48 protein-coding genes and 1 pseudogene (1 of these 49 cut by a window edge) are annotated in these 56,506 nt (G+C 73.7%); 25 read left to right on the top strand and 24 right to left on the bottom strand.

Features of this window, described 5'->3' with window-relative positions; all coding sequences use genetic code 11:
- Window positions 1-2,658 carry the 3' portion of a DNA polymerase III subunit alpha gene (locus JS756_RS24585; RefSeq protein WP_205385368.1) on the top strand. It extends 909 nt beyond the left edge of the window, so 2,658 of the gene's 3,567 nt are visible here — the last part of the coding sequence; its start codon lies off the left edge, out of view; the stop codon is at window positions 2,656-2,658.
- Window positions 2,655-3,650 carry a DNA polymerase Y family protein gene (locus tag JS756_RS24580; RefSeq protein WP_205385367.1) on the top strand — a complete coding sequence of 332 codons (996 nt, stop codon included), beginning with the start codon at window positions 2,655-2,657 and terminating at the stop codon, window positions 3,648-3,650. The genes JS756_RS24585 and JS756_RS24580 overlap by 4 nt, the downstream gene beginning before the upstream one ends.
- A gap of 14 nt (window positions 3,651-3,664) precedes the next feature.
- Here the strand turns inward: JS756_RS24580 and JS756_RS24575 are convergent, their stop codons facing one another.
- On the bottom strand, window positions 3,665-4,039 hold the full coding sequence (locus JS756_RS24575) for a cupin domain-containing protein (protein WP_205385366.1): 375 nt from the start codon (window positions 4,037-4,039) through the stop codon (window positions 3,665-3,667).
- An 85-nt stretch (window positions 4,040-4,124) separates the two neighbouring features.
- Between JS756_RS24575 and JS756_RS24570 the strand changes: the two genes are divergently transcribed.
- Both JS756_RS24570 and JS756_RS24565 read left to right on the top strand, forming a co-directional pair.
- Window positions 4,125-4,568 (top strand): MarR family winged helix-turn-helix transcriptional regulator, encoded by a 444-nt coding sequence (locus JS756_RS24570; protein WP_205385365.1) that lies wholly within the window; start codon window positions 4,125-4,127, stop codon window positions 4,566-4,568.
- Window positions 4,569-4,738: 170 nt separating this feature from the next.
- Window positions 4,739-5,599 (top strand): esterase/lipase family protein, encoded by an 861-nt coding sequence (locus tag JS756_RS24565; RefSeq protein ID WP_205385364.1) that lies wholly within the window; start codon window positions 4,739-4,741, stop codon window positions 5,597-5,599.
- A gap of 49 nt (window positions 5,600-5,648) precedes the next feature.
- Here the strand turns inward: JS756_RS24565 and JS756_RS24560 are convergent, their stop codons facing one another.
- Entirely contained in the window at window positions 5,649-6,710 is a 1,062-nt protein-coding gene (locus tag JS756_RS24560) for a lytic polysaccharide monooxygenase (protein WP_205385363.1), read from the bottom strand.
- A 352-nt stretch (window positions 6,711-7,062) separates the two neighbouring features.
- Here JS756_RS24560 and JS756_RS24555 point away from each other — a divergent pair, with 352 nt between their 5' ends.
- From JS756_RS24555 to JS756_RS24540, 4 genes are all read left to right on the top strand, one after another.
- The gene (locus JS756_RS24555; RefSeq protein WP_205385362.1) at window positions 7,063-8,139 is read left to right on the top strand and encodes a medium chain dehydrogenase/reductase family protein; all 1,077 of its coding nucleotides are present in this window, start codon (window positions 7,063-7,065) and stop codon (window positions 8,137-8,139) included.
- A gap of 45 nt (window positions 8,140-8,184) precedes the next feature.
- Window positions 8,185-10,059, top strand: coding sequence for a glycoside hydrolase family 15 protein (locus tag JS756_RS24550; protein WP_205385361.1), 1,875 nt, complete (start codon window positions 8,185-8,187; stop codon window positions 10,057-10,059).
- Window positions 10,060-10,369: 310 nt separating this feature from the next.
- Window positions 10,370-11,710, top strand: coding sequence for a ferredoxin reductase family protein (locus tag JS756_RS24545; RefSeq protein WP_205385360.1), 1,341 nt, complete (start codon window positions 10,370-10,372; stop codon window positions 11,708-11,710).
- A 206-nt stretch (window positions 11,711-11,916) separates the two neighbouring features.
- Window positions 11,917-12,366: a GNAT family N-acetyltransferase gene (locus JS756_RS24540; RefSeq protein WP_205385359.1), complete on the top strand. Its 450-nt coding sequence runs from the start codon at window positions 11,917-11,919 to the stop codon at window positions 12,364-12,366.
- A 68-nt stretch (window positions 12,367-12,434) separates the two neighbouring features.
- On the opposite strand, the gene JS756_RS37595 is transcribed toward JS756_RS24540, so the two are convergent.
- Entirely contained in the window at window positions 12,435-12,569 is a 135-nt protein-coding gene (locus JS756_RS37595; RefSeq protein ID WP_275892728.1) for a hypothetical protein, read from the bottom strand.
- Between the two features lie 141 nt (window positions 12,570-12,710).
- Between JS756_RS37595 and JS756_RS24535 the strand changes: the two genes are divergently transcribed.
- The gene (locus JS756_RS24535; RefSeq protein WP_205385358.1) at window positions 12,711-13,325 is read left to right on the top strand and encodes a class I SAM-dependent methyltransferase; all 615 of its coding nucleotides are present in this window, start codon (window positions 12,711-12,713) and stop codon (window positions 13,323-13,325) included.
- Window positions 13,326-13,340: 15 nt separating this feature from the next.
- Here the strand turns inward: JS756_RS24535 and JS756_RS24530 are convergent, their stop codons facing one another.
- Both JS756_RS24530 and JS756_RS24525 read right to left on the bottom strand, forming a co-directional pair.
- On the bottom strand, window positions 13,341-13,841 hold the full coding sequence (locus tag JS756_RS24530; protein ID WP_205385357.1) for a ribonuclease FAU-1 family protein: 501 nt from the start codon (window positions 13,839-13,841) through the stop codon (window positions 13,341-13,343).
- The gene (locus tag JS756_RS24525; RefSeq protein ID WP_205385356.1) at window positions 13,822-14,751 is read right to left on the bottom strand and encodes a GNAT family N-acetyltransferase; all 930 of its coding nucleotides are present in this window, start codon (window positions 14,749-14,751) and stop codon (window positions 13,822-13,824) included. The genes JS756_RS24530 and JS756_RS24525 overlap by 20 nt, the downstream gene beginning before the upstream one ends.
- A 71-nt stretch (window positions 14,752-14,822) precedes the next feature.
- Between JS756_RS24525 and JS756_RS24520 the strand changes: the two genes are divergently transcribed.
- Entirely contained in the window at window positions 14,823-15,200 is a 378-nt protein-coding gene (locus tag JS756_RS24520) for a GntR family transcriptional regulator (RefSeq protein WP_205385355.1), read from the top strand.
- Between the two features lie 207 nt (window positions 15,201-15,407).
- Here the strand turns inward: JS756_RS24520 and JS756_RS24515 are convergent, their stop codons facing one another.
- Both JS756_RS24515 and JS756_RS24510 read right to left on the bottom strand, forming a co-directional pair.
- Window positions 15,408-16,208 (bottom strand): DUF72 domain-containing protein, encoded by an 801-nt coding sequence (locus tag JS756_RS24515; RefSeq protein WP_205385354.1) that lies wholly within the window; start codon window positions 16,206-16,208, stop codon window positions 15,408-15,410.
- Window positions 16,209-16,542: 334 nt separating this feature from the next.
- Window positions 16,543-17,637: a DUF5925 domain-containing protein gene (locus tag JS756_RS24510; protein ID WP_205385353.1), complete on the bottom strand. Its 1,095-nt coding sequence runs from the start codon at window positions 17,635-17,637 to the stop codon at window positions 16,543-16,545.
- A gap of 155 nt (window positions 17,638-17,792) precedes the next feature.
- Between JS756_RS24510 and JS756_RS24505 the strand changes: the two genes are divergently transcribed.
- A complete protein-coding gene (locus tag JS756_RS24505; protein WP_205385352.1) occupies window positions 17,793-19,220 on the top strand; it encodes a GH39 family glycosyl hydrolase in 1,428 nt (475 codons plus the stop codon).
- A 25-nt stretch (window positions 19,221-19,245) separates the two neighbouring features.
- Here JS756_RS24505 and JS756_RS24500 read toward each other — a convergent pair whose 3' ends face one another.
- From JS756_RS24500 to JS756_RS24480, 5 genes are all read right to left on the bottom strand, one after another.
- Window positions 19,246-23,046, bottom strand: coding sequence for a lipopolysaccharide biosynthesis protein (locus JS756_RS24500; RefSeq protein ID WP_205385351.1), 3,801 nt, complete (start codon window positions 23,044-23,046; stop codon window positions 19,246-19,248).
- On the bottom strand, window positions 23,039-23,839 hold the full coding sequence (locus tag JS756_RS24495; protein ID WP_205385350.1) for a polysaccharide deacetylase family protein: 801 nt from the start codon (window positions 23,837-23,839) through the stop codon (window positions 23,039-23,041). The genes JS756_RS24500 and JS756_RS24495 overlap by 8 nt, the downstream gene beginning before the upstream one ends.
- Window positions 23,832-24,842 carry a glycosyltransferase family 2 protein gene (locus JS756_RS24490; protein WP_205385349.1) on the bottom strand — a complete coding sequence of 337 codons (1,011 nt, stop codon included), beginning with the start codon at window positions 24,840-24,842 and terminating at the stop codon, window positions 23,832-23,834. Before JS756_RS24490 ends, JS756_RS24495 begins: the two co-directional genes overlap by 8 nt.
- Window positions 24,839-25,657 (bottom strand): glycosyltransferase family 2 protein, encoded by an 819-nt coding sequence (locus JS756_RS24485; RefSeq protein WP_205385348.1) that lies wholly within the window; start codon window positions 25,655-25,657, stop codon window positions 24,839-24,841. The genes JS756_RS24490 and JS756_RS24485 overlap by 4 nt, the downstream gene beginning before the upstream one ends.
- 409 nt (window positions 25,658-26,066) lie before the next feature.
- Window positions 26,067-26,510 carry a hypothetical protein gene (locus tag JS756_RS24480; protein ID WP_240204297.1) on the bottom strand — a complete coding sequence of 148 codons (444 nt, stop codon included), beginning with the start codon at window positions 26,508-26,510 and terminating at the stop codon, window positions 26,067-26,069.
- 260 nt (window positions 26,511-26,770) lie between these two features.
- Between JS756_RS24480 and JS756_RS24475 the strand changes: the two genes are divergently transcribed.
- A complete protein-coding gene (locus JS756_RS24475; protein WP_205385347.1) occupies window positions 26,771-27,577 on the top strand; it encodes an SGNH/GDSL hydrolase family protein in 807 nt (268 codons plus the stop codon).
- 85 nt (window positions 27,578-27,662) lie between these two features.
- Here the strand turns inward: JS756_RS24475 and JS756_RS24470 are convergent, their stop codons facing one another.
- From JS756_RS24470 to JS756_RS24455, 4 genes are all read right to left on the bottom strand, one after another.
- A complete protein-coding gene (locus JS756_RS24470) occupies window positions 27,663-29,285 on the bottom strand; it encodes a serine/threonine-protein kinase (RefSeq protein WP_438817343.1) in 1,623 nt (540 codons plus the stop codon).
- A 53-nt stretch (window positions 29,286-29,338) separates the two neighbouring features.
- On the bottom strand, window positions 29,339-31,036 hold the full coding sequence (locus JS756_RS24465; RefSeq protein ID WP_205385345.1) for a nickel/cobalt transporter: 1,698 nt from the start codon (window positions 31,034-31,036) through the stop codon (window positions 29,339-29,341).
- Window positions 31,033-32,400 (bottom strand): tetratricopeptide repeat protein, encoded by a 1,368-nt coding sequence (locus tag JS756_RS24460; RefSeq protein WP_438817342.1) that lies wholly within the window; start codon window positions 32,398-32,400, stop codon window positions 31,033-31,035. Before JS756_RS24460 ends, JS756_RS24465 begins: the two co-directional genes overlap by 4 nt.
- A 629-nt stretch (window positions 32,401-33,029) precedes the next feature.
- Window positions 33,030-34,565: a DUF4331 domain-containing protein gene (locus JS756_RS24455; protein WP_205385343.1), complete on the bottom strand. Its 1,536-nt coding sequence runs from the start codon at window positions 34,563-34,565 to the stop codon at window positions 33,030-33,032.
- Window positions 34,566-34,784: 219 nt separating this feature from the next.
- Here JS756_RS24455 and JS756_RS24450 point away from each other — a divergent pair, with 219 nt between their 5' ends.
- The 3 genes from JS756_RS24450 (at window position 34,785) to JS756_RS24440 (ending at window position 36,535) form a co-directional block, all read left to right on the top strand.
- The gene (locus tag JS756_RS24450) at window positions 34,785-35,327 is read left to right on the top strand and encodes a sigma-70 family RNA polymerase sigma factor (protein WP_205385342.1); all 543 of its coding nucleotides are present in this window, start codon (window positions 34,785-34,787) and stop codon (window positions 35,325-35,327) included.
- A complete protein-coding gene (locus JS756_RS24445; RefSeq protein ID WP_205385341.1) occupies window positions 35,324-36,133 on the top strand; it encodes an anti-sigma factor in 810 nt (269 codons plus the stop codon). The genes JS756_RS24450 and JS756_RS24445 overlap by 4 nt, the downstream gene beginning before the upstream one ends.
- Before the next feature lie 126 nt (window positions 36,134-36,259).
- The gene (locus tag JS756_RS24440) at window positions 36,260-36,535 is read left to right on the top strand and encodes a hypothetical protein (protein ID WP_205385340.1); all 276 of its coding nucleotides are present in this window, start codon (window positions 36,260-36,262) and stop codon (window positions 36,533-36,535) included.
- A 240-nt stretch (window positions 36,536-36,775) separates the two neighbouring features.
- On the opposite strand, the gene JS756_RS24435 is transcribed toward JS756_RS24440, so the two are convergent.
- The 4 genes from JS756_RS24435 to hmgA form a co-directional block, all read right to left on the bottom strand.
- The gene (locus tag JS756_RS24435; RefSeq protein WP_205385339.1) at window positions 36,776-37,972 is read right to left on the bottom strand and encodes a CaiB/BaiF CoA transferase family protein; all 1,197 of its coding nucleotides are present in this window, start codon (window positions 37,970-37,972) and stop codon (window positions 36,776-36,778) included.
- A 198-nt stretch (window positions 37,973-38,170) separates the two neighbouring features.
- Window positions 38,171-39,316 carry a type ISP restriction/modification enzyme gene (locus JS756_RS24430; protein ID WP_205385338.1) on the bottom strand — a complete coding sequence of 382 codons (1,146 nt, stop codon included), beginning with the start codon at window positions 39,314-39,316 and terminating at the stop codon, window positions 38,171-38,173.
- Between the two features lie 25 nt (window positions 39,317-39,341).
- Window positions 39,342-40,091: a GntR family transcriptional regulator gene (locus JS756_RS24425; RefSeq protein ID WP_205385337.1), complete on the bottom strand. Its 750-nt coding sequence runs from the start codon at window positions 40,089-40,091 to the stop codon at window positions 39,342-39,344.
- A gap of 61 nt (window positions 40,092-40,152) precedes the next feature.
- On the bottom strand, window positions 40,153-41,466 hold the full coding sequence (hmgA, locus tag JS756_RS24420) for a homogentisate 1,2-dioxygenase (RefSeq protein ID WP_205385336.1): 1,314 nt from the start codon (window positions 41,464-41,466) through the stop codon (window positions 40,153-40,155).
- Between the two features lie 594 nt (window positions 41,467-42,060).
- On the opposite strand from hmgA, the gene JS756_RS24415 reads away from it, so the two are divergent.
- From JS756_RS24415 to JS756_RS24390, 6 genes and pseudogenes are all read left to right on the top strand, one after another.
- Window positions 42,061-42,678 carry a TetR/AcrR family transcriptional regulator gene (locus tag JS756_RS24415; RefSeq protein ID WP_205385335.1) on the top strand — a complete coding sequence of 206 codons (618 nt, stop codon included), beginning with the start codon at window positions 42,061-42,063 and terminating at the stop codon, window positions 42,676-42,678.
- 340 nt (window positions 42,679-43,018) lie between these two features.
- A complete protein-coding gene (locus JS756_RS24410) occupies window positions 43,019-45,250 on the top strand; it encodes a molybdopterin-dependent oxidoreductase (RefSeq protein ID WP_205385334.1) in 2,232 nt (743 codons plus the stop codon).
- A 102-nt stretch (window positions 45,251-45,352) separates the two neighbouring features.
- A pseudogene (locus JS756_RS24405) lies at window positions 45,353-45,577 on the top strand (class F sortase); the annotation flags it as partial.
- Window positions 45,578-45,748: 171 nt separating this feature from the next.
- Entirely contained in the window at window positions 45,749-47,080 is a 1,332-nt protein-coding gene (locus tag JS756_RS24400) for an ABC transporter ATP-binding protein (RefSeq protein WP_205385333.1), read from the top strand.
- A 214-nt stretch (window positions 47,081-47,294) separates the two neighbouring features.
- A complete protein-coding gene (locus JS756_RS24395) occupies window positions 47,295-48,683 on the top strand; it encodes an aldehyde dehydrogenase family protein (RefSeq protein ID WP_205385332.1) in 1,389 nt (462 codons plus the stop codon).
- Window positions 48,684-48,700: 17 nt separating this feature from the next.
- Window positions 48,701-49,783, top strand: a complete 1,083-nt coding sequence (locus tag JS756_RS24390) for a Zn-dependent alcohol dehydrogenase (protein WP_205385331.1) — start codon at window positions 48,701-48,703, stop codon at window positions 49,781-49,783.
- 296 nt (window positions 49,784-50,079) lie between these two features.
- On the opposite strand, the gene JS756_RS24385 is transcribed toward JS756_RS24390, so the two are convergent.
- The 3 genes from JS756_RS24385 to JS756_RS24375 form a co-directional block, all read right to left on the bottom strand.
- Window positions 50,080-51,015 (bottom strand): DMT family transporter, encoded by a 936-nt coding sequence (locus JS756_RS24385; RefSeq protein ID WP_205385330.1) that lies wholly within the window; start codon window positions 51,013-51,015, stop codon window positions 50,080-50,082.
- A gap of 216 nt (window positions 51,016-51,231) precedes the next feature.
- Window positions 51,232-51,942 (bottom strand): ArsR/SmtB family transcription factor, encoded by a 711-nt coding sequence (locus tag JS756_RS24380; protein WP_205385329.1) that lies wholly within the window; start codon window positions 51,940-51,942, stop codon window positions 51,232-51,234.
- Between the two features lie 47 nt (window positions 51,943-51,989).
- Window positions 51,990-52,622, bottom strand: a complete 633-nt coding sequence (locus JS756_RS24375; RefSeq protein ID WP_205385328.1) for a TetR/AcrR family transcriptional regulator — start codon at window positions 52,620-52,622, stop codon at window positions 51,990-51,992.
- Window positions 52,623-52,711: 89 nt separating this feature from the next.
- Here JS756_RS24375 and JS756_RS24370 point away from each other — a divergent pair, with 89 nt between their 5' ends.
- The 3 genes from JS756_RS24370 to JS756_RS24360 all read left to right on the top strand — a co-directional run bounded on the left by JS756_RS24370 (window position 52,712) and on the right by JS756_RS24360 (window position 54,954).
- Window positions 52,712-53,863 (top strand): acyl-CoA dehydrogenase family protein, encoded by a 1,152-nt coding sequence (locus tag JS756_RS24370; protein WP_205385327.1) that lies wholly within the window; start codon window positions 52,712-52,714, stop codon window positions 53,861-53,863.
- A gap of 59 nt (window positions 53,864-53,922) precedes the next feature.
- Entirely contained in the window at window positions 53,923-54,210 is a 288-nt protein-coding gene (locus JS756_RS24365) for a YiaA/YiaB family inner membrane protein (RefSeq protein ID WP_205385326.1), read from the top strand.
- A 117-nt stretch (window positions 54,211-54,327) separates the two neighbouring features.
- Window positions 54,328-54,954 (top strand): TetR/AcrR family transcriptional regulator, encoded by a 627-nt coding sequence (locus JS756_RS24360; protein ID WP_205385325.1) that lies wholly within the window; start codon window positions 54,328-54,330, stop codon window positions 54,952-54,954.
- A gap of 174 nt (window positions 54,955-55,128) precedes the next feature.
- Here the strand turns inward: JS756_RS24360 and JS756_RS24355 are convergent, their stop codons facing one another.
- Window positions 55,129-55,590 carry a MaoC family dehydratase gene (locus JS756_RS24355; RefSeq protein WP_205385324.1) on the bottom strand — a complete coding sequence of 154 codons (462 nt, stop codon included), beginning with the start codon at window positions 55,588-55,590 and terminating at the stop codon, window positions 55,129-55,131.
- A 105-nt stretch (window positions 55,591-55,695) separates the two neighbouring features.
- Here JS756_RS24355 and soxR point away from each other — a divergent pair, with 105 nt between their 5' ends.
- Window positions 55,696-56,169 carry a redox-sensitive transcriptional activator SoxR gene (gene soxR, locus JS756_RS24350; RefSeq protein ID WP_205385323.1) on the top strand — a complete coding sequence of 158 codons (474 nt, stop codon included), beginning with the start codon at window positions 55,696-55,698 and terminating at the stop codon, window positions 56,167-56,169.
- Window positions 56,170-56,506: the final 337 nt, after the last annotated feature.

Here is a 56,506-nt window from a genome sequence, read left to right as displayed (position 1 = left end):
CTCGGCATGGGCTCCGTCCACTTCCCCGAACCGCACCTGGTCGGCGCGGGCCGCCGCACCGCCCAGCGGACGCTGGCCTCGCGGGCGGCGGCGGGAATGGTGCGCAAGGGGTACGCCGGCCGGCGCGCGTACTGGGAGCGGATGCACCACGAGCTGGACATCATCGCCCACCACGGCTTCGCCTCCTACTTCCTGACGGTGGCCCAGGTCGTGGACGACGTACGGGACATGGGCATCAGGGTCGCCGCGCGCGGCTCCGGCGCCGGCTCCCTCGTCAACCACCTCCTGGGCATCGCGCACGCCGACCCGGTCGAGCACCGGCTGCTGATGGAGCGCTTCCTGTCCAAGGAGCGCGTCGTCCTGCCCGACATCGACATCGACGTGGAGTCCGCCCGCCGCCTGGAGGTCTACCGCGCGATCATCGGCCGCTTCGGTGCCGAGCGGGTCGCCACGGTCGCGATGCCGGAGACCTACCGCGTCCGGCACGCCGTCCGCGACGTCGGCGCCGCCCTGTCCCTGGACCCGGCCGACATCGACCGCATCGCCAAGTCCTTCCCGCACATTCGCGCCCGCGACGCCCGTGCGGCCCTCGACGAGCTGCCCGAGCTGAGGCGGCTGGCGGGGGAGCGGGAGAAGTACGGCAGGCTGTGGGAACTGGTCGAGGCCCTCGACGCACTCCCGCGCGGTGTGGCCATGCACCCGTGCGGGGTGCTCCTGTCCGACGCCTCCCTGCTGTCCCGTACACCGGTCATGCCGACCAGCGGCGAGGGTTTCCCCATGTCCCAGTTCGACAAGGACGACGTGGAGGACCTCGGGTTGCTCAAGCTGGACGTGCTCGGGGTGCGGATGCAGTCGGCGATGGCGCACGCCGTCGCGGAGGTGGCGCGGGCCACGGGCGAGCGGATCGACCTGGACGCGCTGCCACCGGGTGACCCGGCGGCGTACCGACTCGTCCGCTCCGCCGAGACGCTGGGCTGCTTCCAGATCGAGTCGCCGGGCCAGCGCGATCTGGTCGGCCGACTCCAGCCGGCCACGTTCCACGACCTGGTCGTGGACATCTCGCTGTTCCGGCCCGGTCCGGTCGCCGCCGACATGGTGCGGCCGTTCATCGAGGCGCGGCACGGGCGGGCGCCGATCCGCTGTCCGCACCCCGACCTGGAGGGGCCGCTGCGCGAGACGTACGGCGTCGTCGTCTTCCACGAGCAGATCATCGACATCGTCGCCATCATGACCGGCTGCGGACGCGGTGAGGCCGACCAGGTGCGGCGCGGGCTGTCCGACCCGGAGTCACAGGGGCGCATCCGGGTCTGGTTCGCGCAGCGGGCGGCCGCGGGGGGCTATGACGCGGAGACGATCCGGCGGGCCTGGGAGATCGTCGAGGCGTTCGGCAGCTACGGTTTCTGCAAGGCGCACGCGGTCGCCTTCGCCGTCCCCACCTACCAGTCGGCATGGCTGAAGGCACACCACCCGGCCGCCTTCTACGCCGGGTTGCTCACCCACGATCCCGGCATGTACCCCAAGCGGCTGCTGCTGGCGGACGCGCGGCGGCGCGGGGTGCCGGTCCTGCCGTTGGACGTGAACCGGTCGGGAGCCACCCATCGGATCGAACTGGTGTCCGAGTCGGCCGTCGCGTCGGCCGGCGTCTGGGGGCTCCGGCTCGCGCTCCTCGACGTGCACGGCATCAGCGAGGCCGAGGCGAAGCGGATCGCGGACGGGCAGCCGTACGCCTCCCTGCTCGACTTCTGGGAGCGGGCGCGGCCGAGCCGCCCACTGGCCGGGCGGCTCGCGCAGGTGGGTGCGCTGGACGCCTTCGGCGCCAACCGCCGCGATCTGCAACTGCACCTGACCGAACTGCACCGGGGAGCCCGCAGCGGCGGAGGCGGCCAGCTGCCGCTGGCGGGTGGCCGGGAGACCGCCTCGGCCGGGCTGCCCGACCTCTCCGACGCGGAGAGACTCAGCGCGGAGCTGGGTGTGCTGTCCATGGACGCCTCGCGCAACCTGATGGACGACCACCGCGCGTTCCTGCGCGAGCTGGGCGTGGTGTCCGCGCGCCGTCTGCGCGAGGCGCGGCACGGTGAGACGGTGCTGGTCGCGGGGGCCAAGGCGGCCACCCAGACGCCGCCGATCCGCTCCGGCAAGCGGGTCGTCTTCTCCACCCTGGACGACGGCACGGGCCTGGTCGACCTCGCCTTCTTCGACGACTCGCACGACGCCTGCGCCCACGCCGTCTTCCACTCCTGGCTGCTGCTGGTGCGCGGGGTGGTGCAGCGGCGCGGACCGCGCAGCCTGAGCGTGGTGGGCTCCGCCGCCTGGAACCTCGCCGAACTGGTCGAACTGCGCGCCCGGGGCGGGCTCGACCAGGTGGCGGCCCGGCTGGCGGCACCGCCCGGCACCGCCGGCGACGGCTCCGTGCCGACGGACGGCGACGGCGACGGCGACGGTACGGCGGACGGCGACGGTCCGGCACGGGCCCGGCCCGGCGGTTCGGGTGGACGCCCGGCGCCGACGGGCTCCGCGGCCCCCGATCCTGCGGAGGAACGCAGGATCAGGATGCCCACGGGGTACGAGATGCACCCCTGGGCGGATCTGCGCCCCGCGGGCGAAGGGCCCGCGGTGGGAAGGAAGTTGTGGCACCAGAGTCCGGGGAGTGCGGGATGACCATCCTCTGCGTACGTTTCCAGCTGCCGCCTGCACGGGAGGCGGCCCTGCCGGAACTCCTGGAGTTGCTGGAGGACTTCACCCCGGTCGTCGAGGCGCTGCCGCCCGACGGGGCGCTGGCCGATCTGCGGGGCGCCGAACGCTACTTCGGGCGCGGCGCGGTCGAGCTGGCCTCGGTGATCAGGGTGCGCGCCCTCGCCCGTCACGGCGTGGACTGCGTGATCGGCGCCGGGCCGGGCCCGATGCTGGCCCGTGTCGCGCTGCGCGCCGCCCGGCCGGGGGCGACCTGCGCGGTGCCCGAGGACGCGGTGGCGGAGTTCCTCGCCGACAGGCCCGTCACCGTGCTCCCCGGCGTGGGGGCGGCCACCGCCCGCATCCTGTGCGAGTACGGCCTCGACACCCTCGGCAGGGTCGCCGCCGCGCCGCTGTCCACGCTCCAGCGCCTGGTCGGCGCCAGGGCGGGCCGTGAGCTGCACGAGAAGGCGAACGGCGTCGACCGCGGCCGGGTCGTGCCGAACGCCGTCGCCTGCTCGCTCGCCACGGAACGCGCCTTCGGCCGCGACGAGCTGGACCCCGACCGGCACCGCGGGGCGCTGCTGTCGGCCGCCGAGGAGATCGGCTCCCGGCTGCGCGCCGTGGACAAGGTCTGCCGCACCCTGACCCTCACCGTGCGCTACGCCGACCTCCCCCGCTCCCGAACGGGCGGCGCCCCGCCCTCGACCACGCGCAGCCGCACCCTGAAGGAGCCGACCGCGCACTCGGCGGACCTGGCGAGGGCGGCGTACGGCATGTACGACGCGCTCGGCCTGCAGCGCGCCCGGGTCCGCGCCCTCGCCCTGCGCGCCGAGGGCCTGACCCCCGCCGACCAGGCCTCCCACCAGCTCACCTTCGACCCCGCGGACGAGAGGGCCCGCCGTATCGAGGAGGTCGCGGACCGTGCGCGGGCGAAGTTCGGGCCGCGGGCGGTGATGCCGGGCAGGCTCGCCGCGTAGCGATCCGGCCGGGCTCAGTTGGCCCATGGGGGAGCGATGCGCGTGCCGTCGGCCAGTTCCGCCTCCAGGCCGATGGAGGTGGTGACCCAGGTGATCGCCGTGTGACCGGTCGGGTTCTCCAGGCCGAGCGTGGTGCCGGGGGTGACGATCACCGTGTCCCCGGCGCCGATCCGCTCCGTGCCGCCGTCGAGCGTGACCAGCAGCTCCCCGACGAGCAGGTGCAGGATCTCCTCCCGGCTGACGGTATGGGCGGGGGCCTTCGTCCCCGCCGGGATCTCGCCCCGCCAGGCGCACAGCTCCCTGCTGCCGCTGAGCGGAGTGGCGTACGAGACGAAACGGGCGCCGTGCATCTCGTGGGTGACGGTCTCGGACGAGCGGACGACGGGCATGGGTACCTCCGGTTCATTCGGTCAAGTAGCTTGACTATATGGTCAAGCTACTTGACCGTCTCGTCAAGGGTGTTTCAATGCGGGGGTGGAGAACTCCGAGGCCCTCGCCCTGACCGCAGCCCTGCTCGCCGCCGCCGGCGACCTGACCCGGCGCATCGATGACGGTGTCGTCGCCCGCGGCTTCGACGGGCGGCCCGCCTACGGCTTCGCCTTCACCCGGCTCGTGCCCGACGGCGCGACGGTGACCGAGCTCGCGAACCACCTGGGTGTCACCAAGCAGGCGGCCAGTCAGCTGGTCGACGAGCTGGTCCGCAAGGGGTACGTCGAGCGGCGGGCGCACCCCGGGGACGCGCGGGCCCGGCTGGTCGTGCTGACCGAACGCGGTCTGGCCTGTACCAGGGCGGCGGAGGCGGCGGCGGCCGAGGCGGTGCAGGAATGGGTCGAACGGCTGGGTGAGGTCGAAGTCCGTGTGTTGCGTGACCATCTGACCCGTATTGCGCCCTGCGGTCCCCTCAGGCCCGCCTGGTGACCGGGGCCGGCGGCCGCGGTAACCGCCGGTTGTCACTGGAAGTTTTTACTGACGCGTAACTTCACTCTTCGACTACTCGCCCGTAACTTGACGGGTGAACAGCATCCTCGTGATCCGGATCACAGGGCGCCCCACCGTCGTACTCCCTTGAGCCGCAAGGAGATCACTCGATGCTGCCCTGGAAAAGCGTGCTCAGATCGCTGGCCGCGCTGCTGCTGACCGCGGCCGCGTTCCTCGCCCCCGCCACCGCCGCCCACGCCTCCGACGCACCCCACAGCGGCTGGAACAACTACTCCTGCAAGCCGTCCAGCGCCCATCCCCGCCCCGTCGTCCTGGTCCACGGCACCCTGGGCAACTCCATCGACAACTGGCTCGGCCTCGCACCGTACCTGAAGCACCGTGGCTACTGCGTCTTCTCCCTCGACTACGGCCAGTTGCCCGGTGTCCCCGTCTTCTACGGCCTCGGCCCCATCGACAAGTCCGCCGAGCAGTTGTCCGCGTTCGTCGACCGGGTGCTCGCCGCGACCGGCACCGCCAAGGCCGACCTGGTCGGACACTCGCAGGGCGGCATGATGCCCCGCTACTACCTCAAGTTCCTCGGCGGCGCCGGGAAGGTGAACGCCCTTGTCGGCATCGCACCCAACAACCACGGCACCACCCTCAGCGGGCTGACCCACCTGCTGCCGTACTTCCCGGGCGCCGAGGACCTGCTCAACGCGGCCACCCCGGGCCTCGCCCAGCAGATCGTCGGTTCCGACTTCATGAACCGGCTCAACGCGGGCGGCGACACCGTCCCCGGCGTCCACTACACGGTCATCGCCACCCGGTACGACGAGGTGGTCACGCCGTACCGCACCCAGTTCCTCAGCGGACCGGACGTCAGGAACGTACTGCTCCAGGACCTGTGCGCGATCGACCTGTCCGAGCACGTGTTCATCGGGCTGACCGACCGGATCGCCTTCCACGAGGTGGCCAACGCGCTCGACCCCGCGCACGCCAGCCGCACCACCTGCCTGTCGGCGATCGGCTGACGCTGCCGTGGTCCGGCCGGCCTGAGCCGCCGGCCGGACCACGGGCGTCTCAGCGGCGGCCCGTGGCCGCCTTCCTGCGCGCGGAGGCGAACAGCACCGCCGCGCCGACGGCCAGGACGCCCGCTCCGCCCATGGCGAGGAACACCGTGTCGCGGCCACCGCCGGTCTCGGCGAGGTCGCGGCCGGCACCGGCGGCCTTCGGCACGTCGGCCCCGGACTCCGCGCCGTTCTCCCCACCGGAGCCCGTGCCGATCCCCGCGTCGGCCCCGGCGCCGGTCCCCGGACCCGACTCCGCGGCCGGCTCGGCCGTGGCCGTCGGGTGCGCGGGCTTCGGGTCCGTGGTCGTGGCGGCGTCCTGGTCGCCGTGCCCGTGGTGCTCGATCGTCGACCTGTCGGCGCCGTCCTCGATCTGCTCCTCGGAGGGCGCGGTGGCGGCCGGGGCCGTGGCGGGGGTGCCGCCCCCCGTGACGGCACCCCCGCCGTAGGTGACGTCGGAGCAGGAGTAGAACGCCTCCGGGCTGTCCGAGCGCTGCCAGATCGCATACAGCACGTGCGGGCCGGAGCGCTCCGGCAGGGTGCCGGAGAACGTGTAGAAGCCGCCCGACGCCACCGGGTCGGTGGCGGTCGCGACCGGATGGTCCAGATCCAGGTCGGACCAGGCGAGCGGTTTCGCCGGGTCGTAGCCGGACTTGGTGATGTAGACCTTGAAGGTGCCCTTGTGCGGGGCGGTCACGCGGTACTCGAAGGCGTGGGAACCGCTGCTCACGCGCGTGGCCGGCCAGTCCGTCCGGGCCAGGTCGAGGCCCTTGAACTCGTCGTTGCCCGCGCTGCACAGCCTGCCGTCCGCGATCAGTTCCTGATGGCGGCCGGCGGCGTCGCCGATGCGGATGCCGTTCCAGTCGTACAGGGCCTGCGTGCCACCCGCCGCGACGGCCGCCCCGCACGCGGCCGACTTCGGGTTCTCGGGGCCCTCCGCGTAGCACTGCGCGACCCGGCTGACGGGGTCGCCCATCGATCCGTGTGCGGCGGCCGGTGCCGCGGACAGTGCGGTCAGGGCGAGCGGGGTCAGGCCGAGGGCTGCGACGGCGGCGGCCGTACGGCGTGCTGGCATGGGGGATCTCCTCGGGAACCGGTGCGGATGGGTGCCGGAACCCAAGAAACCGTGAAATCCCGCGCCGCAGGGGGTTCGAGGCGATCTTTAGGGTCGCCTTAAGGCGGGGCTAACTGATCGTTGAGGAGGAGAGGGGGCGAGCCGCCCCGGCGCACCTCGGGGGTTGTGCGGACCTGAGATTCGTACGCCGACGCGACGCCCGCGACCCGGTCGGCGAGTTCCGTCAGGTGAGGCGCTCGGTACGCGGTCCGGATCACCGTGCGGTCGGGGTCCCGTCACCCGGCGGTGGCCAGGCGGCGCCGAAGCTCCTTGATCAGATGCGGGGACAGTGCGGCCTGCCTAGGCTGAAGGCATGAAACGCGTCGTCGTTGATCATTTCGGCGGTCCCGAGGTTCTTCGGATCGTGGAGGACGACGATCCCCGGCCGGGGCCCGGTGAGGTGTGCGTCAGGGTGCTCGCGGCAGGCGTGTCGTTCACCGACGCCCAACTGCGCGCCGGCACGTACCTGGGCGTACCGCAGCCGCCGTTCACGCCCGGGTACGAGCTCGTCGGCGTCGTCGAGGAGGTCGGTCCCGGCTGTTCGCGCCTGCGGGAGGGCGACCGCGTCGGTGCCCTGACGGTGTGGGGCGCGGACGCGGAGCGCGTCTGCGTGCCGGAGGCGGAGGCGGTCGAGGTGCCCGAGAACCTCGACCCGGCGGAGGTGCTGAACCTCGTCTTCACCTACATGACCGCCTACCAGCTGCTGCATCGCGTGGCGAGGGTGAAGAGCGGCGAGACGGTCCTCGTGCACGGTGCGGCCGGCCGGGTGGGCACGGCGGTCCTCGAACTCGGAGCGGTCGCCGGGCTCCAGCTCTACGGGACCGCGTCGGCTCGCGACCGGGCCGCGGTCGAACGGCTCGGCGCGGTCGCGATCGACTACCGCAACGAGGACTTCCTGCGGCGGGTGCGCGAGCTCCCCGGGAAAGGCGTGGACGTCGTGCTCGACGGGCTCGGCGGCGCGGTGTCGCTCCGCTCCTTCCGCGCGTTGCGGCCGGGCGGACGCCTTGTCGTGTACGGCCACTACGCCACCCTCGAACACGGGCACAAGAACAGGCGAGCGTGGGTGGAGTGGTACGCGGCGACCGGGACGGTCTGGCTCTGGAGCCTGCTCTCGCCCCGCCGGCAGGCACTCGCCTACCGCATCCAGAGACTGCACGGCCGTCACCGCCAGGTCCTTCCCGTGGCCGCCGGTCATCCGGCGCTTCCCGTGGGTGGAGGACCCCGCGACCCCGAGCGGTTCCGGGAGGACTTCCGCGCACTGCTCGCACTGCTGCGTGAGCACAGGATCCACCCGGCGGTGGCCGAGCGCCTGCCGCTGTCCGAGGCCCGTCGCGCGCACGAGATGCTGGAGAGCTCGGCGGCCGAGGGAAAGCTCGTGCTCGTGCCCTGAGCCGAGGCCGTGAGCCGACGCCGACGCCGAGGAGGACGCTCGCTGATGGTGCGCGACGGCCCTGCCGATCGAGCGGAGGAGGCCGTGTCCGGCGGAGGCCGGCCGACACGGCAGGCGCGCTACCTGCCCATCGCCGAGCACGGCCTGATCGGCGACCTGCACACCGTCGCGCTCGTGGGCACCGACGGGACGATCGACTGGTACTGCTGCCCGCACTTCGACTCCCCGAGCGTCTTCGGGGCGATCCTCGACGCCGACCGCGGGGGACTGTTCCGCATCGCCCCCGACTGCGTCGGCTGGAGTGCCAAGCAGCTCTACCTTCCCGACACCAACATCCTCATCACGCGCTTCCTCATGCCCGACGGAGTGGGGGAGGTGCAGGACTTCATGCCCCCGCCGCGCACCGGCGAGGCGGCGCACCGCCACCGCATGATCCGCCGGGTGGTCGCCGTGCGCGGCCGGATGCGCTTCGTCGTCGACGTCGCGCCCCGCTTCGACTACGCGCGCGCACGCCACGAGGTCGACCTCACCCCACACGGAGCGCTCTTCCGCTCTCCCGAACTCCGGCTCAGCCTCGCGACGCGCTGCCCACTCCAGATCGTGGGCGGCGGCGACGTCCGCGCGCACGTCGCCCTGCGCGCCGGGGAGACGGTCACCTTCGTGCTCGACCGCGTCCAGCCCGGCGACCCGCAGGTGCCCTACTCCGACGACGACATCGCCGCCGAGTTCGACGCCACCGTGGCATTCTGGCGGCACTGGCTGCGCGGCTCGCGCTACAGCGGGCGCTGGCGCGAGACCGTGCACCGTTCGGCACTCACGCTCAAGCTGCTCACGTACGCGCCCACCGGTGCGATCGTGGCCGCCCCCACCACCAGCCTGCCGGAGCAACTCGGCGGCACACGCAACTGGGACTACCGCTACACGTGGATGCGCGACGCCGCGTTCTCGCTCTACGCCCTGCTCAGGCTCGGGTTCACCGACGAGGCCGGCGGGTTCATGGAGTGGCTGGAGCAGCGCTTCCGGCACGCGGGCGACTGCGGCGAGTCGGGCCCACTGCAGATCATGTACGGCATCGACGGTCGAGAGGACCTGCCCGAGGAGGAACTCACCCACCTGGAGGGGTACCGGGGATCGGCACCGGTGCGGATCGGCAACCAGGCGGCGAGCCAGCTCCAACTCGACATCTACGGCGAGCTGATGGACTCCGTCTACCTCTGCAACAAGTACGGGCGGCCCCTCTACCACGACGGCTGGATGGAGCTCACCCGCAACCTCGAATGGCTGATGGACCACTGGGACCAGCCCGACGAGGGGATCTGGGAGACCCGCGGCGGACGCCGGGACTTCACGTACTCCCGGCTGATGAGCTGGGTCGCGGTCGAGCGCGCGGTCCGGATCGCCCGTCAGCGCGGGCTGCCCGCCGACCTGCCCCGCTGGATGGCGGTGCGGGACAGCATCTACAACCAGATCATGGAGCGAGGCTGGAACCCCGACCGCCGGGCGTTCGTCCAGCACTACGGCACCGACGTGCTCGACGCCTCCCTGTTGCTCATGCCCCTGTGCAAGTTCGTCGCACCCACCGACCCGCGCTGGCTCTCCACGCTCGACGCCATCACCGCGGAGCTGGTGTCCGACAGCCTTGTCTACCGCTACAACGCGGAGGCGTCGCCCGACGGGCTCGCCGGAGGGGAGGCGACCTTCTCGATGTGCTCCTTCTGGTGGGTGGAGGCGCTCGCCCGGGGCGGCCGGCTCGACGACGCGCGGCTGGCCTTCGAGAAGATGCTCACCTACGCCAACCACGTCGGGCTGTACTCGGAGGAGATCGGTCCGACGGGTGAACAACTCGGCAACTTCCCCCAGGCCTTCACACACCTGGCACTGATCAGCGCCGCCTACGACCTCGACCGCCGACTCGGGTGAGCGTCCGGGCCGGGGGCCGGGCTCGGGTGGGCGTCCCCGCTCGGGAGGGACGCGTCTCCTGCTCGCCGCACCGCTCGGCGAGCGGCTCCGGGCCCCACGGACCTGCGGCTCGGCCACGTGAACCACTGGGGAGCGTCGGGCCGTCGAACGTGGCGAAGACGGCCGTATTCGATGGCTCCGGCATGAACGGATCGGGCCCGCCGACCGTATTCTTACCCGATCGGGGTGCGCATTCGGCCGAATCCCTCGGTCTTCACGGGGTTGTGCACACGGCCGCGGATACCGCGGCCACGGGGGACGAGAGGCAACCATGACGGCGACGAGCAACACGGTGCGCAGAGGCACCATGCTTCCGGTGGACGCGGCGCGCTGGGCGATGTGGACGTTCGTCGTCGTCAACGGGGTGATCGTCGAGGCGCTGTTCCTCAGCGCCGGTTCGGGCAAGAACGACGTCCTCACGGCCGCGAAGTTCTTCGGACTGCACGCGGCCCTGCTGATGCTGTTCCAACTGCTGCTGGTGGCCCGGCTGCCGTGGCTGGACCGCCGCATCGGGATGGACCGGCTCACGGTGTGGCACCGCTGGGTCGGCTTCTGCCTGCTGTGGACCGTCCTCACCCACGCCACGCTGGTGGTGCTCGGCTACGCGACGCTCGACGACACGTCCATGGGGAAGACGTTCGTCGCCCTGAGCGGGGTGCCGGCCTCCCTGCTGGGCATGCTCGCCGCGGCCGTCGTCCTCGTGGTCGCCGTGATCTCCACCCGCCCCCTGCGGCGGCGGCTGCCGTACGAGGTCTGGCACGGCCTGCACCTGCTGCTCTACGTGGCACTGGGCCTGGCGTTCGTCCACCAGCTGCAGGAGACCACGACCTTCACGTCCTCCGCGTTCGCCCGGGCCTACTGGTGGAGCCTGTGGCTGTTCGCCTTCGGCGCCCTGCTGACCGGGCGGGTCGCCGTACCGCTGTGGCGCAACGCCTACCACCGGTTCCGTGTCGCGGCCGTGGTGCCGGAGTCGGACCACGTGGTCTCCGTGTACGTCACCGGCCGTCACCTCGACAAACTCCCCGCCCGTGCGGGCCAGTTCTGCATCTGGCGGTTCCCCGGGCACAACTCCTGGTGGCTGGCCAACCCCTTCTCCCTGTCGGCGGCGCCCGACGGACGGGGACTGCGCCTCACGGCGAAGGCGGTCGGCAGTACCAGCGCCGGCCTGGTCGACGTCCCGGTCGGCAGCCGCGCTTTCGTGGAGGGGCCGTACGGGGCGCTCACCTCGCTGCACCGGACCCGGCCCGGCGTCCTGCTGATCGCCGGCGGTGTGGGGATCACGCCCGTGCGGGCGCTGCTGGAGGATCAGGCGACCGGGGACGTCGTCGTGCTGTACCGGGTGCGCAGCGAGGCCGACGCCGTGCTGCTGGACGAGGTGCGCCACCTGGTCGCGCTCCGGGGCGGGCGGCTGCACCTGCTCACGGGCAGGACCGCCGAGGGCGGCGCCCCGCCGTTCGCCCCGGGCAGCCTGCACCGGCTGGTCCCCGACGTCACCGAACGCGACGTGTACGTCTGCGGCCCGCCGGCCATGACCAGCGCCGTGCTGTCGGGCCTGCGGGACCTGGGGGTCCCCGCGCGGCAGGTGCACGCCGAGAGGTTCGACCTGGCCTGACCGGGATCCGTCGCGCAGCGCCCGGTGAGCGGCCCGACCCGAGCCGAGGCGGGCCGGTGGCCCACCCCGACTTCCGGACCCCCAGCCGGAAGGCCGCGGCCCGTCGGCCTCGACGATGTGATCCCGGAGCGGAAGATCGATCACATCGTCGGAGCGACTCCTCGGGGGACTGCCCGGAGCCCCGTCAGGTGCGTACGGTGACGGCCATGGCGAACGACGACATCAGGCCCGCGACGGCGGCCGACGTACCGGCCGTGCGGGACGTGACCGACGCCGCCTACCGCCCCTACATCGCCCGCATCGGTGTGGTCCCGCAGCCCATGGAGGCCGACCACGCGGCGAACGTCGGCGCGGGGCGGGTGTTCGTCACCGGCGAGCCCGTCGCCGGCCTGGTGGTGGTGGAGACGCGCGGCGACCATCTGTTCCTCGACAGCATCGCCGTCCGGCCCGACGCCCGCGGACAGGGCGTGGGACGGCGGCTGCTGCACTTCGTCGACGCACGCGCGCGTGCACTCGGCCTGGGCGAGGTCAGGCTCTACACGAACGCGATGATGTGGGAGAACCAGCGGATCTACCCCGGGTACGGGTACGAGATCGTCGCGCGTCGCGTCGACGGCCCGTACGACCGCGTCCACTACCGCAAGCGGCTGGGGTGAGCCCGCCGTCCCGTGTCGAGCCGGAGCCGGTCGCAGTGGGCCGCAGCGAGGGGGTCCGACCGTGCCCCTCAGCCGTCCGGCCACCAGGTGCGTGCGATGTCCTTGCGCACCTCGGGACGTCCCGCGGGCCGCTCGTCGGCTTCCTCGCGGATCCTGCGGCCGTTGGTCTTCTTCAGGGGCTTCTGCACGGTCACACGGAGCATGGCTGCCTCCTCCAGGGATCCACCCGAGTCCCGCGGTCTCACGGAGGCAGACCCTTTCGGGGAGAGTTCCTCATCGGCCCGGGTCTGTCAGTGGCGCCTGTCACGATTCGATTGTCAGTGGCAGGTGTCACTCTGGGGCGCATGAACGACGAGCGTGACGAGACGACCACGCCAGGAGTCGACTGGGACGCGGAGGCCGCCGCCTTCGACGACGAGCCCGACCACGGGCTGCAGGACGCGCAGGTGCGGGCGGCCTGGGCGGGGCGGCTGCGCGACTGGCTCCCGCAGCGGCCGGGCGACGTCCTGGACCTCGGCTGCGGCACCGGCAGCCTCTCGCTCCTCGCCGCCGACCTGGGACATCGGGTCACCGGTGTGGACAACTCCCCGGCGATGCTGGAGCGGGCCCGCGCCAAGCTCGCCGGGCGGGACGCGTTGTTCCTGGCCGGTGACGCGGCGGCACCGCCGGTGGGGGAGCGGCGCTTCGACGCCGTCCTCGTGCGGCACGTGCTGTGGACCCTGCCCGCCCCCGACCACGTCCTGCGGCACTGGCGGGACCTGCTGCGACCGGGCGGGCGCCTGGTGCTGGTCGAGGGCGTGTGGGGAACACTCAGCCCGGTCGGCATACCGGCGGACCGGCTGACCCGCCTGCTCGCGCCCCTCACCGGCGACGTGCGCGTGGAACACCTCGCGGGCGATGCGCTGCTGTGGGGCAGGCAGGTCGACGACCAGCGGTACGCGGTGGTGGCGACGATCTGACCGCCGCGCGCCGGCTCACCCCAGCAGTGCGGCGAAGCCGCCCCCGCGCGCCAGGGCCTCCAACTCGTCCAGGGCGGCCTCGGCGGCGAGCGCCGCCTCGGGATCCGATCGCGCCAGGCCGCTCGCGGCGAACTCGTCCTCGTCCAGCCGGCGCACGTCGCTGCCGTCGGCCGAGCGCCACAGGTCCAGATCGAGGTCCTCGACGACGAGTTCCGCGGCGGTCAGCACGGCCGGGCGGGTGACGTCGCAGTACCAGCCCTTCAGTGCGCCGTCCGCGGCGCGCACCTCCTTCACCGCGTACCACCGGTCACGCCAGTAGTACTCGGTGAAGACGTCCCCGGCCTCGAAGCGCACGAAGCCGAAGTCGCGCACGCCCTCACCCGTCCAGGGGGCGCGCACGGCGATGCGGGTGCCGTCGTCCGCGAGCAGCGCCGCCGTATAACGGATCTTCGTGCGGCCCGCCTTGACCAGCACGACCTCCACCTCGCGGGGCGGCTCAGCCGAGTTCGCGGACATGGCGCACCTCCGTCGCGCAGACCTCGTACCCGAGCCACGCGTTGATCGCGAGCATCGCGCCGTTTCCGGTGTCGTTGCCCGTGAGGGCCTCGTTCAGGCCGGCCGCGCGGGCGCGGTGCAGGGCGGCGTTCTTGACGAGCTTGGCCAGTCCCCGGCCCCGGAACGCGCGGGCGGTGCCGGTCATCGCCGCCGCGCAGCGGCCGGTGCCGTCCGTGACGGTGGCGCTGAACGCCGCGGGACGGCCGTCGACGACCGCGACCACGGTCAGCTCCCGGTTCAGCAGCGGGTTCTCCCACGTCCCCGCCACCCAGGCCGCGTAGTCGGTGACCTCGCTGTCCACGTCGCTCGGTTCGTCCGCGACGGTCTCCGCGTCCAGCTCGAACAGCGGACGCGGATCGTCCGCGTAGTCCGCCGCCGTGCGCAGTTCGACCCCGGGCGGCAGGGGCGCCTGCGCCGGCAGCGCGGTGCCTGCCAGGTCCCTCCGCAGGAAGTGGGCGGAGCGGCTGGCGCGGTAGCCGTGCCGTACGGCGAAGGCCCGGTTGCCGGGCTCGTCCAGCACCCACGCGTACAGCGTCCTCGCCCCGTGCGCGGCCAGGTGCTCCTCAGCCGCGCGGACCAGCAGTCCTCCCGCACCGCGCCGGGTGCGCTCCGGGTCCACGTAGATGTTGAGCATGCCCTGGCCGGGTTCCGGGCTGTCGTGCGCCAGGCTCACCTGTGCCGAGCCGATCACCTCGCCCTCCTCCTCGGCGACCAGGGACCGGAAGCGGGCCGCCGGATGGGTGCGCTCCAGGTGGTGCAGGATGCCCTCCGGGCTCCACAGGATGAACGGCAGGGCGCGGTGCCGTACCCGGGCGAAGCCCTCGACGTCGGCCCTGTCGTCGGGGCGCAGGTCACGCACGATCACTGTCATGGGGCGGCACGGTACGGCGGGGGGCTGCACGTCTGCCTCCCATTTTCCGGCGGGTACGGGACAATCGCCGCGTGAGCCTGACGATCGACATCGACGAGAACGCCACCGCGGCGCCCCCCTACGAGCAGGTGCGCGCGCAGATCTCCGAGCAGGCGCGGTCGGGCGTGCTGCCGGTGGGCTACCGGCTGCCGACCGTGCGGGGGCTGGCCGGGGCGCTGGGCCTGGCCGCCAACACCGTCGCCAAGGCCTACCGGGCGCTGGAGGCCGACGGGGTGATCGAGACGCGGGGACGGCACGGCACCTATGTGGCGGCGGCCGGGCAGGCCGCGGAGCGGGAGCTCGCCTCGGCGGCGCAGGCGTACGTGGAGCGGGCCCGGCGGCTGGGGCTCTCGCAGGAGGCCGCGCTGGCGGCCGTGCAGGACGCCCTGCGGGCGGCGCACAGCGCTTGAGGGCGTGTGCGGCGCCGGTCCCCGTCTGCCCCGCGGCGTCCCGCACGCGCTCCGCCACACCCGGTCTCACCCGGGGGACCCCGTGCCGCGGTGCCGGGGTCGCACCCGTACGTCCGGGGTGCGACCGGCCCTCCGCCGTGCGATCGCCCGCACCGCAGGCCGCGGGGCCCGTCCTGCCTGCGGGCCGCGCCCCTCTCACCACGCGCCCTACGGGCCCGGGGCCCCGGCCGGGTGCCGGGCGGTGGCTCGCACGGCGTGCGGGACCCGGGTCACGGCCAGGCCCGCCCTCCCCGCCTCCCGGGCGAAGGCCGCCGCGTCCCCCACCGCCGCCGCTTCGGGGTCGTTGTTGAAGTACGCGTACACGTCCTCGCCGTCGGGAAAGGCGCCGGCGACGCGGCCGGCCCACGTCCGGAGCGCCTGGCGACCGTAGTGCGGCCAGGCCGCGGCCCGGCCCTGGTGGAAGCGGACGTAGCCCCAGCCGGCGGTCCGCCACAGCGGGGTCGCCGGGCGGGACAGCACGTCGGCCCAGCACAGGGCCGCGCCCCGGCGGGCGAGCACCCGGCGCACCCCGTCCGTCCACCACGAGGTGTGCCGCGGCTCGACCGCGACCCGGGTGCCGACCGGGAAGCAGCCCAGGCACGCGTCCAGCAGCCCCGGGTCGGCACGCAGGGTCGGCGGCAACTGGAGCAGAACCGGCCCCAGGCGGTCGCCCAGGCCGGCCGCGTGGCTCATCAGACGCCCCACCGGCTCCTCCGGCTCCCTCAGCCGCCGGATGTGGGTGAGGTAGCGGCTCGCCTTGACCGCGACGACGAAGTCCGGGGGAACCCGGTCGCGCCACGACTCGAACATCTCCCGCTCCGGCAGCCGGTAGAAGGCGTTGTTGAGCTCGACCGTCGCGAACCGGGCAGCGTACTCCTCCAGCCAGAGCCGCACGGGCACCCCGGGCGGGTACAGGACCCCTCGCCAGTCCCGGTACTGCCACCCCGACGTGCCCACGAACAGGGTCATTCCCCCATCAAAGCACTGTTCGCGGCGCGGCACAGGCCGCGGCCGGCGGCCCCGGCGCCGCGCAGGCCGCGCCGTCAGCCGGCAGGGTGCGCGGGACCTCGCGGACGCCTCCGCCGGGCCGCGGCCGGCGACCTACGCCCGTCGAGGAGCGGCGTCCGGTGGGTGTTCGGGGCCCTCCCGTCCCAGGAGCATGGGGGCCGGCGGGCAGCCCTCGCAGCGGACGTACCCGGGGGTTCGGGCGGTGCGGCGAGCGGGGTCCCACGCCCTCGGGGCGGTGCGGGAGCGTGCCGGGCGCCGCGACCGGGCGAACGCCGCCTGCCGGGCGCCGGGGCGCTCAGAGGTACAGCCCCGCGTCCGTCCCGCCGCGGGGCTCCGGCACGGCCGCCGGGGACGTGCCGCGCCGCAGCGCGTACAGCTCCGCGAGCGTCGCCCCGTCCCGGCCGACCCCCTCCTGCCCGCCGAGCCAGTCCACCGCCTCGGTCCGGGTGAGCCTGCCGACCTCGATCCGGGCCAGGCAGCGGCCCGGGCGGACCACGGCCGGGTGCAGCCGCTCCAGGTCCTCGTTGGTCGTGACCCCGACCAGGACGTTGCGGCCCTGCCCGAGCAGGCCGTCGGTCAGGTTGAGCAGCCGGGACAGGGCCTGGCCGGCCGTGTGCTTGGCCTCGCCGCGGATCAGTTCGTCGCAGTCCTCCAGCAGCAGCAGCCGCCAGCGGCCCCGGCCCCCCGGCTCCTCCTCGCCGATCGCGATGTCCATCAGGTAGCCGACGTCGGAGAAGAGCCGCTCCGGGTCCAGCACGCAGTCCACCTGGCACCAGTCCCGCCAGGAGCGGGCGAGGGTGCGCAGCGCCGAGGTCTTGCCCGTGCCGGGCGGGCCGTGCAGCAGCAGGAGACGCCCGGCGATGTCCTCGGGGGTCGTCCGCATCAGCCGGTCCATCGCCTCGGCCACCGGCGCGGTGTAGTTGGGCCGCACCTCCTCCCACGTGCCGGCCGAGATCTGGCGGGTGGTGCGGTGCGGGCCGCGCCGCGGGGAGACGTACCAGAAGCCCATCGTCACGTTCTCCGGCTGCGGTTCGGGCTCGTCCGCCGCGCCGTCCGTGGCCTGCTCCAGCACCTTCCCGGCCAGCTCGGCGCTGGTCGCGGTCACCGTCACGTCGGCCCCCCGGTTCCACCGGGACACCAGCAGCGTCCAGCCGTCTCCCTCGGCGAGCGTGGCGCTGCGGTCGTCGTCGCGGGCGACGCGCAGCACGCGGGCGCCCGGCGGCAGCAGTGTCGCCCCGGAACGCACGCGCTCGATGTTCGCCGCGTGCGAGTACGGCTGCTCGCCCGTCGCGAAGCGGCCGAGGAACAGCGCGTCCACGACGTCGGACGGGGAGTCGGAGTCGTCGACGTTGAGCCGGATCGGCAGGGCGTCGTGCGGGTGCGCAGGCATGCCGCCATGATCGGGCACGCGGTAGCCGAGTGCACCCGGTTTCCGTGCTGTACGCCCCCGTGTCGGCCGTCGTCCGCCTTCGCCCGACCTGGTGCGAGGTCGTGCATCTGCGGCATCTGTCCCAAGGGCCCTGTCCGCCGATACTGTGGCCCTCGATGGGACGTCATGGGTGGGAATCGGGGGCGCGCCGGTGGCGGTTGACCGCGCTGCTCGGCGTGGGTGCGGTCGTACTGGCCCTGGTGGTGACCCTCTTCAACACGCTTCCCGGCGGCGGAAGCACAGCCGGCACGAGTCCCGACGGGGACAAGGTGCACGGCACGCCCGCCGTGCCGCCGAAGCGGCCCGGACCGGAGGTCGGCTGGGGTTTCACCCACACCCGGTTCAGCGCCGACCAGGGCAGCGCCGCGGCCGTCGGGCGCATCGAGGGGCTGCTGTCGAAGAGCGGGGGCCTGCCGCAGAACCAGGCGATCATGGGCTGGGGCGCAGACAACCCCGAACCGGTCCGCGGCCGTTACGACTTCGGAGCCCTGGACCGCCGCATCGACTTCGTGCGTGCCTCCGGCGGCACTCCGGTGATCACGCTGTGCTGCTCCCCGGACTGGATGAAGGGCGGGAAGGCCGGTGCCGGCAGCACCGACTGGAGCCGCAAGGCCCTGGAGACCGCGCCGCGGCCCGAGCACTACGCCGACTTCGCCGCCCTCGCCGCGACGGTCGCCAAGCGCTATCCGGACGTGCGGCACTTCCTGGTCTGGAACGAGTTCAAGGGCTTCTGGAACGACGCCGAGGCCCGCTGGGACTACGAGGGCTACACGCGGATGTACAACCTCGTCTACCGGGCGCTGAAGAAGGTCGACCCGGACATCCGGGTCGGCGGGCCCTACCTGGTGATGGACAGCGTCGACCCGCGCTCGGCCGACGCCTCGGCGACCTTCCGGGGCGCCTGGGGCGCGATGGACCAGCGCGTCCTGGACGCCTTCACCTACTGGAACAGGAACAAGGCCGGCGCCGACTTCGTCGTCGTGGACGGCTCCAGCTACACCAACGACGACGAGCTGCTGCCGGACGAGTTCGCCGCCACCGACAAGTTCACCGCGGTCGGCAGGTGGGTGCGGCGGCAGACCGACGACCTTCCGCTGTGGTGGGCCGAGTACTACGTCGAGCCCGCCGACGGCAACGACGAGCGCCGCGGCTGGTCGCCGGCGCGCCGGGTCGCCGTCCAGGCCGCCGGACTGATCGCCCTGGCCCGGGGCGGCGCGACCAGCGGCTTCTACTGGAACCCGGAGAAGGAGACCGGCGGCGACTGCCCCGGCTGCCTGTGGACCCCCACCGACGGTCCCGGCGGCGGGCGGCCGCTGCCCCTGTACGACCTGCTCGCGCGGTTCGCGCGGGCGTTCGGGCCGGGCAGCCGCTACGAGACGGTGCAGATCGCCCCGGACGACGTGCCCAACGTCCGCGTCCTCGCCGACGCCGAGGACGTCCTGGTGGTCAACACGCTCGACCGCCCGATCAGTGCACTGGTCGACGGCAGGCGGTTCGACCTGCAGGCCTACGGGGTGAAGTGGCTCACCCGGAAGTCCGGGTGAGCCACCGGCCCCGCACTCCGTCGGCCTACTTCATCGTCAGGAACCGCTGCACCAGCGAGGCGAACACCACCGCCAGCAGCGGCAGCGCGAACCAGAAGCTGCCCTGCAGCCGGCGCAGTTGCCGCACGCCGGGCGGCGCCGCGACCCGGACCACCTCGCGCGCGGTGAGCAGCAGGATCAGCGCGACCGCGGCCAGCGCGCCGATCACCGACCACGGCGTCCACGTCACCTGCGGACCGATCGGGCCCGGGTCCGGCTCGGGCACCCGGCCCTCGGGCCGCTGTTTCAGTGCGAACAGGGTGACGTCGTCGTTGGTGAGGGCCCGGGTCAGCTCCGGCCGCCCGTCCAGGTTCCGCAGCAGCCGGGGCGCCCAGGTGGCCGAGTAGCCCACGTCGAGACGGAGGTAGGCGACCTGGCTGCGGTCGACCATCAGATACGTGTTCGGGCCGGCATCCTTCAACGCCTTGACCAGACCGGACACCAGGACCGGGTCGGCCGGCGCCGCCGTCGGCACGTACTGCACCCTCTCCATGTCCCGGGCGCCCCACGGCATCGCCGGGGTGACGTCGTTCACCGGGTCGCTGCTCAGCCACAGCAGGCGCACGGTCGGATCGTCGTGGGCGTACACGTACTCCATGGCGGCGACCTCACCGGGCCGGACCCGCTCGAACGGCTCATTGCCCCAGCGAGCCACCAGGAAGCCGCCCATCAGCAGCAGGCCCGCCATGAGCGCCGCCAGTGGCGCCAGACTGACCCGGTCCTTCTCACGTTCGTCGGCCGTGACGCCCGCACGCGGGAACAGGGCGAGCCCGGCCAGCAGCGCGGCACCCGGCAGCGCGAACATGAACACCCGCAGCGCCATCTCGCCGCCGTAGGACTGCATGCCGAAGCCCAGGAACGGTACGAACGTGAGCACCAGCAGCGACCGTTCGCGGTACCGGTGGTCGTGCCGCCGCCACCAGCCCCAGCAGGCGAACGCCATCACGCCGCCGGCCAGCGCCACGCGGGTGTACAGCACGAGCCGGTGCGTGGAGCTGCCGCCCTCGATACGTCCGGACACCGACGACGACACGTTGCCGCCGACGCCGCCGACCCCGCCGAACAGGTCGTCGAAGTGCCCGGACCAGTACGGCTCGGCCATGAAACCCACCCACGCCGCGACCAGGACCGCGAACAGCAGCGGCAGCCCGCGCAGTTCCGACCTGCCGGTCGCGACGAGGAACGCGAGGACGCCGAGCATCATGAACGGCGTGAGCTGGTGGGCGGGCACGCAGGCCGCGTACAGGCCGATCAGCACGCCCAGCAGCACCGCGCGCTGCCGGCGGCCCGCCGGCTCGACCTCCGCCTCGCCCGGACGCCGCCTGCCCCACAGCATGCGCGGCGCCCTGAACCAGACCAGCAGGATCGCCACGAACACCAGGTACAGCAGGAACGTGAAGCCCTGCGGGGAGAAGTAGTCCTGGCCGACCCACGCGCCCAGCACGAAGATCCACACGCCGGTCCACCGGGCCCGCCAGCTCGCCCGCATGGACCGCACCAGCAGGAACATCGGAGCCAGGTAGCACAGCTGAATGACCGTGGGCCACCAGCGGATGACGTCCGTGACGTCGGAGACCCCGCAGGCCTTCAGCACGAACGCGGCGACGGCGAAGAAGCCCGGCCAGCTCCAGCGCGCGTCCAGGTCGGGCACCGCCGACCCGGTGCGGTCGATGTAGTCGAGGAAGCCCAGGTGCTGCCAGGCGGTCGGGAACCGCGGCTCGGTCTCGATCACCGCGGGCAGCGCGTGCAGCGACACCACCGTGGCCAGCAGGGTGACCAGCAGCAGCGCCCGGTGCTCCCGGCCGAGCCAGAGCAGCGAGGCGAAGACCACCACCAGCAGCGCCGCTCCGGCGAGCGTCGCCACCGGCAGCACGGACACCAGCCCGAGCCCGCCCATCCCGTCCAGGTCCGCCTCGCCGAGCCGCAGCGCGGGCACCCAGTACAGCAGCAGCGCGGCCGTGAGCAGGCAGCCGAGGACCAGCCCGGGGACGGTGGGCAGCAGCCGTGTGCGGAGTGGGGCCCGCGACGCGGGCCCCCGGGGCGCGGCCGGCGGCTCGTCCCGCGCCGAGCCCTCCTGCCGCCGGGGAAAGGCCGCCTGCGCCCGGATGACGGCCCGGTCCGCCTCGTGGTCGCCGAACCCGGCGTGGAACGCGTCCCCGAACGGCGCGTCGACCTCCGGGTCCACCTCGTCCACCGGCAGCCCGTGCCCGGGCGGGGCTGCCCGTCCGGGGGCCGGCGGGGTGCCCGTGGGCGGGGTGCCGGGCCCGGGCCGGACGTCCGGCCGCCGTTCCTGGTGGTCGAAGTCGGCATGGATGCCGAGGGCGAGGGTGTCCCTGTCCAGGGCCCAGGCGGGCCGGCGCCCCTGGCCGGCGGCCCGCGCCTCGCGCGCCCCGAGGTCGGCGAGGTCCCCGTCGGGCGCCGTGCCCTCGGCGGGCAGGGCGGCCGGCCCGGCCCTGACGGTCCGGTACAACCTCGGGGCGGCGATCGCGACGATCACGGCGAGCGAGGAGATCTCGGCGACGCCCGCCCCGGTGAGGCCCATGCGGGGCAGGAGCAGCAGCGTCAGGCCGAGCACCAGGACGCACAGCAGGCCTTGGAGCCAGGCCAGTCCGGCGGTCCGGCTCTGGGCCCGCAGGACGGCGAAGTACGTCTCCATCACGACCCTCAGCACCGCGCCCACGGCGAACCAGCGCAGCAACGGCGTCGCGGCGTCCGCGTACCCGGGGCCGAACACGCCGAGGATCCACGGCGCGCCGACGAACAGCACCCCCGCCACCGGCAGCATGATGCGCGCCATCCGCGTCAGCGCCGCACGGGTGTCGGCGGCCAGCCGCGCCGGGTCGTGCGAGCCCTCGACGGTGAGCGAGGCGCCCATGTTGATGGCGAGCAGGTTGCAGGTGCCGCCGATGGTGGTGGTGATGTAGAAGTACGCGTTGTCCTCGGAGCTGACCTGCGCGGCGATGATCACCGGGACCAGGTAGACCACGGCGAGCGAGAAGAGCGAGCCGGTGTAGTCCCCGGACAGGAACCGCACGATCTCCCGCGGTGTCGGTGGCTCGGCACGGTCCTGGGTCCGCCGCACGTGCCGCGGCACCAGCCGGCGGAACACCAGCCAGCCCAGCGGCAGCACCGAGAAGGCGATCGCCGCGACCCACGAGACGAACACGCCGGTCGTCGGGATCGCCACGGCGAACGCGACCAGCAGTCCCAGCTTCACGGCCGAGAACACGGTGTTGCCCACGGGCACCCACAGCGCGCTGCGCAGCCCGGTCAGCACCCCGTCCTGCAGGGTGAGCACGTTCCAGGCGACCACGGCGAGGACGAAGCCCAGCGCGTTGAGCGGCCCGTGCAGGAACCGGTACGACGGCCCCCAGGCGTCGAGGGTCACCAGAAAGACCCCGGCGGCCACCGCCACCAGCAGGGAGCTGCCGGCGTAGGTGCAAAGGACGAGCCGGCCGGTGGTGCGGCCCGCCACCGGGATGAACCGGGCCAGGGCGCCCGTCAGCGTCACCGCGGTCAGGCCCGCGAGGAGCTTCATCGCCGCGATCGCGGCGGAGCCCTGGCCGACCGCCGACTCGTCGTAGTAGCGGGCCGCGGCCAGCCAGAAGCCGAGACCGAGCACCGCGGAGATACCGGTGTTGAGCATCAGTGCGTACGCGTTGCGGAACAGCTGGCTCCCTCCGCCCGAGAACCCGCCCCGCCCCGGCAGGCGCAGCCGGCGTCCCGGCGCGGGGCTCTCCTCGGCCGGAGCCGACGCATCCTGGGCTGTGGTCCTCGTGTCAGACACGGTCGCGAATGGCCTTCCGGCGGATCTGGCGTGCTCTTCGGACCATGGCGTACCCCTTGGTGAGGACGCGGTCCCGGGCGAAGGTGCGGGTGACGGCGCGCCCCTGGACGAGGCGGGCGAACTCGTCGATGCCGGTGCTGCGCCGCACGGTGACGCGCTCCAGGGCGTAGGGCCCCTGGCACCGGCGGGCCAGGGCGTTGCCGACGGCGAGCGCCTGGGCGAAGCCCGCCCGCCGCACCGCCTGCCGCACCCGGCGGCTGGAGTAGCCAAAGGGGTAGGCGAACGACACCGGCAGGGCGCCGAGTTCGTCGGCGACGATGTCCCGGCAGCGCGTCAGCTCGCGGCGCAGGCCCGCCTCGCCGAGCTGGTCCAGCGGCGGATGGGTGTGGCTGTGCCCGCCGATCTCGATGTCCGAGCCGGCCAGCTCGCGAACCTGGTCCCAGTCGAGCATGGCGTCCGGGGCACCCCCGGTCCCGTGGGCGCCGCGGATCCAGCCGGTGGAGACGAACAGCGTTGCCGGGAAGCCGAGTCCGGCCAGTACCGGCAGGGCGTGCCGGTGGACGCCCTCGTAGCCGTCGTCGAAGGTGATCAGCACCGGTCGTGCGGGCAGCGGTGCCCCGGAACGCCAGCGCGCGGCCAGCGCGGCCGTGGTGACCGGCGTCAGGCCGAGGTCGGCGACGAGCGTCATCTGCTCGGCGAACGCCTCCGGCGCGACCGACAGGACGCGGGTGGCGTCGTTCGGGCGGGTGGCGACCGCGTGGTACATGAGGATGGGCACGGGTCTGTCACTCATCGGCTTCCCCCAGGGACCCCTCGTCGATCCGTGCGACCGGTGCGACGCCGAACGCGGCCCCGCCCCGGCGCGCCCGCACGCTGCCCACGACGTACCCGCCGGCCGCCGCGCACACCCCGGCGACGATCGCCCCGGCCCGGGCCGCGCCGCCCGGCCTGGCGAGCAGCGCGTCGCGCAGTCCGCGCGCCACCCCGGCCGGCAGCACCCGGGTGGTGTACCGGCGTTCGGACTCCAGGCCCTTGCCCGCGCCGACGCTGCGCGCCACCAGGGCCTTGGACAGGCCCTCGGCGTAGGCACGGGTGCGGAAGTACGCGAAGTGCTCCCGCACCTCCGGCACCCGGTGGTGGATCACCGCCCGGTCGTCGATCAGCAGGAGCGCGTCGGGCCTGGCCCGGGTGAGCCGGATGCACAGCTCCGTCTCCTCGCAGCCCAGCGGGCGTCTGTCGCCGTCACGGCCGATGCCGGTGGCGAAGCCGCCCGCCATGTCGAAGGCCGTGCGGCGGAACGAGGCGTTGCCGCCCAGCACGTTGCGCACCCGCACCCGGCCGGTGGGCAGGCCGCGGTAGGTGCAGCCGACCACCCAGTCGAACTCCTCCGGGAACCAGACCGGTCTCCGGCCCGACGCCCAGACGGGTACGGTCCGGCCGCCGACCGCCATCACCCGTGGGTCGGCGTACCCCGACGTGAAGTGCTTCAGCCAGTGCCGCTCGGCCGCCGCGTCGTCGTCGAGGAAGGCGACGATCTCGCCGCGGGAAGCCGCGATGCCGGTGTTGCGGCCTGCGGACAGGCCGCGCGGCCCGGTGTTGGCGAGGACGCGTACCTCGGCGGTCTCCTTGTACTCCCGGGCCAGGCGGTCCTTCAGCGCCGGGTTGTGGTCGACGACCAGCAGGGTCTCCAGAGCCGGGTGGGACTGGGCCCGCACCGAGGCGACCGCGGCGAGGATGTCCTCCCAGCGGTCCTCGGTGTAGACGCAGATCACGACGGAGACATCGGGGCCCTTCAACGCACCTCTCCCCGGGCCGGGCCGGGCGTCGGCGCGGAGCGCTCCTGGCGGCGCAGTTCCCGGCGGTTGGAGCGCTCCCCGAGGACGACCCTCAGCACCCGCAGCCCGTCCCGCACGGCCCGCAGATTGCTCGTGCCGTGGATGCGGAGGTACTCGTGGCTGGGTATCTCCTGAACCTTCAGGCCCGCCTTGACGACCCGGATGTTCATCAGGGTCTCCACCTCGAAGCCGGTGCAGTCCAGCTCGATCTTGTCCAGGCAGTGCCGCCAGAACGCGTTGTAGCCGTAGCAGAGGTCGGTGTAGCGGGCGCCGAACTTCCGGTTGACGGCCGTGCACAGCGCCCAGTTGCCGAGCTTGCGGATGAAGGTCATGTCGTCGGTGCCGCCGCCGTTGGCGAAGCGGGATCCCTTGGCGAAGTCGGCGCCGGAGACGAGGGCGGAGACGTAGGAGACGATCTCGTTGCCGTCGGCCGAGCCGTCCGCGTCGACCATCACGATGATGTCGCCGGTGGCGGCCTCGAACCCGGTGGTCAGGGCGTCTCCCTTGCCCTTGCCCCGCTGCTCCACGACCTTGACGGCGGGCCAGAGTTCGCGTGCGACCGCGACGGTGCCGTCCGTGGAGTTGCCGTCCACCAGGATCACTTCGTGGATCCAGTCGGGCAGCGTCTTGAAGACGTACGGAAGGTTCTCCGCCTCGTTCATCGCCGGGATCACCACGCTCACCGGCGGTGTGATGGCCAGGTGCGAGGAGATCGGCCGGTACTCGCCGGCGGTCTGCGGCGGCTGACTGTTCTGCGAAGGCAGAACTGAACTCATGGTCGGTCCCTCTCGTCCGGTGGACCGCCCGCCCCCGGGCGGCCCGGTTGTGTGTCCGGTTCGAAAGGGGGGTATCTCACTCACGGCACGGCCGGATGACGCTCCGTGGTCGTCAATGAGCTGGCAGAACTGACCGGTCTGTCACTGGCGGACAGCCGGTTGCGCGGCACGGCCCGGTCACCTGTGCGGTCCCCGAGCACGGCACCCCCCTACCGCGCCCCGCGCCGGTACGTCGCGGTCCTTGAGCCCTCCCCTTGAGCCGCTCGACGACGGACCGATGCGGGTGAGATGTAAGACGGTATTGACGATTGAACCCGTATGGCAAGACCTGGACCGAGGTCTCACATTTTTGTTGATTTCGAACTGATCTGTCCGATCTGTTCGATCGTGGCCGGGGGTTGACGCCTCGTCACTCGGCTCGCCGGTGCGGCGGAGGCGGTGTGCGGTCGCGCGGCGGCCGTACCGCCGCCAGCAGGAACAGGAGCGCGCTGATGGCGGTGACGGCCGCGATCCCGCCGTGCACGGACCAGCGGTGCACGGCGAGCATGCCCTGGGTCACCAGCATGTTCACCGCGCAAGCGCCCGCAACCGCGGCGAGGGCTCGCGCGAACGGATCCAGCCCGCGCAGCGCGGCGGCGACGGCCGACGCCGGTGCCGCCAGCAGGAAGAACAGGGTGAGCGGGCCGCGCAGGGGTGAGCCCGAGTCGACGAGCGCGAGTGTCGCCCCGACCCCTCCGACGGCGGTCGCGGCGCCCGCGAACAGGGCGGGCAGGTCCCGGCGCGACCTGGGTCGCGCCGTGCCGGTGACCTGATCCGGGTCTGTTGAGGATGTCTTGATCCGTATGGTCTGCATGGGCGACTTTGCCCCCCGAAGCGCCTGATGCCGGGTTTCAATGTCGCGCAGTCCCGCGCGAGCCGTCAAGTCGCGGAGATGGTGCTTGCCGAGGAGTTGAACTTCCGTCAGTTGTGCTGTCATGGTCGCGTCATCACATGCATGGTGAACGTACGGCCACGAATGTGAAGGCTCCCGGTATTTCTTGGCATGGACACTTCCCGTCAACACGCGTCGTTGCTACGACAGTTACAGCAGAGATCCTGCTAAAGGGAGGTTCCATGAGACGTTCCCGACTTGTCGTATTCGTCAGCTCACTCCTCCTCGCCGCCGGCGCCGCCCTCACGGGGGCCACCGCGGCGCAGGCCTCCGAAGCCGCCGCGGCCACCGGTTACGTGGCCCTCGGCGACTCCTACTCCTCCGGTGTCGGCGCCGGCAGCTACATCGGTTCCAGCGGCGACTGCAAGCGCAGCACCAAGGCGTACCCGTATCTGTGGAACGCCGCCCACGCCCCCTCCTCGTTCACCTTCGCGGCGTGCTCGGGCGCCGTGACGGGTGACGTCCTGGCCGACCAGCTCGGTGGGCTCTCCTCCTCCACCGGCCTGGTCTCGATCAGCATCGGCGGCAACGACGCAGGGTTCGCCGACGTCATGACGACCTGTGTGTTCTCGTCCGACAGCACGTGCCTCTCCCGTATCAACACGGCCAAGGCGTACGTCAGTTCGACGCTGCCGGGGAAGCTCGACACCGTCTACTCGACGATCCGCTCCAAGGCGCCCAACGCACGGGTCGTGGTCCTCGGCTACCCCCGCTTCTACAAGCTCGGCACCTCGTGCATCGGCCTCTCCGAGACCAAGCGCGCCGCCATCAACGACGCCGCCGACTTCCTGGACAGCGCCATCGCCCAGCGCGCCGCCGGCCACGGCTTCGCCTTCGGGGACGTCCGCACCACCTTCGGCGGCCACGAGATCTGCTCCGGCAGCTCCTGGCTGCACAGCGTCAACTGGCTCAACATCGGTGAGTCGTACCACCCGACCGCCTCCGGGCAGTCGGGCGGCTACCTGCCGGTGCTGACGAACGCGGCCTGATCCCCTGCGGACCGCGCTCGGCATCCCCCGGAGCGCTGCCGCCCCACGGCAGCGCTCCTCGCTCCAAGGACAGCAGCAACACCCTTCAGGGGGATGTGCTCGGCGAAGGAGAGGAGGCCCCGTCCGTCGGGGTCTCCTCGACGCACGTCACCGAGAACGGCACCATGTCGGACCTGGCCCGCACCGGCGAACGCACCTCCACCCCGACCGCGTTGCGGTAGGTGCCGCTCGCCGCGTACGTCGTCACGATCACCCGGTCCTGCCTGGTCAGCCCGCCGCCCTCGGGGAACGAGAGGGTCTTCCAGTCCTGGCCGGCGACCTCTCCGTCGCGCGTCACCCACCGGTAGTCCACCTCCGCCGGCAGCCGGCCGACCGTGAACGTCGCCGTGAACGCGGGCGCCTCGGCGTCCGGCGGCGGACAGGCGCCCACCCGGTCGGTGTGCGCGCCCACCACCGTCACCCGCACCGACTGCGGCGGGGGGCTGCTCGTGGTGCTGCTCCGGCTGGGCGTGCGAGTGGGCGTGGCCGTCGGCTGCGCGCCGGTCCCCTGTTCGCTCGGGGTCGGGGCGGGCGTGGTCGCCGACGCACCCGCGATGCCCGTGGACGCCCCCGTCGTGCTGCCTCCGTGCGCGCCACCGGTGTTGAGCAGGGCGTACGTCAGCCCGGCGAGCGCCAGTGCCAGCGCGGTCAGGCCCGCGACCAGGACGACGCCGGCACCCCTTCGGCGCCGCGGTTCCTCCGCCCGTCCCTGGGGCGGCCCCGTTCCCGGCTCCGGTACCGGTACCGGCATCGGCGGTGTCGGCCCCGGCCCCGCCCGGTCGGGGCGGACCGCGACCGTCTCCGGGTAGGGCAGCCCGCGTACCGTGTCCGCGCGCGGAGTACCGCCCGCGGCGATCAGGCGAAGGTCCCGCTCGGCGGCCGTTGCGGGCAGCCGCTCGGTCGGATCCTTCCGCAGCAGTCCCGCGATCACGGGGGCGAGCGGACCGGCCCGGCGCGGCGGCGGGAGCTCCTCGTCGACGATCGCGCGCAGCGTGCTCAGCGGGGTGTCCTGGCGGAAGGGGGAGTGGCCCTCGACAGCCGCGTACAGCAGTACACCCAGCGACCACAGATCCGACTCCGGCCCCGGCCGGCGGCCCAGCGCCCGCTCCGGGGCGAGGAACTCGGGGGAGCCGATGACCTCTCCGGTCATGGTCAGCGCGGAGCTGCCCTCGACCATCGCGATGCCGAAGTCGGTGAGCACCACCCGGCCTTCGTTCGACAGCAGCACATTGGCCGGCTTCACGTCCCGGTGCAGCACCCCCGCCGCGTGTGCGGCCCGCAGCGCCGCCAGCACCTCGGCGCCGATCTGTGCGGCCCGCTGCGGGACGACGGGGCCCTCGGCGTCCAGTCGGTCGGCCAGCGAGACGCCGCGCACCAGCTCCATCACGATCCACGGCCGGCCGTCCTGCGCGGCCACGTCGTACACGGTCACCACGTTGCGGTGGGACACCCGTGCCGCCGCCCAGGCCTCCCGCTCCAGGCGGGCGTACATCCGCTGCACGTCCGGCGCAGGCAGCCCCACCGGGGCGCGCACCTCCTTCACCGCGACCTCGCGGTGCAGGACCTCGTCGCGGGCTCGCCACACCGTCCCCATCCCGCCCTCGCCGAGCGGTGACAGGAGACGGTAGCGGCCGGCGATCACCCCTTCACTGCCCGGCTCTTCGGACACGGCGCCCCCATTTCGCATCCGGGCGTATTCATCCGTTTCTTCATGACGGTAGCTCAGCCGATCGCCGATGCCGCCCCCCTGAGCACCAATCCGGCGCCCAGGGCCAGCACGACGGAGGCCGACCCCAGCGGCACGGCGCGACGCACCAGGCCCGCCAGGGGGTGCGCGGTCCACCGGGGCCGCCTGTCCAGCAGTCGGCTCATCCCGCTGCCCATCCGGACGACGGCGAACCCGGCCGCCGTGAGCGTGAGGGCGAGCCCGGCGCCGTAGGCGACGACCAGCACCAGCCCGAACCAGGCCTTCCCGAGCGCCGCCGCACCGACCAGCACGACGATCGCGGAGGGACTCGGTACCAGCCCGCCGGCGAAGCCGAGCAGGAGGGTGCCGCGCAGGGTGGGGGCGGTGGCGTGGGTGTGGGGGATCCCGCCGTGACTGTGGACGTGGGGATGTTCCCGGGCCCGGCCGGAGCCGTCCTCATGGTCGGGCGCGGGGCTGTGCGCGGGTTCGTCGCCGTGGACGTGGTCCTCACCGTGGTCGCGGCCGTGGCCGTGGTCGTGGGGACGGCTGTGGCGGTGACCGTGCTCCTGCTCGTGGCGGTGACCGTGACCGTGGCCCTGCTCGTGGCTGTGGCTGTGGCCGGGTTCGTCGCCGTGGTCGTGGGGACGGGCTGGTGCGTCGTGCGTGTGGGGGGCGCGGCCGTGCGTGTGGGTGTGCGCGTGCGCGCGGTTGCGCAGGGCGCGGCGTACGAGGGTGACACCGGCCACCATCACCAGACAGCCGCTCGCCATGCCCAGCCACGCGATCACGGAGGGGGCCGCGGCCGACCCCGCAGTCACGAGCAGGCCGAGGGCGACGACGCCGAGGGTGTGGGTGACCGTCACCGACGCGGCCAGCGGCAGGACGTCCTTCAGCCGCGCCCGGCCCCCGCGGGCGGCCGCGGTCGCGGCCATCAGCGTCTTGCCGTGTCCCGGCGCCAGGGCGTGCAGCGCGCCGAGGCCGACGGCGATGAACAGGGCGAGAGCGGCGAAACCGAGCGTGAGGTCGCGGCGTGCGACGAGGGCGTCCAGCGCGCGCGTGAAGCGGTCGGCGCCGCGCGGCAGGACGGCGGCAGCGGCGCCCTCGGCCGTTCCCCCGGCCAGGGCCGGGCCGCCGGGGCGCACCCGCAGCGAGGCGGTGGAGGTGTCGGCCGGAGAGGAGAGCAACTCCCGCGGGTAGTGCGTCAGTTGCTGGGACGAGGACTGCTCCGGCACGTCCGACGCGGTGAGCGTCATCCGGTCGCCGCGCGCGGTGATCTCCCGCCAGCCGGGCCCGGTGTCGGTGCCCGCGCTGTGGAACGTCACGGCGACGGACGCGTCGGGCAGCGCAGCGGTCAGCCGGCACTCCACCCGCAGGGTGTCGAGGCCGGCCTGCCCGGGCCGCACGTGCACCGTGCTGCTGCGGGCGGTGAGCGCGACCGGGCGGCCGTCGACGACGACCCGGCTGCCCTCCGCGGCCTTCCGGCACCGCTGCCGGGCCCATGCGTCGGCGCCGAGCCGTTCGACGTCGGGCCGCGCCTGGGTGGCAGGGATCTCGGCGAGGTCCTCGACGTGGTCCACGCGGAGGCTGCCGGGCGCGGCGACGAGGCCGTCGTAGCGGTTGACGGTGAAGTTCCCGAGGGGGTGCGCGCTCGCGGACGCGGCCGGCAGCAGGGTGAGTCCGGCAGCGGCCGCCAGGACGGCGGCCGCCGAGCCGAGGATGCGACGGGGCGTCACCGGGTCTCCTCCAGGGCCGTGCGGGCCGCGCGGGCCCCGAGAGGGGAGAAGCCGGGGTCGAGTCCGAGGGCCTCGGTCAGCAGGGCGCGCCCCTCGGCCCGGTGGCCGGCTCCGCGCTCGATCATGCCGCGGTGGTAGAGGAAGAGGGCGTTGCGGTAGCCGGTGGCGGTGGCGCGGCGGGCGTAGGCGAGGGCCTCGGCGTCCCGTCCGTCGACGTGCAGCGCCCAGGCCAGCGCGTCAGCGGTGTGCACCGTCTGCCGGCGCTTCCATTCGGCGCGCGCCGCCCGCAGGGCCGCGGCGGTGTCGCCGTGGTCGGCGGCGGCGAGCGCGGTCTCGAGGTCGGCGTCGACGCCGTTGGCGCGGGCCAGGGCGGTCCAGGCGTCGACCAGCGCGTACTGCTCACGGGCCTTCGCCCGTTCGCCGCGCTCCTCGTACAGTTCGCCGAGGGCGATCAGCGGGCTGGGCAGGGGAGCGCGGGCGACGATCCGCTCCAGGTTCCGGACGGCCGTCGCGCGGTCGCCGCTCGCGGCCTGGGCGCGGGCCCGGCCCTCCAGCGCGGGCAGGTAGGAGTCGTCCGCGGCGAGGGCGCGGGCGTAGTGGTGCAGCGCGCCGGCGTAGTCGCCCTGGCTGCGGGCGAGGTGGCCGAGCTGGGTGGCGACGTAGGCGATGTCGCCCCGGCCGGTCGCCGTGTCGAGGGCCCGCTCCAGGATCGCGCGGGCGCCCGCCACGTCGCCGCGCAACTCGCGCACGTAGGCGTAGCGGGTGAACACCGGGACGCCCGGCCGGCGTCGGTCCGCGGTGTCCGCGGCCCGCGCCGCCTCGTCGTACCGGCCGAGTTCGACGAGGGCGTCGATCCGGCTGCACAGGGCGCGTTCGCTGTACGGGTTCTCCGCCAGGGCCCGGTCGGCGTAAGCCAGGGCGCCGGTGAAGTCGTGCCGTGCGGCGGCCAGCGCGGCCCGGCCGGCCAGGGCCGCGTCGTTGCCTGGGCGCAGGTCGAGCGAGCGCCGCAGCGCCTGTTCCGCCTGCGGGTAGCGGGAGGGGTCGGCCTTGGTGCGGGCCTGTTCGACGTAGGCGAGCCCGAGGCTCGCCCAGCCGTTGTGGTCGCGGGGCTGGGCGCGCAGATGGGCCTGGAGGGACGCCACCCCGGCGTCGAGGTCGGCGCCCGCCTGCACCGCGGGGTTCCCGTCCGCGGGCGCCGCGGCGGCGACGGCGTCCCCGCCGCCCCGCGCCGCCCCCACGGCCACGGCCCCGGCAGTGAGCGCCACGGCCAGCAGCAGGGCGCAGCCCGCCATGTGCAGAGCCCGTCCGCGCCGCCCCGCCTCGCGCGCCCGGCGCACGGCACGCCCCCGGTCCTCGTCCGTCACCGCCCCGGCGGCAGCCGCGACGGTGGCCTGGCCGGAGCCCCCTGCCTCCGGCGCGGCACCGGGCGAGCCGGATCCCGTCTGCGGGGGGAGAGGCTGCGCGGCGGGTGACGCGGACGGAGTCGGAGGGTGAGCGGGCTCCGCCCGCGGGGGAGCCGATGCCGCGACGGGCTGTCCGGGTGCCGGTCGTGAGGGACCGCCCGCGCCGCCGGGGGGTTCGGGTGCCGTCCCCGGCCCGTCGTGCGCCGCGTCGTGGCGCTGCCGCGGCGTCCCGGAGTCATCGGCCTCCGCGCCGGCGCGCTCAGCACGTGCCGTCCCGGCGTCCCCGCGGTCCGCCCGCCCGGCGCGAGTGGCCGAGGCCGCCGCCACGCGCCGGACCGCGGCGACGCGGTCCTCGGCGCCCGCACCCGGCGGCGGCCCGGCCCGACCGGCCGTCGGGCCGGCCGGCGGCTCCGCCGGGCCCTCCGCAAGGGCGGCGGGTGCAGGGGCAGGTGCCCGCTTCGGGGTGTCGTCGTTCGTGCGCGGGGACATGCCCTCTCCTCGGTCGGCGTGCTCGCTCAGGACGTTCAAAAGGCGCGGCCCGTGGCGTGGGGGGACACAAGGACACGGGCCGCGCCGGTCGGTGGGTGCGGTCAGTACGGCCGCTGGATGCGCCGGCGCCACCAGGCCAGAGCGGCACCGATCAGCAGCACGCCGGCCGCGCCGGAGGCGGCCGAGGCGGCGATCAGAGTGGTGCTCGGCGAGCCGCCGGAGGAGCCGGCCGGCTGGAGCGCGTCACCGAGCTGGCTGCGCACGTCCGCACCGCCCTTCGTGCCCTTGGCGAGCGGGCCGCGCGAGCCCTCCGTCGGCAGGGCGACGTACGGGAACGTCTTCTCGAACTCCTTGTCGTTCTTGTCGACCGCGTCGCCGAGGTCGTTCTTGGAACCGACCAGTTCTCCCTCGACGACCTGGAGCGAGGCGTCGATCACGTCGTCCGTGAGACGGCGGCCGTTGGGGAAGCCCGCCTTGTCGCCGTCCAGGACACCGAGCCGCTTCGGATGCATCGTCGGCTTGATCGAGGTGTTCAGGCGCAGTTCCTCCGCCGGGCGGACGTGCGGCGGCTGGTTGAGGCCCTCGACGCCCTTGAGGAAGACGTCGACGAGGTCGTTGCGCGGCTCGGCGGGAGCCTTGATCTTGTATATCGCCTCGATGAGCTTGGGCAGCTCGGGCTCGGTGACGTTCTTCAGGAACTGGCCGTCGTCCTTCGGGACGGACGCGTTGAACCGGTCCTTGTCCTTCTGCGGGTTGACCACCTCGTTGACCAGCGGGTTGCCCAGGCGGGAGACCTGGGTCCAGTGGCCGTGCGCGTTCTTGCGCTGCGTCGTGGACCAGATGCCGACGATCGGCTGGTGCGCCGACTCGGTGATCATGTGGGTCGGGATCTGCAGGGCGATGGTGTTGACGTTGTAGCCCTTGAGGGTGTCGTTGCCGACCTCGGAGAGGTTCCCGCCGTACAGCAGGTCGAAGACCCGCAGGTCCAGGAAGAACGGGTCGTCGGCCTGGCCGGCGAAGCTCGTGGCGCCGTCGTGCGTCCGGTACACCGCCTGGTGACGCAGCTTGGCGTAGTCCGGCATGGACGCCTTGCCGACGTTCGACGGCGCCACGGGAACGTTCTTCGCGATCCTCTTCCGTGACATCACGTGCCGCTGCTTCATCTTGAGCAGTTCGATGTCGTAGGTCTGCGTCACGTTCAGGTCCGGATCGTCGAGGCTGTGGACCGTGCCCGTGTTGTACAGGAAGGTGTTCTTGTTCTTGACGTGGGTCTTGAACGTGTAGCGGAAGACCAGGTCGTCCTGCGCGTCGCCGTTGTTGTCGACGTGGAGGTCGTACTGGGCGTCCTCGGCGAACGTGTAGAAGTTCGGGCCGCCGGCCGGGTCCTCGAAGGGGATCCAGTTGGCGACGATCGTCGTCGTGTCCGGCTTGTCCGGGCTGACGAAGGCGTACACGTCCGTGTTGTCGTACTGCGGCGTCCCCGAGATCAGCGGTGCCTCCCGGTGACTGGAGGCGGACGCCTCCCCCGGTGCCAGTGCGGCGACGCCGGCCGCCGCGAGCCCCCCGGCGGCGAGCGCGCCACAGACGAGGGCCGCGACGCTCCTGCGTGCCGCCCCGCTCCTGGAGTTGAGTGTCATGCCGTCCGTCCTCTGTTGCCGACTTGCCTTGGTGACCGGACATTCGAAGCGGTCGGCGGGCCGGATTGGTCGGTCGGGAAAATTCTTTCGCGCCGTCATTTCCTGCGGCCCGACCCGCGTTTTCGGCCCGCTGATCCGTAACACCGACCGGAGGTGCGTTCGGTGCGAATGCCTGGTGTGACGGGACGGGGCCGCTGCGGCCGTCGGGAGGGGGACCGCGTGGAGGCGGACGAGCTGCTGATGCTCGTTGCGGGAGGCGACCATCGAGCGTTCGAGCGGTTGTACGTACTGGTGTCCGGGCCGGTGTTCGGACTGGTTCGGCGTGTGGTGCGGGACACGGCCCAGGCGGAGGAGGTGTCGCAGGAGGTGCTGCTGGAACTCTGGCGCTCGGCACCGCGCTTCGACCCCGGCCGCGGCAGCGCCCTGTCCTGGGTGCTCACCCTCGCCCACCGTCGCGCCGTGGACCGCGTGCGCAGCGCCCGCGCGGCCGGTGAGCGGGAGCAGCGTGAGGCCCTGCGCTCCGGAGGCACCCCCTTCGACCAGGTGTCCGAGGAGGTGGAGGCAGGCCTGGAGCGCGAATGGGTGCGCCGCTGCCTGGGGCGCCTGACCGCACTGCAACGCCAGTCCGTCACCCTCGCGTACTACGACGGCTACACCTACCGGGAGGTGGCCGAGCGGCTCTCCCTGCCGCTGGGCACGGTCAAGACGCGGATGCGCGACGGGCTGACCCGGCTGCGCGAGTGCCTGGGGGGTGCCGCATGAGCCTCCTCGGACGCCTGCTGCGCCGCGAGGACCCGCACTCGCTCGCCGCTCCCTACGCCCTGGACGCCCTGGAACCCGCCGAGCGGGTCCGCTTCGAGCGGCACCTCGCCCGCTGCGAGCGGTGCGCGGCCGAGGTGCGCGCCCTGACCGAGGACGCTGTCCGGCTCGCCTGGTCGGCCGCCGCCGCGCCCCCGGCCGCCCTGCGCGAGCGGGTCCTGGCCGCCGTGCGCGCCACCCCGCAGGAGCAGCCGGCGCGCGAGCACACCCCGCAACTCCCCCCGCACGTCTGGGGCGGTCAGCCTCCCCCGCGGCGCAACCGTGCGCCCCGGCCGCGCCCCCTGCTGGTGCCGTTCGCGACGACCACCGCCGCCGCGGCCCTCGTCGTCGCCTCCCTCTTCGCCGTCCAGGCGGACCACACCCAGGACCGGCTGAACGCCGAGCGCGACCGGTCACGTGAGATCGCACACGTTCTCGCCGCCCCCGACGCCCGGTCGGCGACCGGCCACGACGACCGCGGCCGCAGTATCGGAGTGATCGCTTCCGTCTCCGAGGGGCGCGCGGTGGTGACGTTGCGCGGCTACGGCGCACTGCCGAACGGGCGCGTGCATCAGCTGTGGCTCATGCGCCCCGGCGCACAGCCGCGCTCCCTCGGGCTCTTCGGCCGCGACACGCCCTTGGTCGCCGCGGGTCTCGACCGGTCCGCGACGTCACTCGCCGTGACCGTGGAGCCCGACGGGGGGTCACCTCGGCCCACCAGTCAGCCGGTTGTCCAACTCGCCCTGGAATCGGTCGGATTCGGAGAGTAATCGGCGTGGGGGTGTCAACCCCCTTGCAGGGAAGGTGAATCCTCGGAGCGCGATACCGGAGTGCCCCAAGGGGGCGATAAGGTTACTCTGCCCGGGCCGGGCGGACTCGTACGGGTGGGGAGTGACATGGAGCAGATAACGGCGCGCAGCAGGGCGAGAGTCCCTGCGATCACCTGCGGGAGCAGCGCGACCAGTTCGCGCCTCGACCGCCACCTCTCGGTGCTGGGCGGACCCGCCGTACCGCAGCGGGAGACGGTCGAGGCGACCTCGCTCATGCGGGAGCTGACGACGCGTGACACCGTGCACACGAGCACGGGCAGCCGTGCGCGGGTCAGCCGGGTCTCGCTCTTCGCGCCGCTGCGCCGGCTGCGCCGTTCGCTGTTCGGCGGCCACCGCCACTGAGGGCCCCCGTCCCCGGGCGCGCCGACGTCGCGGGTCCCGGCACGTACCCACTGCGGCGTCGACGTCAGTCACCGGCTCACCCGTCCCAGGTCTTCCCCGGTTCTCCCCGGCCGGGAGGCGTCCGCCCCGCGCCGATTCCCACGGCGCCGCAGCAGCCCGCACCGGATCGTCCCGGCCCGGCCGTCACTGCCACTCGTCCCCGGAACCGGCCCGGATCCAGCGAGACGACCTGCCCCGAGGTCAGGCGACCACGCCGTCCCGGCGCAGTGCCGCGATCTCGTCGTCCGTCATGCCCGCGGCCCGCAGCACAGCCCCGGTGTGCTGCCCGAGCGCGGGCACGTCCCCCATGAGCGGCTCCTTGCCGCCCGGCAGCGTGATCGGGGGCAGCAGCGCCCGCAGCGGCCCGGCCGGCGACCCCGTCTCCCGCCAGCGATCCCGCGCCGCCAGCTGCGGATGGGCGGCCAGTTCGTGCACGTCGCGCAGCCGGGCGCAGGCGATGCCCGCGGCCTGGAGCCGTTCCAGCGCCTCGTCGGCGTCCAGCGCGCCCAGTGCCTTCGCGACCAGCGCGTCCGTGCGCTCCCGGTGCGCCACCCGTGCCGCGTTCGTGGCGAACTCCGGGTCCGTGCCCAGGTCCGGGCGGCCGAGCACCCGTTCGGCGAGCCGCTGCCACTCCCGGTCGTTCTGAACCGACAGCAGCACCTGTCCGCCGTCCGCCGCCGCATAGGCGTCGTAGGGGGCGATCACGGCGTGCGCGAGACCGGTGCGGGCCGGGGAGGCGCCGCCGTGCAGGGCGTGGTGCAGCGGATGCCCCATCCACTCGGCGAGCGCCTCCAGCATCGACACCTCCACCGGCCCGCCCCGCCCCGTCGTGCCGCGGCGCACCAGGGCCGCCAGCACACCCGAGAAGGCGTACATGCCGGCCGCGATGTCGGCCGCCGGGATGCCCGCCTTGACCGGCTGCTCCGGCGTGCCCGTCACCGACACCAGGCCCGCCTCGCACTGCACGAGCATGTCGTACGCCCGTTTGTCCGCGTACGGCCCGCCCGCGCCGTACCCCGAGATGTCCACGGCGACCAGCCGCGGATGCGCCGCGCACAGACCGGCCGCGTCCAGGCCGAGCCGCGCCGCGGCCCCCTGCGCGAGGTTCTGCACGAACACGTCCGCCTCGGCCACCAGCCGGCGGACGACATCCAGTCCGCGTGCGTCCTTCAGGTCCACGGCGATCGACTCCTTGCCGCGGTTGCACCACACGAAGTGCGAGGCGAGCCCCCGGGCGGCGGTGTCGTACCCGCGGGCGAAGTCGCCGCCGTCGATCCGCTCCACCTTGATCACCCGGGCGCCCAGATCGGCGAGCTGCCGGGTGGCGAAGGGGGCGGCGACGGCCTGCTCGACGGCGACGACGGTGACGCCCTCCAGGGGCAGGGGCAACTGGTCCATGCCGGGATCATGTCCCGCGCAGGGCGGTTCTGTCATGAGCCGTCGGTCACGGACCCCGTCGCAGCCTGACGCAGCGGCGGACGGCGAGCGGTGCGCACACGCCGATCAGCAACGCGCACCGGGCCGGTGACCCGGCGACCGGTCGGGCCACCGGCCGGGCCGCGCCCGCGGGCGCCGCGAGACGGCCGAGGAGGTGTCCTAGACGAGCGCCAGCTGGCCCTCCGGGCCTTCCTCCCGGGCGCCGAGCACGGAGGCGGGGCGGCGGGCCGCCGCCGGCACCGGCAGGACACCCGCCGCGCGCAGGTCGGAGGCCGTGACCGGGGTGGTCACGTCCAGGTCGGCCCGCTGCGGGCGCAGTTCCGCCATCAGGGCCAGCACGGTGACGAGCTCCAGCAGTTCCGAGGTCCACGCCTGCGGCCAGGCGTGCGGCCGGATCCCCGCCAGGGCGCCGGGCCCGGCCGGTCCGACGCGCGCCGCGAACCACTGCTCCAGGACCCGCACCCCGCCGGCCTCGAACTCCCAGGCCTCGGCCGGCACCGGGGAGATGCGGCCCCCGTCGAGGTGCAGGGCCTCCTCGTCGCGGTCGTAGTGCAGGGCCAGCGGGCGGGCCGGCAGCGGAGCGCGCACGTACGGGCGGCGCCCGCCGGGCAGCTTGGGGCGGTCCCCGTCGCGGCGCATCAGCCACAGCACCCTGCGGCCCAGCTCCACCCCGCGCGCCCACACCTCGCGATCCTGCGTCAGCGGCACGGTCAGATCGGGGCGGACCGTCGCCAGCGTCCAGGCCAGTACGTCCGCCGCCGTCACCGCGCACCCCAGCCGGGCGGTCAGGTGCCCGGGCAGACCGGGTGCCAGGTTCGGTTCGGCGCCGCCCGGCCGGCGGTACAGCGGGCGCACCCGGCCGCCGGGCAGGACCGGGATCAGGGAGGTGGCCAGCAGGGCGTCCGGTGTCTGGACGACGAAGACCTGCCGCTCGTCCGCGACGCGCCACAGTTCCGGCCGGGCCGCGTCGATCAGCCGGTGGTCGGGGATCAGCCACTGTTCGTCGAACGGCGCCCGCAGCACCCGCACCGGTTCCGGGCAGGGCCCGGAGGCGCGGATCAGCTTCTGGGTGTCGCCCGCCCGGCCCGGCAGCTGCCCGACCGCCGAGCGCGCCGTACGGGCGCGCGTCGGCTCGAACAGGGTCTCGCGGTCCGGTCCGTCCGCCGTCAGCAGAGCGGCCCAGCGGTCCCTGAGCGCGGCCGGGTCGGGCGCCACGGGCCAGTCGCGGCCGAGCCGCGGCGGTGCGACGGACCACGGCATGAGGTCCGCCAGCAGCGGAGCGTCGTCGTGCGTCACGCCGGGCATCGTACGACGGGCCCCCGGGCGGGGGTCAGGTCGCGTCCAGCGTCACGGTGAAGGAGAAGCGGTCGCCCCGGTAGTGGATGACCGCCACGTCCAGCACCCGGCCGCCGGTGTCGTAGGTCACACCGGTGTAGTGCAGGATCGGGCTGAGCAGCGGCACTTGGAGGAGCCGGGCCGTCTCCGGGTCGGCGATCCGCGCCTCCACGGTGTCCGTGATCCTGCTGATGTCCGCGCCCACGACGTCCCGCAGCACCTTCGTCATGGGCCAGCGCACCAGGTCCTCGGGGTCGATGCGGGCGGCCAGTTCCGGGCGGACCCAGTTGCGCGCGTGGTTGGTCGGCTCGCCGGTCTTCTCGTCGCCGCGCAGCCGGTGGTACGCGGCGACCTCGGCGAGGTCCGGGAAGTACTCGGCCAGTTCGGCGGGCACCGGTTGGCCGCCGTGGCCGAGGAGCTCGGTCGTCATGCCGGACTGCTGGGCCACGATCGCGTCCACCGAGCCGAGCAGTCGCACCGGGGCACCGCGCCGGACGTCCGGTTCGATGAACGTCCCGCGGCGCCGGTGCCGGGTGATGAGCCCCTCGTCCTCCAGCTCCTTCAGCGCCTGCCGCATCGTCAGCACGCTCACGCCGTAGTGCCCGGCCAGCTGCTCCTCCGTGGGCAGGCGCAGCGGGTCGTGCGGCGAGCGGCCCAGTATGGAGGCGCGCAGCGACTGCGACACCTGGTACCACAGGGGCAGCTTGCGGTTCAGGACGACGGAGTCCGGGGCGAAGGAGGTCACGGGGCCCATCCGTACCGGTCGGAGATCGTTCAGTGCAAGGGCGAGCCGGACGGCACGGCCGTCACAACGCCCTGAAGTGCCGCTCCAGGCCCTGCCACACGTCGTCGTAGCGCTGCTGCAGGTGCTCGGCGTCCGCCGCCTGCGGGGTCAGGTTCACCGGCCAGCGCGTCTCGAACATGAACGCCAGGCCGTCGTCGACCTTCTGCGGCTTCAGCTCCGCCGCACTCGCCCGGTCGAACGTCTCCCGGTCCGGGCCGTGCGCCGACATCATGTTGTGCAGCGAGCCGCCGCCCGGCACGAAGCCCTCGGCCTTCGCGTCGTAGGCGCCCTCGATCAGGCCCATGTACTCGCTCATCACGTTCCGGTGGAAGTACGGCGGCCGGAAGGTGTCCTCGCCGACCAGCCAGCGCGGCGCGAAGACCACGAAGTCCACGCTCGCCAGGCCCGGGGTGTCGGACGGCGAGGTCAGCACCGTGAAGATCGACGGGTCGGGGTGGTCGTAGGAGATGGAGCCGATGACGTTGAAGCGGCGCAGGTCGTAGACGTACGGCAGGTAGTTGCCGTGCCAGGCGACCACGTCCAGCGGCGAGTGGCCGTAGGTGGCCGTCCAGAGGCTGCCACAGTACTTGTTCACCACCTCCACCGGGCCCTCCACGTCCTCGTACGCGGCGACCGGGGCGCGGAAGTCCCGCGCGTTGGCCAGGCCGTTGGCGCCGATCGGGCCGAGGTCGGGCAGACGGAAGGACGCGCCGTAGTTCTCGCAGACGTAGCCGCGCGCGGTCTCGTCCAGCAGCTCCACCCGGAAGCGCACACCGCGCGGGATCAGCGCCACGTCGCCCGGCTCGGCGTGCAGCAGACCGAACTCGGTGCGCAGCAGCAGCCCGCCGTGCTCCGGGACGATCAGCAGCTCGCCGTCCGCGTCGCTGAAGACGCGCTCCATGGAGGCGTCCGCGTGGTAGAGGTGCACGGCCATGCCGGCACGCTGGGCGGCGTCGCCGTTGCCGCCCAGCGTCCACAGGCCCGCGAGGAAGTCCGTGCCCCGCTCCGGCCGCGGCAGCGGGTTCCAGCGCAGGCGGTTCGGGTCCGGCACCGCCTCGGTGAAGGGGGCCGTGCGCAGGGCGCCGTTGCCGGCGCGGGTGAACGCGGGGTGAGCGGCCGAGGGGCGGATCCGGTACAGCCAGGAGCGGCGGTTGTGGGCCCGCGGCTCGGTGAACGCCGTACCGCTCAGCTGCTCCGCGTACAGCCCCAGCGGCGCGCGCTGGGGTGAGTTGCGACCCTCGGGCAGGGCGCCCGGAACCGCCTCGGAGCCGTGCTCGTTGCCGAAGCCGGAGAGATAGGCCAGTCCCTCGGCGGTCTTCCGCGCGTCCCCGCTCATGTTCACTCGCTCCCTAGTGGTGCTGATTCCTATGCAACACCGTAGGATTGCGATCGCCGCCTGCGCAAGAGGTGTGCCGGTCCGCGTGCCGCGAGGAAGGCCGGAACCCGGTCCGGGCGATCGGGCCGGTCCCGGGTGCGGGGGAAGCGTCTGTGTCATGTCGTGGACGCGACGAATTTGTCCCGGCGCGTGCGACCGGGCGGTTCTCCGTCGGCCGGATCGCGGGCTGCGGGCGGCGGCGGGTACGGGTGGCCGGCGGATCCCGCAACCGCTCACGCTCCCGGGGCGGGCGGAGGGCGGATCCCGCAGGGGGGGGTGATCTCCCGTGCGCGGCTGTGTCGAGAGCGGGTCGGCGGCGGATCCCCGGCTCGGCGCGCGGACCCGGAAGCGGGGCGGTGTGGCGCGTGGGCGGAGGGCGGGCGCCCGGATTCCGCGCCGCTGGACGGGCTCCCTCCCGGCGGTGACGAGGGCGTGCGCCGTCGCCGTGACGTGGCGTTCAGGGCGGGACGTGGATCCGCCCCGCGCGGTGAGTACGGAGGGCGTCGCCGTGCGTACACAGGGCCGAGGTTCACCGGACCCCGGCGGAGAGGCATCATGAAGCCCGTGCCCCACGCGACATCGCTACGCCGAGCGCCCGTGCAGCGGCGCAGTGCCGAGCGGCTCAGCAGGATCCTCGACGCCTGCGCCGACCTGCTCGACGAGGTCGGATACGAAGCCCTGAGCACGCGCGCCGTCGCGCTGCGCGCCGGTGTCCCCATCGGCTCCGTCTACCGCTTCTTCGGCAACAAGAGACAGATGGTCGACGCCCTCGCCCAGCGCAACCTTGAGCGCTGGTCCGAGCGGGTCGCCCTCCGGCTGGGCGCCACCGGGCCGCGGGAGTGGCGCGCAGCCCTGGACGCCGTCCTCGACGAGTACCTCGCCATGAAGCGCACCGCGCCCGGGTTCTCCCTCGTCGACTTCGGCAACCAGATCCCGGTCGGCACCCGTGACGGCGAGCCCAACCACCGGGTCGCCGACCGCCTCACCGGGTTGCTCGCGGCCCACCTCGGGCGTGTGCCCGACGAGGACCTGCGCCGCACCCTCCTCGTCGCGGTGGAGGCCGCGGACACCCTCGTCCAACTGGCCTTCCGGGTGGACCCGGAGGGCGACGAGAAGATCATCGCCGAGATGCGTGCGCTGCTGCGGGCGTACCTCGGGCGCGTGCTGGACTGAAGCGGGCCCCGGAGGCCGGACCGCAGGCGAAGGCCGGCGGGGCCGGGGTGGGCGACGCCGGACGCCGGGTACGCACTGGCGGCCGGGGCGCGGCGCGGGCGTCCGGGCGGGGTGCCGCGGACTCGGGCGTCCGGGCGGGGTGCCGCGGACTCGGGCGTCCGGGTCGGGTGGAGCCCGGGGTGGCGGTGACGGTGGCAGGCGAGGGCGCGGATCCGGCCGACGGTGCCGGGTCGAGGGGGCCGGTGGGTGGTGCCGGGCGGAGAACCCTGGGCAGGATGCATACCGGTCGGTATGCTCGGCCCCGAGTCGTGCGCCACCGCTGCCATCCCCGGGAGGACCCGTGTCCCGCTCCGCCCTGCGAATCTGCCCTCTGTGCGAGGCCACCTGCGGGTTGACCCTGACCATCGACGGCACCCGGGTCACCGGGGCCCGCGGTGACCGCGAGGACGTGTTCAGCAAGGGTTTCATCTGCCCCAAGGGCGCCGCCTTCGGTGCCGTCGACGGCGACCCCGACCGGCTGCGCACCCCCCTGGTCCGCCGAGGGGGCGAGCTCAGCGAGGCCACCTGGGAGGAGGCCTTCGACGCCATCGCCGCCGGGATCCGCCCGATCGTCGAGCGGCACGGCCCGCACGCCGTGGGCGTCGTCCTCGGCAACCCCAACGTGCACACCATGGCCGGGGCCCTCTACCCGACGGTCCTGCTCGCCGGGCTCGGCACCCGCAGCCTGTTCACCGCCTCCACCGTCGACCAGATGCCCAAGCACGTCTCCAGCGGGCTCCTCTACGGTGATGCCAACGCCATCCCCGTGCCCGACCTGGACCGCACCGACCACCTGCTCCTGATCGGCGCCAACCCCCTGGAGTCCAACGGCAGCCTGTGCACCGCCCCCGACTTCCCCGGCCGGCTCAAGGCGCTCCGGGCGCGGGGCGGGACCCTGACAGTGGTCGACCCGCGCCGTACCCGCACCGCGAAGCTCGCCGACCGCCACGTCGCGATCCGGCCCGGCACCGACGCCCTCCTGCTGGCCGCCCTGGCCCACGTCCTCTTCGAGGAGGACCTCGTCGCCCTCGGCGACCTCGCGCCGCACGTCCTGGGGCTCGACGAGCTGAGGGCCGCGATCAAGGAGTTCACGCCGGAGGGTGTGGCCGCCGCCTGCGACGTCGAGCCCACCCTCATCCGCACCCTCGCCCGCGAGCTGGCCGCCGCCGAGTCCGCCGCCGTCTACGGCCGCATCGGCAGCTGTACCGTCCCGCACGGCACACTGGCCAGCTGGCTCGTGGACGTCCTCGCCATCCTCACCGGCAACCTCGACCGCCCCGGCGGCGCGCTCTTCCCGCAGGCCGCCACCGACCGGACGCCCCGGCCGGCCGGCCCCGGCCACGGCTTCCGGCTGGGGCGCTGGCACTCCCGGGTGGGCCGGCACCCCGAGGCCAAGGGGGAGCTGCCGATCTCCGCGCTCGCCGAGGAGATCGACACCGCCACCGAGGAGGGCGAGCCGGTCCGCGCGGTCATCGCCGTCGCCGCCAACCCCGTGCTCTCCGCCCCCGACGGGAACCGCCTCGACAAGGCCCTGGCGTCCCTGGACTTCATGGTCAGCGTCGACCCCTACCTGAACGAGACCGCCCGCCACGCCGACGTCGTCCTGCCCCCGCCGCCGCCCTCCCAGAGCCCGCACCACGACTTCGCCTTCAACACCCTCGCCGTGCGCAATCAGGTCCGCTACAGCCGCCCGGCCGTTCCGCTGGAGCCCGGCCGGATGGCGGAGACGGAGATCATGGCGCGGCTGATCCTCGCCGTGACCGGCATGCACGGCGCCGAGCCCGGTGCCGTCGACGACCTGGTGATCGGCCAGACGCTGGGCAAGGCGGTCCGCGAGGAGCACTCGCCCGTGCACGGCCGCGACCCGAGGGAGCTGGCGGAACAGCTCACCGGTACCAGCGGCCCGGAGCGGCGCCTGGACATGATGCTCCGCCTGGGCCCCTACGGCGACGGATTCGGTGTCCGCCCGGACGGCCTGAACCTGGCCGCGCTGCTCGCGCGTCCCCACGGCATCGACCTCGGACCGCTCCGGTCGCGTCTGCCGCAGCCGCTGAAGACCCCCAGCGGCAAGGTGGAGCTGCTGCCGCAGCCCATCGCCGACGACCTGCCCCGGCTGCGGCACGCCATGGCCGAGCGGCCGGACGGCCTCGTCCTGGTCGGCCGCCGCCACCTGCGTTCCAACAACAGCTGGATGCACAACATCCCCGCCCTGACCGGCGGCACCAACCGCTGCACCCTGCAGCTGAACCCGGCCGACGCCGCCCGTCTCGCCGTCCGCGACGGAGCGGACGTCCGTGTCGAGGGAGCCGGGGGAGAGGTCGTCGCCCGCGCCGAGATCACCGAGGACGTCCGGCCGGGCGTGGTGAGCCTGCCGCACGGCTGGGGCCACGACCGCCCCGGCACCCGGCTCGGCCACGCCTCCACCACCCCGGGCGTCAACGTCAACCAGTTGCTGGACGGCAGCCTGCTCGACCCGCTGTCCGGCAACGCGGTGCTCAACGGCATCCCGGTCGAACTCACCGCCCTTCGCTGAGCCGGGGCGGGGCGCACCGGGCAGGCGGGGCGCCGGCCGGGGTGCCGCGGCACGGGACGACGCCGCCGTTCCGCGCGAGGCCTCGCCCCGCGGAGCCTTCCTGCGGTGTACAGCGTCGACGCCGTGAAGTCGTACGAGAAGGCGGACTTCCCCGACCAGGAGGTCCACGGCGACCGCGGTCGCCCCGAGCTGCGGCTGATCACCTGCGGCGGTACCCGTCACCGCCGGCCCGGGTACAGCGGAGGCGTCGTCGTGCTCGCCCACCTCGCCGAAGTCCGCGCCCCGCACGGACCGGACGCCCCGCACGGACCGGTTGTCCCGCGCTGAATCCGGAGGTCCGCCCTCCCGATCCGTGGGCGGGAGAACGTGATGCCTCCCGGCTCTTCCCCCCGGCGCATGCATTCCGTTAACTTCCGTGACTCAAACGCCCCTTGCGTTCCGCGAGGAGCGTCCGACCGCTGAGCGCCGGCGCCCAGTGGCAGCCTCTGGGGACGACTCATGACACGCGCCATCTCCCTGCACGACGTGAGCAAGGTCTACACGAAAGGCACCCGCGTGGTGGACCGGCTCTCGCTGGACATCGCGCCCGGCGAGTTCCTGGTCCTGCTCGGCCCCTCGGGCTGCGGCAAGTCCACCGTGCTGCGCATGATCGCGGGGCTGGAGGACATCACCGACGGCACCCTGCTGCTCGACGGCGAGCGGTCCAACGACCTGCCCCCGTCCGGCCGGGACATGGCCATGGTGTTCCAGAGCTTCGCCCTCTACCCGAGCATGACCAGCGGCGACAACATCGGATTCCCGCTGCGCATCGAGAACCCCGGCGGCGATCCGCGCCCGCGCGTGGACGCCACCGCCCGCATGCTCGGCATCGAGGACCTCCTGGACCGCTATCCCGCCCAGCTCTCCGGCGGCGAACGCCAGCGTGTCGCCATGGGCCGGGCCATCGCCCGCCACCCCTCCGCCTTCCTGATGGACGAGCCGCTGTCCAATCTCGACGCCAAGCTCCGCAACCATCTGCGGGCCGAGATATCCAAGCTGACCCGGGAGCTCGGGGCCACCACGGTGTACGTCACCCACGACCAGTCCGAGGCCATGTCGCTCGGCGACCGGGTCGCGGTCATGCGCAGCGGCGTGCTCCAGCAGGTCGGCACCCCGCGCGAGGTCTACGCGCTGCCGCGCAACGTCTTCGTCGCCGCGTTCGTCGGTACCCCGCGCATCAACCTGCTGCGCGGCCTGGTCCGCGCCCCGCTCGACGGCGCCATGACCATCAGCCTCGGCAAGCAGTTCCTGCGGCTGCCCGAACCCCTCTCCCTGGACCACCAGCTGCTGCGCGTGCAGCAGGGCCGTGAGGTGATCGTGGGGTTGCGCTCGGAGGCCGTCCGCATCGCCAAGCACGCGTCCGCCCGCCCGGGCGAGGTGCCGCTGACCGGCCTCGTGGAGTACGTGGAGTTCCAGGGCCACGAGGCGCTCGTCCACTTCAACACAGGCTCGCGCCCGGCGGTCGTGCCCGATCTGGAGAACCCGCGCCCGGCCAGCCGGCCCGCCCGGCGCCGCCGCCGCGACGGCTCGGTCCTGGACCGGCTGCGCGAGCGCGCGGAAGCCCTGCGCGCCGGGTCCGTGGCGGTCCTCGACCGCCCGGCCGACGCCGCGCCCGGCCCGGAGCCCGCCCACCTGCCCGGCGACCTGGTGGTGCGCACCACGCCCGACATCGACCTGCGGCACGGCATGCAGGTGCCCCTTCTCGTCGACCTCGCCCACCTCTTCGTCTTCGACCAGCACGGTGAACGCATCTGCCCGGCCCCGGCGCGCCTGCCCGATCTGGCGGAATGACGCCGGCTCCGTCCGCCCTCCCCCCGGCTCGCTCCCCCTGTCCCTCCCCCCTGCCTCCCCCCCCCGTCCCGCTCCCTGCTCTCCTCGTCCTCCCCGGCGCCCGTCCGCAACGGGCCGGTGGCATCATCGGGCCTCAGTGGTGACCCCCTGGCGCCCGAAAACTAACGCCGCTAGTTTATGTGTCGGACGACGAGACCGGTCCGGGAGGAGCACGATGAAGGCACACGAGGGCATCTACATCGACGGCGCCTGGCGGCCCGCGGCGGGGCAGGACGTGATCGAGGTGGTGAACCCGGTCGACGAGCAGGTGATCGGCACCGTCCCGGCCGGCACCGCCCTCGACGTCGACACCGCCGTACGCGCCGCGCGAACCGCCTTCCCGGGCTGGGCCGCGACCCCGCCCGCCGAGCGTGCCGCGCGCCTGGCGGCGCTGCGCGACGTGCTGGTGGCCCGCAAGGACGAGATCGCCGAGACGGTCACCGCCGAACTCGGTTCCCCGCTGCCCTTCTCGCAGGCTGTCCACGCGGCCGTGCCCATCGCGGTCGCGGCCTCGTACGCCGAGCTGGCGGCGGTCCACCCCTTCGAGGAGAAGGCCGGCACCTCCACCGTGCTCCTGGAGCCGATCGGCGTCGTCGGCGCGATCACGCCCTGGAACTACCCGCTCCACCAGGTCGTCGCCAAGGTCGCCCCGGCGCTCGCGGCCGGCTGCACGGTCGTCCTGAAGCCCGCCGAGGACACCCCGCTCGTCGCCCGCCTGTTCGCCGAGGCCGTACACGCGGCGGGTGTGCCGGCCGGTGTCTTCAACCTGGTCACCGGTCTCGGCCCGGTCGCCGGGCAGGCCCTCGCCGAACACCCGGGGGTCGACCTGGTCTCCTTCACCGGCTCCACGGCCGTCGGCAGGCGGATCGGCGCGGTCGCGGGCGGTGCCCTGAAGAAGGTCGCCCTGGAGCTGGGCGGCAAGTCCGCCAACGTGATCCTGCCGAGCGCCGACCTCGCCCGCGCGGTCAACGTCGGCGTCGCCAACGTGATGTCCAACTCCGGTCAGACATGCAGCGCGTGGACCCGGATGCTGGTGCACCGGGACCGCTACGACGAGGCCGTCGAACTCGCCGCGGCCGCCGCCGCCAAGTACGGCGACCGCATCGGCCCGCTGGTCAACGCGGCACAGCAGGCGCGGGTGCGCGGTTACATCGACAAGGGCGTCGCCGAGGGCGCCCGACTCGTCGCGGGCGGCTCCGAGCCGCCGCGCGAGCGGGGCTACCACGTCAGCCCGACCGTCTTCGCCGACGTCACCCCCGAGATGACCATCGCCCAGGAGGAGATCTTCGGCCCCGTCCTGTCGATCCTGCGCTACACCGACGAGGACGACGCCCTGCGCATCGCCAACGGCACGGTCTACGGTCTGGCGGGCGCCGTCTGGGCCGGCGAGGACGCGGAGGCCGTCGCCTTCGCGCGCCGGATGGAGACCGGGCAGGTCGACATCAACGGCGGGCGCTTCAACCCCGTGGCACCCTTCGGCGGGTACAAGCAGTCCGGCGTCGGCCGGGAACTGGGCGTGCACGGCCTCGCCGAGTACCTCCAGACCAAGTCCCTCCAGTTCTAGGAGAGTTGTTGCCCGTCATGGCTGTCCGCGCTGCCGTACTCCCCGCCATCGGCGCTCCGCTGGAGCTCGCCGAGATCGTCCTGCCCGACCCCGGACCCGGTCAGGTCCGCGTGCGGCTCGCCGCCGCCGGGGTCTGCCACTCCGACCTGTCCCTGTCCAACGGCACCATGCGGGTGCCGGTTCCCGCCGTCCTGGGCCACGAGGGCGCGGGCACCGTCGTCGCCGTCGGGGAGGGCGTCGGTCACCTCGCCCCCGGCGACCCCGTCGTCCTGAACTGGGCCCCCTCGTGCGGCACCTGCCACGCCTGCTCGCTCGGCGAGGTCTGGCTGTGCGCCAACGCGCTGAACGGCGCTGTCGGCGTCCACGCCCGCACCACCGACGGCACCGAACTCCACCCCGGCCTCAACGTCGCCGCGTTCGCGGAGGAGACGGTCGTGCCGGCCTCCTGCGCCCTGCCGCTCCCGGACGGCGTTCCGCTCACCGACGCGGCCCTCCTCGGCTGCGCCGTCCTCACCGGCTACGGCGCCGTCCATCACGCGGCGAAGGTCCGCCCGGGCGAGACGGTGGCCGTCTTCGGTGTCGGCGGGGTGGGACTCGCGACGCTGCAGGCGGCCCGCATCGCGGGCGCGTCCACGATCGTCGCGGTCGACGTCTTGCCGGAGAAGGAGGAGCTGGCGCGGGCGGCGGGGGCCACCGAGTACGTGCTCGCCTCCGACGAGACCGCCCGCGAGATCCGAGCGCTCACCGGCGGGCACGGCGTGGACGTGGCCGTGGAGTGCGCAGGCCGCGCGGTGTCGATCCGCGCCGCCTGGGACTCCACCCGCCGTGGCGGCCGCACCACGGTCGTCGGCATCGGCGGCAAGGACCAGCAGGTCACCTTCAACGCCCTGGAGATCTTCCACTGGGGCCGCACCCTGTCCGGGTGCGTCTACGGCAACTGCGACCCCGCCGCCGACCTTCCCGTCCTGGCCGAGCACGTCCGGGCCGGCCGGCTGGACCTCGGCGCCCTGGTGACCGAGCGCATCGCGCTCGACGGCATCCCCGCGGCCTTCGACAACATGCTCGCGGGCAAGGGCGGCCGGGCACTGGTCGTCTTCTGATCCCTGCCGGGCAACGGGTGCGGCCGGCGCGCCCGCCCGTTGCCCGCCCGGCCCGCCGCCCGCCCGGCCCGTCGTCCGCCGCCCGCCCGGCCCGCCGCCCGCCGACCGAGGTACCGACCCGGCCCGGGGCCGAACTCGGCGCCCGGCCCCCGGCCCGCCGTGCGACGTCCCGGCGGCCCTGCGCCCACGCCCCGGCCGCCTCACGCTCACCGGCCCGGCGGTCCCCGTCCCGGCGTGCCGACGGCCCGTCCGCCTGCCGTGCGCCGCGGGGCCGGGCCGCGGCGCACGGGGCGCGTTCACGCCGACTCGCGGGCCTCCTCCGGCCGCCGCGGGGCGGTGGCGGCGATCCGGGCCGTCCGCGATCGGGAGCGGGACACCGCCACCCCGGCCAGGCACAGCGCGCCGCCGGCCAGAGTGAGCGGGGCGGGAACCTCGCCGAGGGCCAGCCACGACATCAGCACCACCAGCGCCGGCACCGCGTAGGTGGTCGCCCCCATCCGGCCCGCGGTCGTGCGGGCCAGGGCGTACGCCCACGTCGTGAACGCCAGTGCGGTGGGGAACAGGCCCAGGTACACCATGTTCAGCGTGGCCGGCAGCGGCGCCCGCGCGGCCTGCTCGACCAGCTGCCCGGCGAACGGCAGGCACACCACGGCGCCCACCAGGCATCCGAACGTCGTCACCTGCAGCGCGCTCGCCCGGCCCAGCACCGGCTTCTGCGCGACCACCCCGGCCGCGTACACGACCGCCGCCAGCAGACACAGCGCCACCCCGAGCAGGGAGGACCCGCCCCCGCCGGACATCGACAGGCCCACGGTCACCGCGCCCGCGAACGACACCGCCATGCCCGCCAGCAGCCGCGACGGCAGCGGGTCGCCCAGCAGCCGCGCGCTCAGCAGCGCGATGAGCAGCGGGCCCACGTTGACGACGAGGGCTGCCGTGCCCGCGTCCACCTGCTGCTCACCCCAGTTCAGGGCGACCATGTAGACCCCGAACCACAGGACGCCCGATATCGCGATGCCCCGCCAGGCCGACCGCGGCGGCCATCCCTCCCGCCGCAGGGCGCACAGCGTGCCGAGGGCGACCGCGCCGGACAGCAGCCGCCCGAGCGCCAGCGCCCCCGGCGCGTAGGCCTCGCCCGCACTGCGGATCGACACGAAGGCGGAGGCCCACAGCACCACGGTGACCGTGGCGGCACCGGCGGCGAGCAGCTGGGGACGGGTGGAGGTGTTCATCGTGCTCCTGAGGTCGACGTGGTGGCGGTGGTGGGTGCGGGCGGGCGGACGTCGACCGGACGGCGGGGCCGGGGCCGGGGCCGGTGGTGCGCGGGTCACCTCGCCGGGTGCGGGTGCGGGTGCGGGTGCGGGTGCGGCGGGTGCGGGTGCGCGGGCGGGGCTGCAGGACCGGCCCCGCTCGCCCGCGTCCGGGACCGTCCCCCGCGGTCCCGGGGTTCACCGCAGTACCGCCGGGCCGATGCCGAGCAACTCGGCCAGCGCCCGCTCGCCCGACGGTGTCACCCGCACCGCACGCTCCGACCCGATGCGCACGCACCATCCGGCGTCGAACACGTGCCGGCACAGCGCCGCACCCGCCGCGCCCGCGAGATGGGGGCGCCGCTCGGTCCAGTCGAGGCAGCCGCGGGCCAGCGGCCGGCGGTCGGCGCGGGGAAGTGTGATTCCGGTGGCGTCGAACCACTCCAGCCCCGCCTCGGTGAGGGCGAAGCCGGTGTCCTGGCGCAGCAGTCCGCGCGCGGTCAGCGCGTCCGTCACGGCGATGCCGAGCCGTCCGGCGAGGTGGTCGTAGCAGGTCCGGCCGCGGGCCATGGCGGACCCTGCGGTCGCCTCCCGCAGGCTGCGCGGCCGGCGCACCGCCCGCGGGTCGACCTGCGCGGCGAGGTCCTCCAGCAGCTGTGCGACGCGCGCGTCGGCGAGCCGGACGTACCGGTGGCGGCCCTGCCGCTCCTCGGCGAGCAGCCCGCCGGCGACGAGCTTGCCCAGGTGCTCGCTGAGCGTCGAGGCGGCGACCCCTGCGTGCCGGGCCAGTTCGCCCGCGGTCCACGCCCGGCCGTCGAGCAGGGCCAGCAGGCAGGCCGCTCGCGTCTCGTCCGCGATGAGCCCGGCCAGCCGGGCGAGTCCGGGTGCCTGCGCGTCCTGGGCGGTCATGCGTCCCAGCATGCGGCAGGAATACTTCGGCAGCGGCCGAAGTGTGGTCACGGCAGTTGGGCGTACTGCTGTGCCAGGCCGTCCAGCAGCGCCGTCAGCCCCGCCTCGAAGGCCCGCTCGTCGATCTTCTCCTGCTGCTCGGCGAGGAGGTGGGCCTGGCCGAGATGCGGGTAGTCGGCCGGGTCGTAGGCGTTCGGGTCCTCCACGAAGCCCCCGGCGAAGGAGCCGAGGGCGGAGCCCATGATGAAGTACCGCATCAGCGCGCCGATCGAGGTCGCCTGCGACGGCGGCCAGCCCGCCTCCACCATCGCGCCGTAGACGGCGTCGGCGAGCCGCAGGGCGGCCGGGCGGCGGCCGGGCCCGCGGGCGAGGACCGGGACGATGTTCGGGTGGTCCCGCAGGGCCGCCCGGTAGGAGACGGCCCAGTCGTGCAGCGCGGTCCGCCACTCCCGGCCGTCCTCGAACATCGACAGGTCGACCTGGCCGCTCACCGAGTCGGCGACCGCCTCCAGGATCTCGTCCTTGGTGCGGAAGTGGTTGTACAGCGAGGGTCCGCTCACCCCCAGCTCGGCGGCGAGCCGGCGCGTGGAGACGGCCGACAGGCCCTCCGCGTCCACGAGTTCCCGTGCCGTCTCGACGATGCGGTCGGTGCTGAGGAGGGGCTTGCGCGGTCGGGCCATGGCGCACATAGTAGGGCTGCACCAGGAAACTAGCAGTGCTAATTTAAATGTACGGCTTTCAAAGTCCGCGATCTGTGGGGTGGTCCCTGATGAACCTGGAGCTCAGTGAGGAGCAGGCGGCCGTGCGCCGGCTCGCCCGGGACTTCGTCGAGCGCGAGATCGCCCCGAACGCGGTCGAGTGGGACCGGGCCGAGGAGGTCGACCGCTCGATCGTGAAGAAGCTCGGTGAGGTCGGGTTCCTCGGGATCACCGTCGACGAGGCGTACGGCGGCTCCGGCGGCGACCACCTGGCCTACTGCCTGGTGACGGAGGAGCTGGGCCGGGGCGACTCCTCCGTGCGCGGCATCGTCTCCGTCTCGCTCGGACTCGTCGCCAAGACGATCGCGGCCTGGGGGAGCAAGGAGCAGAAGCGGCAGTGGCTGCCCGGCCTCACCGCCGGTGAGCTGGTCGGCTGCTTCGGCCTCACCGAGCCGGGCACCGGCTCCGACGCCGGCAGTCTCGCCACCCGAGCGGTGCGCGACGGCGACGACTACGTCGTCAGCGGCACCAAGATGTTCATCACCAACGGCACCTGGGCGGACGTCGTCCTGCTCTTCGCCCGTTCCACGGACGCCCCCGGCCACCGGGGTGTCTCCGCCTTCCTGGTCCCGGCCGACACCCCGGGGCTCACCCGCCGCACCCTGCACGGCAAGCTCGGTCTGCGCGGCCAGGCGACCGCCGAACTGGTGCTGGAGGACGTGCGCGTCCCGGCCTCCGCGCTGCTGGGCGAGGAGGGCCAGGGTTTCAAGGTCGCCATGTCGGCCCTGGCCAAGGGGCGGATGTCGGTGGCGGCGGGCTGCGTCGGCATAGCGCAGGCCGCGCTGGACGCGGCCGTGCGGTACGCGGGGGAGCGCGAGCAGTTCGGCAGGACCATCGCCCACCATCAGCTGGTGCAGGAGCTGATCAGCGACATCGCCGTCGACGTGGACGCCGCGCGGCTGCTGACCTGGCGCGTCGCCGACCTGATCGACCGCGGCCTGCCCTTCGCCGTGGAGTCCTCCAAGGCCAAGCTCTTCGCCTCCGAGGCCGCAGTCCGCGCCGCCAACAACGCCCTCCAGGTCTTCGGCGGCTACGGCTACATCGACGAGTACCCGGCGGGCAAGCTGCTGCGGGACGCGCGCGTGATGACCCTCTACGAGGGCACGAGCCAGATCCAGAAGCTCGTCATCGGGCGGGCGCTGACGGGTGTGTCGGCGTTCTGAGTACCGCCTGAGTACGTCGGCGGATGTGGCGGTGACCGGGTCCGCCGAAACTGGTGCCCATGAGTGACACACCGGTCAAGCAGCAGAGCACGGCGGCCTTCTACGGTCAGGCCGTCGCCTCCTTCGCCATGGCCATGGCCGCCACCGCCGTCGGGATCGTCCGGCTGGGCGCCGACGGCTGGGTCCGCGGCTTCCTCGCCATCGCCGTCCTGTACCTTGTCACGTCGTCCTTCACCCTCGCCAAGGTCGTCAGGGACCGGCAGGAGGCCGGGCGGATCGTCAGCCGCGTCGACCAGGCGCGACTGGAGAAGCTGCTCGCCGAGCACGACCCCTTCGAGAAGCTCTGAGGCGGGCGGCGGATCCGCGCGGCCGGTTCACGACCCTGTCCGAGCAGGTGCTCTAAGCAACCGCTCACCTTCGGCGGTATGGTGGGGGCTCCTGTCACCGAGAGGGGCGAACAAGCGATGAGTACGGCGGAGGAGACGGCCGGCGGCGAGACGCAGCCGTGGGGCGAGGTCACCCCGGACGCGGCCCGGCGACTGTTGATCGCCGCCGTGGAGGCCTTCGCCGAGCGCGGCTACCACGCCACGACCACCCGCGACATCGCGGGCCGCGCCGGCATGAGCCCGGCCGCGCTCTACATCCACTACAAGACGAAGGAAGAGCTGCTCCACCGGATCAGCCGCATCGGACACGAGAAGGCGCTGGACATCCTGCGGACCGCGGCCCGACGCGAGGGCACCCCGGCCGAGCGGCTCGCCGACGCGGTCAGCTCCTTCGTCCGCTGGCATGCCGGCGGGCGCACCACCGCACGGGTCGTGCAGTACGAGCTGGACTCGCTCGGGCCGGACGCCCGCGCCGAGATCGTGGGGCTGCGCCGCCAGGTCAACGCGGAGGTCCGCCGGATCATCGAGGACGGCGTCGCGGCGGGCGAGTTCGACGTCCCCGACGTGCAGGGGACCACGCTCGCCGTGCTGTCGCTGTGCATCGACGTCGCGCGCTGGTTCAACGTGAACGGCCCCCGCACACCGGACGAGGTGGGCGCGCTCTACGCCGACCTGGTGCTGCGGATGGTGGGGGCCGGCAGGTAGCCCCCCGCCGGGGCGATCGCCTGCTCCGTCCGCCGCGCTGCCGCCACCGGGACCGATCCGGTGGTGGAGCGTGTTCGGGGACGGCTCCGGGCGTGGCGGTCGGCCGATCCGCCGAGTCGGCCGGGGGCCGAGGGTGGGTGGCTCGTTCCCCCGGCCCCGGGCCCGGGGCGGGACTCACAGGTAGTAGCGCGAGACCGACTCCGCGACGCACACCGGCTTGTCCCCGCCCTCGCGCTCCACGGTGAAGGCGACGGCGACCTGGATCCCGCCGGGCACGTCCTCGACCCCGGTGACGGCCGCGGTGGCGCGCAGTCGCGAGCCCACCGGTACCGGCGCGGGGAAGCGGACCTTGTTCGTTCCGTAGTTGACGCCCATCTTCACGCCCTCGACCGCGATGAGCTGCGGACCGAACAGCGGCAGCAGGGACAGGGTGAGGTACCCGTGGGCGATCGTGGTCCCGAACGGCCCCGCGGCGGCCTTCTCCGGGTCGACGTGGATCCACTGGTGGTCGCCGGTGGCATCGGCGAACAGGTCGATCCGCTTCTGGTCGACCTCCAGCCAGTCGGTGTACCCCAGCTGCTCACCCACCGCCGCCCGCAGTTCGTCGGCGGACGTGAAGATCCTCGGCTCTGCCATGGTCCCGGCCTCTCGTGTGATGTCTAAGCAACTGCTTAGCATGGTCGTAGGGAGGTCGGCTGTCAACGGACCGGCGGTGTGGCGTGCACGGGTAGGCTGCGCGGAGTGCCGAAGATTCCCCGGAAGATCGACGAGCTCACCGTAGGCCAGCTCTCCGCGCGCAGCGGCGCCGCCGTCTCCGCGCTTCACTTCTACGAGGCCAAGGGCCTGATCTCCAGCCGCCGCACAGCCGGCAACCAGCGCCGCTACGGCCGCGACACGCTGCGCCGGGTCGCCTTCGTCCGAGCCGCCCAGCGCGTCGGCATCCCGCTCGCCACCATCCGCGAGGCCCTCGCCGAACTGCCCGAGGAGCGGACACCGACCCGCGACGACTGGGCGCGCCTGTCCGCGAAGTGGCGTGGCGAACTCGACGAACGCATCCGGCAGCTCAACCGGCTGCGCGACCACCTCGTCGACTGCATCGGCTGCGGATGCCTCTCCCTCGACTCCTGCGTGCTGTCCAACCCGGACGACGTCTTCGGCGAGAACCTGGCCGGCTCCCGCCTGCTGGCGGAACGCCCGGGCGACCGCCGGGCGTGAGCCGGTCACGGGGAGCACGCGGCGGCCCGCCCGGCGCGGCCCGCTCCCGTCCTTCCGCACCGGACTCCCGGTCCTACGGCGAGTGCCGGGCTTCCGCGTACCGGGTCAGCGCCTCCGCCACCAACTGGGCGTTGGACGCGGCGCGTCGACCGTCCGGCAGGTACAGGGTGTCCTCCTTCTCTGCACTTCACTCGCATGGGTGTTGGGAGGAGGAGTAATTGTCAATAGTTGTGGACCGGTTGAGCGATCAGATCAGTCAAGCCGGCGCCTTGCACGCTCAGCTCTCCGCCAGATCACCGCCATTCCGAGCGCCAGGACGCTCACGGCGACGACCACG

Origin of the sequence: Streptomyces actuosus (assembly GCF_016921115.1) — a bacterium.
Taxonomy (GTDB): domain Bacteria; phylum Actinomycetota; class Actinomycetes; order Streptomycetales; family Streptomycetaceae; genus Streptomyces; species Streptomyces actuosus_A.
The sequence above is the reverse complement of the archived record's forward strand: the minus strand, read 5'-3'. Positions and strand labels throughout refer to the sequence as shown.

Coding starts and splice junctions, on each gene's coding strand:
- JS756_RS24515 (WP_205385354.1), bottom strand. CDS start 16,208: ATGACCCTGTTCGTGGGCACGTCGGGGTGGCAGTACCGGGACTGGCGA.
- JS756_RS24375 (WP_205385328.1), bottom strand. CDS start 52,622: ATGGCCCGACCGCGCAAGCCCCTCCTCAGCACCGACCGCATCGTCGAG.
- JS756_RS24390 (WP_205385331.1), top strand. CDS start 48,701: ATGGCTGTCCGCGCTGCCGTACTCCCCGCCATCGGCGCTCCGCTGGAG.
- JS756_RS24355 (WP_205385324.1), bottom strand. CDS start 55,590: ATGGCAGAGCCGAGGATCTTCACGTCCGCCGACGAACTGCGGGCGGCG.
- JS756_RS24370 (WP_205385327.1), top strand. CDS start 52,712: ATGAACCTGGAGCTCAGTGAGGAGCAGGCGGCCGTGCGCCGGCTCGCC.
- JS756_RS37595 (WP_275892728.1), bottom strand. CDS start 12,569: ATGCTCCGTGTGACCGTGCAGAAGCCCCTGAAGAAGACCAACGGCCGC.
- JS756_RS24455 (WP_205385343.1), bottom strand. CDS start 34,565: ATGACACTCAACTCCAGGAGCGGGGCGGCACGCAGGAGCGTCGCGGCC.
- JS756_RS24365 (WP_205385326.1), top strand. CDS start 53,923: ATGAGTGACACACCGGTCAAGCAGCAGAGCACGGCGGCCTTCTACGGT.
- JS756_RS24530 (WP_205385357.1), bottom strand. CDS start 13,841: ATGTCCGCGAACTCGGCTGAGCCGCCCCGCGAGGTGGAGGTCGTGCTG.
- JS756_RS24440 (WP_205385340.1), top strand. CDS start 36,260: ATGGAGCAGATAACGGCGCGCAGCAGGGCGAGAGTCCCTGCGATCACC.
- JS756_RS24385 (WP_205385330.1), bottom strand. CDS start 51,015: ATGAACACCTCCACCCGTCCCCAGCTGCTCGCCGCCGGTGCCGCCACG.
- JS756_RS24380 (WP_205385329.1), bottom strand. CDS start 51,942: ATGACCGCCCAGGACGCGCAGGCACCCGGACTCGCCCGGCTGGCCGGG.
- JS756_RS24415 (WP_205385335.1), top strand. CDS start 42,061: ATGAAGCCCGTGCCCCACGCGACATCGCTACGCCGAGCGCCCGTGCAG.
- JS756_RS24510 (WP_205385353.1), bottom strand. CDS start 17,637: ATGCCTGCGCACCCGCACGACGCCCTGCCGATCCGGCTCAACGTCGAC.
- JS756_RS24395 (WP_205385332.1), top strand. CDS start 47,295: ATGAAGGCACACGAGGGCATCTACATCGACGGCGCCTGGCGGCCCGCG.
- JS756_RS24575 (WP_205385366.1), bottom strand. CDS start 4,039: ATGCCCGTCGTCCGCTCGTCCGAGACCGTCACCCACGAGATGCACGGC.
- JS756_RS24480 (WP_240204297.1), bottom strand. CDS start 26,510: ATGCAGACCATACGGATCAAGACATCCTCAACAGACCCGGATCAGGTC.
- JS756_RS24435 (WP_205385339.1), bottom strand. CDS start 37,972: ATGGACCAGTTGCCCCTGCCCCTGGAGGGCGTCACCGTCGTCGCCGTC.
- JS756_RS24550 (WP_205385361.1), top strand. CDS start 8,185: ATGGTGCGCGACGGCCCTGCCGATCGAGCGGAGGAGGCCGTGTCCGGC.
- JS756_RS24565 (WP_205385364.1), top strand. CDS start 4,739: ATGCTGCCCTGGAAAAGCGTGCTCAGATCGCTGGCCGCGCTGCTGCTG.
- JS756_RS24400 (WP_205385333.1), top strand. CDS start 45,749: ATGACACGCGCCATCTCCCTGCACGACGTGAGCAAGGTCTACACGAAA.
- hmgA (WP_205385336.1), bottom strand. CDS start 41,466: ATGAGCGGGGACGCGCGGAAGACCGCCGAGGGACTGGCCTATCTCTCC.
- JS756_RS24540 (WP_205385359.1), top strand. CDS start 11,917: ATGGCGAACGACGACATCAGGCCCGCGACGGCGGCCGACGTACCGGCC.
- JS756_RS24445 (WP_205385341.1), top strand. CDS start 35,324: ATGAGCCTCCTCGGACGCCTGCTGCGCCGCGAGGACCCGCACTCGCTC.
- JS756_RS24485 (WP_205385348.1), bottom strand. CDS start 25,657: ATGAGTTCAGTTCTGCCTTCGCAGAACAGTCAGCCGCCGCAGACCGCC.
- JS756_RS24475 (WP_205385347.1), top strand. CDS start 26,771: ATGAGACGTTCCCGACTTGTCGTATTCGTCAGCTCACTCCTCCTCGCC.
- JS756_RS24555 (WP_205385362.1), top strand. CDS start 7,063: ATGAAACGCGTCGTCGTTGATCATTTCGGCGGTCCCGAGGTTCTTCGG.
- JS756_RS24360 (WP_205385325.1), top strand. CDS start 54,328: ATGAGTACGGCGGAGGAGACGGCCGGCGGCGAGACGCAGCCGTGGGGC.
- JS756_RS24580 (WP_205385367.1), top strand. CDS start 2,655: ATGACCATCCTCTGCGTACGTTTCCAGCTGCCGCCTGCACGGGAGGCG.
- JS756_RS24495 (WP_205385350.1), bottom strand. CDS start 23,839: ATGAGTGACAGACCCGTGCCCATCCTCATGTACCACGCGGTCGCCACC.
- JS756_RS24505 (WP_205385352.1), top strand. CDS start 17,793: ATGGGACGTCATGGGTGGGAATCGGGGGCGCGCCGGTGGCGGTTGACC.
- JS756_RS24545 (WP_205385360.1), top strand. CDS start 10,370: ATGACGGCGACGAGCAACACGGTGCGCAGAGGCACCATGCTTCCGGTG.
- JS756_RS24525 (WP_205385356.1), bottom strand. CDS start 14,751: ATGACAGTGATCGTGCGTGACCTGCGCCCCGACGACAGGGCCGACGTC.
- JS756_RS24430 (WP_205385338.1), bottom strand. CDS start 39,316: ATGCCCGGCGTGACGCACGACGACGCTCCGCTGCTGGCGGACCTCATG.
- JS756_RS24560 (WP_205385363.1), bottom strand. CDS start 6,710: ATGCCAGCACGCCGTACGGCCGCCGCCGTCGCAGCCCTCGGCCTGACC.
- JS756_RS24535 (WP_205385358.1), top strand. CDS start 12,711: ATGAACGACGAGCGTGACGAGACGACCACGCCAGGAGTCGACTGGGAC.